The organism is Paenibacillus sp. 19GGS1-52 (assembly GCF_022369515.1).
Lineage (GTDB): Bacteria > Bacillota > Bacilli > Paenibacillales > Paenibacillaceae > Paenibacillus_AQ.
Window position 1 is genome coordinate 2,364,534 of the sequence record NZ_CP059724.1, and the last position, 57,671, is coordinate 2,422,204.

A 57,671-nucleotide genomic window follows, 5' to 3' on the forward strand; every position below is an offset into this window, starting at 1 on the left:
ATGGAATCCAACCGTTGGCTGAAGCAGGAAGGGTACGGATCACTGGCTATTGCAGCGGGAAAGTGATGATGTTAACAGTTGAAGATGATGGCCAAGGCATGAATGCGGAGGACAGAGCTGAACTGGAGAGCCGGCTGGGTCAGCCGATGACGGAAGAGATGAGTTGCGGACTTTGGAATGTATACCAGAGAATGAGGCTGCGATTCGGGGATCAGGCGAGTTTGACCTTTACGGCTTCACCACTCGGGGGATTACAAGCTACACTGCAATGGCTGCTGCCATCAAATCAGGGAGGATAAGCGATGATAGAGGTATTATTGGTTGATGATGAATCCTATGTGACGGAGAGCCTGCAACGGACGATTCCATGGGCGGAATTGGGGGTTTGGAAAGTACATCAGGCAGTGTCAGGTGCACAGGCGCTCCAAATTATAGAGGAGCAGCAGATAGACATTGTGGTCACGGATATTTCCATGCCCGGCATGACCGGGCTGGAATTAATGGAGACAGTAGGTGCAAGATGGCCCAATATCCGCTCGATTCTGCTGACTGGTTATTCCGACTTTGAATATGCGAAGAAGGCGATCAGACTGCAAGCGTTTGATTATATTCTGAAACCGGTAAATGATGAGGAGTTTATCAAAAGTGTAACCGATGCCATTGAATCGTTGAAGAATGAATGGGAGGCACACGATAAATATCATCAGCTGCTATATAAGCGAAAAGGTGATTTCAGTGTGCTTCGCGCCAATCTGATGCATGATCTGCTGCTGGGTAAAGTGCTGTCGGAACGGACGCTTAAAGATAAGCTCAAAGAATATGAGGTCGCTTTTGAAATGCCTGCACCATCGGTAATTCTGCTGATTCAGCTGGGCAAGCATTATACGGCTATGGATCAGCATTCGTTCTCTCTAATGGAATATGCCATAGGCAATATTGCCGAGGAGTTATTCAAGGAGCAGTTTCATGTCTGGTTCTGCAAAGCGCCGCATGATTGCCTGCTTTTGTTGGTTGAGCTAAAAGCCGATGTTGTAAAAGAAACAGAGCTGCTGGACAACTATGAGCCTGTAAGGATGGGTTTGCTAAAGGCAGCTATAGCCGATTTTCGTATTCATGTGAGCAACTACCTAAAGGGGGATATTTCCCTTATCATTTCTAAGTGGTTTACTTTTCCCGAAGGGTTGACCTCTGTTTACAGAAGCGGGCTCGGTGCCATGTATTTGACAGCGCCTAACGAATCTAGCTCGGTGTTGTTTCTGGAAGAGCACGATGTGCAGGAGAAGGTTGCGGTCAAGTCGCTGGAAAGCCTATATCGTCCACCCACACTGATTCATCTGCTGGAATCCAAGCAATGGGAGGCCGCGCGGTTGAAGATTGCTGAGGTGTTTCGTGATATGGAGACCGCTCCTAGAGAGCATTTGTATGAAGTGTTTCTGTCCATCACCAATGCTTTTATGTATATCGCTCATAAAGGTGGACAATTCATCTCGCAAATTGACCAGTACGCCTTTGATCCCCTGCTGACCCAGAGCATTATTGTTTCACTAGAGAAGCTGCAGAACTGGGCGTATGAAATGCTGAGCAAGCTGCAGAAAGAACTGTCTGAAAGTGAGCAATCCACAAAAAGCTTTATTATTAGGCAGGTGCATGAGCTGATAGGAGGAGACGGCGGCTACGAGTTGTCGGTGAAGAGCATTGCTGAACAGGTGTATCTGCATCCAGTGTATCTCTCCAAGATCTATAAGGCCGAAACAGGAGAAGGACTTGGAGAATATATCATCCGAATGCGGATGGAACATGCACTCTATCTGCTTAAGAATACGAACAAAAAAATATACGAAATCACTACAGCGCTGGGATACCAGAACCCGCAGTACTTCAGTATTCTTTTTAAAAAGCACTACGGTATGACACCAAATGAATTTCGTGAAGGATAAGGGGGGAGAGCGCGATAAAGAAAAGGAAACGATTGTTGATATTATGTATAGGACTGCTTCTGGCCTGCGGAATTACGGGCTGTTTCGGAAAAAGGGACGCAGAGACAAAAAATATAGCAGCAAATACAGCTGGTCACACAGCTGGAGCTGTAGAAAACCTCTACAAGGATAAATATGATCCCGAAGTGACGATTACAACAGTATGGGGCGTTGATCCGGAACTGAAATTCAAGCGTGGGGAAACGATTGAGAACAATATAGCTACCCGGTGGGCCAGAGAACAATTTGGCATCCATATTCAAACACTGTGGTCGATTACGGATACGAATGGTGCTTATGAAACAAAGCTGCGGCTGTCGATGTCCTCAGGTCAGGAAATGCCGGAGGTAGTGACTGTTGGAGCCTCAGATATAACCATTGCGCAGGATTTAATCGATTCGGGACTATATGCTGAGGTGGGTGCTATGTTTGATAAATATGCTTCTAGTACTTGGAAAAAGGCGATGGCACAAGACCCTAATGTCTGGAACCAGTACAGTCGCGGCGACAAAAGAATGGGTATTCCGGTGCTCGATTATGCCTATAACCATGATTATGTTCTGTGGATTCGCCAGGACTGGCTAGATAAGCTGGGACTTAAGGCTCCCGAGACCATCGCTGAGCTGGAACAAGTCATGGAGGACTTCAAATACCATAATCCCGACGGGTTGGCGCCGGAACAGGTGACCCCGCTTAGTATTGGCTTTAAGTCTACGATGAACACCTGGATGGGCGACCCTTCCTGGATCTTCGGTGCTTATGGAACGCTCCCGCAGCAATGGAATCTGGGAGCTAACGGCAAACTAGAGTATGGCTCAATTAATGATGGCATCAAGTTGGGATTGGGGAAGCTGAAGGAATGGCTAGCCAAAGGATACATTCCGCAGGAAGCGGCACTTTGGGATGAGAATAAGACGGCTGAACCGGCAGTTGCCGGCACCGCTGGTATGATTCCCGGACCTTACTGGATGAGTGGCTGGCCGCTGCGGGATACGCTGATCCATGCTCCAGATGCTGTATGGGCACCCATTAAGCTGCCCGCTGGGCCGGGAGGCACTGTAATGCGGCATGGCACCTCTTACAATAATGGTGTAACTCTGATCAGTAGGACAATGAAGCATCCGGAAGCTTTCTTCACCTATCAGAACTATCTCTTTGATCATTATGCTGATCCTTTGCCTGGCAGCAAACTTGATAACGGACTTTTTGCTGGCTACGATTATCAACTGGATTCCACAGGAAACCGGATTGCCAATGACAAAATATCCGGTGGTTATGTCAACAGCATTCGTTATTTGCTGGTGCGGGACGGCGCACGTATTCCTGAATCTCAGCTGCAGTCGCTGCTTCATCTGGCGAGCGGCGCCGAACCCCAGACGAGACTAGAGAAGGAGGCAGTCGTTAGTTATGGTCCTGATACTCCGGCAGCAGCCAAGGTTCTACTGGCGCAAAAGGATAAATCCTTCAAGGATATGTTCACCGGACCGGCAACGGAAACCATGAAATCCAGGCTGGATTATCTGAACAAGCTGGAGAGTCAGACGTTTAACGATATTATATATGGCATTCAGCCGTTAAGCGCCTTTAATACCTTTGCAGCTGCCTGGAAATCAGGCGGAGGCGAACAAATTACGCAGGAGGTTAATGAATGGTATGCGACCGTGAAATAACTCCTGCCTGATTTCCGAATAATAAAGGACCGCCTTTCCAGTGATCTTGAACTGGTGAGACGGTCCTTATTAGTTTACCTGAGAGGTTAGTTCAAAAAGGCATCCAGCGCAACTGTAGGTTTACCTGTTGAATCAAAAGCGCCTTTAGTATAAGAGTACCAAGTGCCGTAGCACTCTGGCTCCCAATAAAATACACCCAACCCTTTGCCGCCGGTGACAGATTTAGTCTTGCTGATAATATCGGTCAGGAATGCTTTGGCAGTTGCAGGTGCGCTTACATCCATGCCAACCTCAGAGATCATGACCTCTTTCCCGTATCTGGTCACCATATCATTCATATTGGTTAAGGTTTGAGCATTCAGCGTAGACCAGTTGCTGGTAGTGGGATAAAGTGACATGCCGATGACATCGTATTTGGCGCCGTTAGTCTTCAGCCCGTCGAACATCCAGCGGAACAAGGCGTTGTCATACCCATTAGAGAGGTGGACGATTACCTTGGAGGTGCTGCTGACCGCTTTTACAGCGTTATAGCCGGAGTTGATCAATGCAGCGAAATTACTCATACTTACAGACGCTTTTCCGTCTGCCCAGAGCATCCCGTTATTAGTCTCATTGCCAACCTGCACCCATTCAGGGGTAACGCCATTACTCTTCAGTGTGTTAAGCACATCGTAAGTATGGTCATATACGGCTGTCTTTAGAGCGGTAAAGCTTTTGCTGGTCCATGCGGCCGGTTTGGTTTGATTAGCCGGATCTGCCCAAGTGTCGCTGTAATGGAAATCAATCATAATTCTAAAACCCAGCTTCTGCGCACGAACAGCCTGCTTAACAACATCGGCTTTATTGGAAAAGTTAATGGAAGGATTCACCCAGACCCGCAGCCGGATCGAGTTCATTCCATGATCCTTCAGCGTTTGCAGCACATCCTGTTTAACCCCACTGTCATTGTAAAAAGCCCAATTATAGGATTCCATCTCCGATAACCAGCCTACATCAGCCCCCTTCGCAAAAGTTGCAGCAGCCTCCGCCGGCTTGTGCTGACCCCAATTGAAACTAATACTGAGCAAGAGAGACATACAAATGAACAATTTGAAAATATTTTTGGGACTCTTTCTCATAACCAACCTCCTGGACTAAGTTTACTGTACACGCTTACATTAATTTTTCCGCCAACTGCTTACAACTTAATTCTAGGTTGAGGCCCGCGGCAAGGGTACCCATAAACAATCAACATCTATGCATTTTTGGAAATGAAATAGTCCTCAGAGTAAAAATAAACCTTTTCTCCCATACTATCTTTAATCTTGTATCTAAAATCCTTAGGAGGACTGTGGATGAAAGGCCATTCTGCTCTCGCCATCTATATACAGCTGAAAAATCGGGTAACGGTCCCTCAAGGTAAGGGAGTTACGCTGCGTGATGTGGCCTTTCTGATTACGGACCCGGAGTGGGAGGAGTCATTGTATTCTATTCTGCTGCTGCAGCCTGAACAAAGTGACGGCAACCTTATTCTCATTGATCTGCTGATGGTTATCCCCCGCATTCAGGAGCTATTGCCAACAGCTGATATTGAGCCGATTGGTGAAGGCAAAACGATCGTGCAGATTGAAGGTCCGGTTGAGGCGCGGAAACCCTCCATGGCATTGTTTGTGTTGGTCTGGCTGCTACTCTTCTTCGGTTCTGCACTGACAATCATGAATTTTCATGCGGACGTAAGCATGCAGGAGGTCCAAATTCGCATTGTAGAGATGTTAACGGGTCATCGGGATGAGCATCCGTATGCCTTTCAGGTTGCCTATTCACTGGGCATTGGTTTTGGGATGGTTATATTTTTCAACCATTTGTTCAAGAAGAAGTGGAATGAAGAGCCAACTCCACTCGAAGTAGAGATGTATCTGTACCAGAAAAATATCGACCATTATGTGGTTAATGAGGAATACAGCAAAATGAAGAATCGTCAAGAAGTGAGTCAAGCTGATAATCCGGAGGGCTGATCATGACTGCACCGATCTCATTAGGACTGAATCTGTTGCTGGGTATTGCGGGAGGGATCGCTGTGGGCGGCGGGGTTATCGCGCTTATTATTGTGCTGGATATGGTGCCCCGGCTGGCCCAGTTGACTTCTTCCTACGATAAAGTGCACTGGTATGAAGGTGCTTTGGTGGGTGGGTCACTGCTTGGTACTGTAAGTGATTTTTGGAATTGGAGGTTATCAGCAGGCCCTATAGTGGAGTTAGGGGTTGGGCTGTTTGATGGAATTTTTGTGGGAATGTTGGCAGCGGCTTTAACGGAGGTGTTAAATGTGCTGCCTATATTAGCCAAACGTCTGAATATGACTCACCATTTATTCGGATTACTAATGGCGATGGTTGCAGGCAAGGTCGCAGGTTCTTTATTCGATTGGTTTGTATATCGACAATAAATAGGGGGCTATTGGAATGGTCAAATATATTCACAGCGGCGATTACGTAGAGCAGGAGAATAATATAACACCCGCTGCGGAAGGGGAAAGTAACGCAGAAACAGGTGCAGAAGAGGACAACCCGGGCATAACACCAGCTTCTGATGCTGACCAAAGTGTGAGCACCACCGAAGGTGCTGAGCCTGAGCCTGAGGCTCAGGCTGATTGCGGACAGCAAGAGCAAGAAGCACAGGTGGCTGACCAGCCCGCCGAACAGAAGCCGGATGCAAGAGATCCTGGAGTGGACGCCGGAGTGGATGCTGGGGCAAGCACTGGAGCAGCAATTGACGGCGATCAGGACTCTGAAACCTCAGCTGAGCTGGGCACTGAAGAGAAGGAAGAGTCCAATAAAGGATTCTTCGCACAATTGTTTGGTACAGACGCAGAAGAGGATGAGCAGAAAGAGAAGGTTCCTGCGGAGCCGAGCGTTGGAGACTCTAAAGAAGCAGAGCCTGAAGCGGATGCTCAAACCGCAGACGTGGGGGTGGATTCAGGAGCAACTGGTTATGGCAAACAGGATATTGAGCCATCAGACGGACTGGGTACACCCGAGCAAGAGGGCGCAAAAAATACGGAGGCTGCTGCCCCGGCAGAGGAGAACAGCACGGACTCTACAGCAGGCGACGGTGGACAGCAGCAGGACGCGGAAGCTTCAGATGAACTGGGCGCTGAGGAGCAGGAAAGTTCCGGCAAAGGTTTTTTTGCCAGATTATTTGGGTTGGGTACTGACGTAGATGAGGACGAAGACACAGAGATGCCGGACCCCAAAGCACAGGCAGCAGGAGAGGCTGAATCGGCGCAGCCGCCCAAGGAGCTTAAGCAGGCTAAAGAGCCAGCGCAGGATTCCAGCCAGGAAAATAACAAAGTTGATCCGCTGCAAAAAAAAAGAGACTCAGAACGATCAGATTCGATAGAGGAGTCGATTACTTACTGGCAAGGCCATGATAATATCCCACCCTCTTTAGAGGATGCCAAAAATACGCTGACTGAGGTAATGGGGCTTGGCTCATCCTTCGACGTGGTGTTCAGGGAAATGTCCTTTGGTGGGCACAAGGCGGCATTGCTCTGTATTAGCGGATTTGCCAAGGATACAATAATGGATGAGATCTTAAAGCGGTTGACCTATCTCACACCGGAGAATTTATCTACGGATGTGTTTGCCAGCTTTATGAACGAATATATTCCGCATATTCAGGTGGAGAAAGGTCAGCTGTTAAGTGAGTGCATTAATAAGGTGATGTCCGGAATGAGTGCTATCTTCATTGAAGGCGAGACGCAGGTGATTGTGATGGATACCCGCACATACCCTTCGCGCAATCCGGATGAACCTTCGATTGAACGAGTCGTACGGGGCTCACGAGACGGGTTTACAGAAACCCTGCTAAGCAATGTTGCGCTTGTAAGAAGACGGATACGTGATCCGGGACTGAAGTACGAAATGCATCAGGTCGGGCGTCGGACAAGAACGGATGTCTGCGTAGCCTACATTGACGACATTGTGGATAAGACGCAGGTGAAGGCCGTTACAGACAAAATAAAAAGTGTTAATGTCGACGGGATTCCTCTTGCGGATAAACAATTAGAGGAGGCGATCGTTGGCGGCGGCTGGAATCCGTATCCGTTGGTCCGCTATTCTGAACGTCCCGATACAGTGGCTTCTCATTTGTTAGAAGGGCGTGTTGTTGTTTTTGTGGATACTTCACCTAGTGTTATGGTTCTTCCAACAACGTTTTTTGACCTCTGCCAACATGCGGAAGAGAACCGTCAAACTCCTTTTATGGGCACGTACTTGCGCTGGGTCCGCTTCATTGGTATTTTTGCATCCATGTTCCTACTGCCGCTCTGGATGCTGTTGGTTATACATCCTGAACTAAAGCCAGCGATGCTTGAATTTATCGGGCCGCAGAAGACAGCCAAAATCCCCTTGCTTGCCCAGTTTCTCATCGTTGAGCTTGGGGTCGATCTATTGCGGATGGCTGCGGTGCATACACCTACTCCGTTAGGGTCAGCGATGGGCCTGATTGCCGCGATATTAGTTGGAGACATTGCGGTGCAGACCGGTTTATTTGTTAATGAGGTAGTTCTGTATATGGCGGTAGCCTCGATAGGGATGTTCGCGACACCAAGCTATGAGCTGGGGCTGGCGAACCGCATTGTCAGGCTGGCACTGCTGATTGCTGTTGCCGCCTTCCAAGTTCCAGGTTTTATGATCGGCTCTACATTACTCATTGTGCTGCTGACTACACACCGCTCGTACAATTCCTCCTATTTGTGGCCGTTTATACCTTTTAATGCAAAGGCGATGGGTGAGATTATTCTGCGCCAGCCTGTTTTATATTCAAAAACAAGGCCGTCATTCAACAAAACCAGAGATAACACGAGAATGCCGCCTATCCAAGAGAATGAGAAACAATCGTAGGAAAATACAAATCAACTGCGAATTAGTCCATTCAATGGTGTTCCACCCGTCTGCTATACTGAATACAATAAGACGGATGGAATAGGATATTCCACAGAAATTGGAGGACTGCACAATGTTTTTACACGGGACGAGCCGAATTAACGATGCTGGACATCTGGAAATCGGCGGATGTGATGTAACTGAATTGAAGGCGGAATATGGAACCCCACTGTATATATTGGACGAGCAACTAGTCCGGCGCCGCTGCAGCGAATATATGGACGCTTTTAAAACTTCTGGACTTGGTTTTCAGGTCGCTTATGCCAGCAAGGCCTTTTCAGTAATGGCGATGTGTCGTTTGGCTGATGAAGAAGGTTTGTCGCTTGACGTGGTTTCAGATGGTGAGCTCTACACAGCACTGAAGGCTGGCTTTCCGGCGGAGCGTATTCATTTTCATGGCAACAACAAGACCCCAGACGAGATTGAAATGGCGATTGATGCCCGTATTGGCTGCTTTGTAGTAGATAATCTGATTGAACTCAGCCTTTTGCAAGCCATTGCGGCTCGCAAGGAAGTAACGGTAAATATCTTGCTGCGTGTTACTCCAGGCGTTGAAGCACATACCCATGAATATACAGCAACTGGCCAGACGGATTCCAAATTCGGCTTTGATATCGGAAATGGTTCTGCATATGAAGCTATTCAAGCGGCAGCAAGCAAAAGTAATTTGAACCTGCTGGGTGTGCATTCCCACATCGGTTCGCAAATTTTTGAAACCGAAGGCTTCCAACTTGCCGTTGAGCGTGTGGCTGGCTTTGCACGCAGTGTCAAGGAAGGTTTGGATGTGAATTTCCGGGTTGTCAATCTGGGTGGGGGCTTTGGCATTCGTTATGTTGCCGGTGATACACCACTGCAGGTATCGGAATACGTGCTTGCCATCACGGACGCAGTGAAGACCCATTTTGCCGGAATTTATAGTGTATTGCCGGAGATTTGGGTAGAACCCGGCCGCAGTATCGTTGGCGATGCTGGAACCACGTTGTATACCGTAGGTACCAACAAGGATATTCCCGGCGTACGCAAGTATGTTGCGGTAGACGGAGGAATGACCGATAATCCTCGTCCTGCTCTGTATCAGTCCAAGTACGAGGCGTTGCTGGCTAACCGTGCCAATGATGCAGCAACGGAGAAGGTCTCCATCGCAGGTAAATGCTGTGAGAGCGGGGATATGCTGATTTGGGATGTAGAACTGCCGGAGGCTGTAAGTGGCGATTTGCTGGCTGTGTCCTGCACGGGTGCTTACAACTACTCCATGGCGAGTAATTACAACCGGATTAGACGTCCTGCTGTAGTCTTCGTACAGAATGGACTGAGTGATCTTGTGGTGCGTCGTGAAACCCATAACGATCTTATCGCTAATGATATTGTACCGGCGCGTATTGCCAAGCAGGCGGTTGCGAAGTAACAAGTCTTAACTGCCAGTGAGGAATCAGCCTAAGCAAAGCCTAGTGGGAAAGCTCCTGCTTGGCTTTGCTTTGTGCGGGGTTTCATAGTAAAATAATAAAAGTGTTCAACATTTGGTAAATTCGAAAGGGGTCATTTACATATGGCAAAGCAAGCGAAAGTTACACTCGAGAACGGCGGAGAAGTACTAATTGACTTATTCGATCAAGACGCTCCCAACACGGTAGCCAACTTTGAGAAGCTGGCATCTTCTGGTTTCTATAACGGTTTGGTCTTCCACCGTGTTATCCCTGGTTTTGTAGCGCAAGGCGGATGTCCTAACGGAACAGGTTCCGGCGGACCTGGTTACACCATCAACTGCGAGATCAACCCTAACAAACATGAACGTGGAAGCCTTGCTATGGCACATGCTGGCAAGAACACTGGCGGAAGCCAGTTCTACATTGCTTATGGTCCACAGCCGCATCTGGACGGAGTACACACTGTATTCGGTAAAGTTGTTAAAGGCATGGAATTTGTAGATTCTTTCAAAGGACGCGACAAAATGACTTCCGTGGAAGTTATCGAAGCGTAAATTCTAATTTGTTATTATGAACGATCTATACAAAAGGGTGTCTCGGCAGTCATACAAATGACTACCGGACACCCTTTTGTTTTGATGACGGATGAGGCATTAATATTCTGAGAGATTCTCCAAGAGCAGATCATAGTGTAAATGGCGCGTGTTTTCTCTTGTTAAGGAGAATCAATCGTCAGAAGATATTCTGCTCCTGCAATATGGACAGTAGTCTTCCAACCTAATTGGTCAGCTACGAACTGTATAGGCAGCATGGTTCTGCCGGCAGTCAGCAGCAGAGGATTAGTCATAGGTACCTCTTGCCCGTTAACCTTGGCTCCAATATTCCCCACTGTCATTTCCAGCTTCTGTTGCTTGTTGGTAAGGATGGCTGTTTTGCTGACGGAGTCCCATGTAAGTGTTGCTCCAAGTGCTAAAGCGGCTTCAGTAGCCGTTACAAACAGCTCACCGTCCCCCTGAGTTACCCGACTAGTGAAAGGGAAACTCTTAGCATTTATTTGAATATCATAGGCATACACATTTCCTAGTTTGTCCATTGTTGCTGATGTGGTCTGTGAGATTAAAGTATTGTTTAGTGGATCAATATTGTCTGCGGATACCCGATAGTTGGAGTCATCTCTCCCGATCGCTTGGACGATCCAGCTGTTGACCTGCTCGTTGTGATGGCTTATATCTTTATAGAGATCTAGATTGAAGGTCCAATGTGCTTCGGACTGAAAGTCATAGAGCCGGGCGTTGGAATGCTGCTCAAATTGCTGGAACATCCATTTACGCATCTCCAACTGATTGTTATAACGCTTCGGATTGGTGTTGTACCAAGCTAACTGCCGCATAATGCTGTAAGGTGGATAATAAAAGTAGAATTGCACATCGGGATAATCGATGAGCAGTTGATTGATGTATGTATCGAAGCGCTGCTGGAGCTGCGGTGTATCTTCTTCATTTAGGCCGAAGTAAGCTTCGCTAGCGCTCTGATCGTTATAAGATTTAACCACACGCGCTTTTGAAAATACGGATTCATCGTTCCAATTATTGAGATGCTCCAGATCGTTATCCTGACCCAAATACATTTTCTTGAGGCTTACGGCGAATTGAGTATAGACTGAAGAATTGTACCAGTATTTATAATCGTTCCACCATTTGTCATCATACAAGTAATCGGGAAAGTTCTGTTTGTCTTCCTCGGCAACATCCTTTAATGAAAAGTAGTCCAACCCCCACAGCACTTTTTTCACCTTGCCGCTCTTTAGAGCCAGTCGGGCAATTTTGTAATGCTCCTCAACCGTTGAACCTTCGATAGAGAGCTTCAAGGTCTTTCCGCCCAAGCTTTTATCTACCTCTGATGGCAGGAAATTCTCCGTCATGGAGGTGCCGATAATAATGGTGTCGTAGTCGTAATTTTTGGCCAAACCCGGATTCTGATATCTTTCCTGTGTAGAGAAGACGGGGGTATACCAGTTCGAACGATGATAAAATTGCAGCGGGTCCAGAAATACGATCAACAACGCCATCAGTGCTGCAAGAATCACTGTAAAGAAAACAAAGTAGCCTACAGCTCTTTTGGAGCGGCTATGGAAACCCGAACGCGGTATTAAATTCGCTACGAAATCCGGTTTTTGTTGTGGCAACACTTGGATTTCCTCCTAAACGAAATAAGATGAACCTAGAAATTAAAGTATAAGAATTCAGTAATCCGGTTGAAAAAGAGGAGCGAAATCATAAACAGGACCGCCATAAACAGGGATGTCCGCCAATTTGGGGTCAGCTTGCTCAGTCTTTCTGTTAAATTCGGTGAGGTCAGCATGACCAGCAGCAGCACCGCCAGAACGGGAAGCACTAGTATTGACTCTGCGAGCGTGGATAGACCCAAGCCGTTAATGCCGAGCATCCCGCGGAGAAGCCTTCCAGCTTGTTGAAGGTTATGCGCACGAAAAAAGACCCACGTTACATTGATAAAACCGAAAGTGAGCAGCCAGCACAACCCTAGCGGAAGTGGGCGACCCCAACGTTTCCAGATGTGCTGTACAGCTTGTCCTCCACCATGCAGCAATCCCCATAGAATAAACATCCAGCTTGCTCCATGCCAAATTCCGCCTATCAGAAAGGTGATGAGGACATTACGAATGGCCGTCCAGAATCCTCTTCTGCTGCCACCTAAAGGAATATAGATGTAGTCTCTGAGAAAATGGCTTAGTGTGATATGCCAGCGTCTCCAAAAGTCCTGGATGCTCGTGGCCCGATACGGTGAATTGAAATTCTGCGGCAGCCGGATGTTAAACAGAAGAGCAACACCGATAGCCATATCCGTATATCCGCTAAAATCATAATAAATTTGGAAGGTATAGCTGAGGCATGCGACCCAGGAATCGATAAATTGGGTAGCACTTGTAAATCCGCTGTTGGCATAGCTGGCAAGAGTATCAGCGATCAGCATTTTTTTGGCAAGGCCTATGCAAAATAGCAAAGCTCCTGACAGCACATTACTCCAGTTCCAGACCTTGTTACGGAGTCTTTCGAACTGTGGCATCATATCCTTGTGATGAAGAATGGGGCCGGCGATCAGATGAGGGAAGAAGGTAACAAATAAAATATAGTTAATCAGCTTGTACTCCTGCACACGGCCTCTGTAGGCATCCACCAGATAAGCGATTTGGGTAAAGGTGAAGAAACTGATGCCAAGCGGAAGCAAAAGATGAAGTATAGGCACATGAGCACCTATAAGTCCATTCCAGTTCACAATGAAAAAATCGGCGTATTTATAATATCCGAGCAGCAGCGCATTAAATCCTATTCCTACGAACAGAATTACAGATCTACGTGTTGTAGAAGATACAAGTCTACGTCCTACAATGTAATTAACTGCAATAGATAACAAGATCAATGGGATGTAGCGCACGTTCCACCAGCCGTAAAAAAATAAAGAGGATAAGGCCAGCCAAAGCTTTGCAATGAAAAAGTATCGAAGCCTGATAAATAGAAAGTACATGATTAGCACAACGGGCAGAAAAGCAAAAATAAAGCCATAAGAATTAAATAACATAGCAGTCCTCGCTTTTCTGGAAAATGGAAAGGGATAGGAAGGAAGTGGAGAATCTATTAATGATATGATTTATCGGGGAAATCGCACTGTGATATAAATCAACAATATGAAGAAGTTTACATTTTTTGTTTAAATTTAGCGATCTATATGTTTCTATGTCTAGACCGATATCGCTGTGGGAGTTTAAAAAATATCAAGAACATGAATAAGAACAAGGTGAATCCGAATAACTCTTCAACCAGCAGATAGTAAGGATAAGGTCCAAAATAATCCAATATGGAATAGGTGCTTGGTTTATGGGCCAGGAACATATAGTTGGAGTCAAGCAAATAATCGGCGAACCTGACACAAATAGCTACTATATTGAGGCAGAGCATAGTGAAGAAAAGCGATCTCCAGGTCGGCTTATTGCCCTCAACCCAGGTCATGTAAAGGGAAGCCAGAATAATAGCACCGTGAGCAATGAAAAACAGTAGAAAACGGAAATGTGGATACGGATAAACTAAATTAGGCGTAATGAGGGCAACAAAGGCTCCACCGATGCCGGCGAAGTAGAGGAAAGAATAGAGTAGCCGACTGCGTGTGAGTAACATAACGACAGACAGCAGTAAAGTAATCCCGCATAGCTCCAGTGGCAGCGATGAACTGGCTTTCCATATGTCCTGCGACCTATACCACAATTGAAGTCCTGCCTCTGAGGATAGAAGAAGAAGCACTAGCAGCAGGCGGATGCATCGGCGCAGTTTGGGATGTGTCCGCAGAGCAAACCTTGAGCTAAATAACAGCAGGCATACCAAGGCTATAGCAGTAAGGGCAATCCAGTGTGAGAGCGAGAACATAACGAAATTTTCAGAATGTTTGTGGTCAAAATAATACCAAAGTTTCATTCAATATACTCCTTTAGAGGGTAGTAATTTTGCTGAATTTTTTATTTTTTAAAAACTAAATATTTTGATTCTATAGAACTATATAATGGTGATATAGTGATATATATAGACATTGAAACGGAGGCGTTCTGAAGAAATGATCAAGAAAAGGACCAGCTTGTTAATTGTTATTCTTATACTAATTACGCAATACGCATATGGCATGGGGTATACGTCTCAAGTCAAAGCAGCAGCAATAGAAAACGAAAGAGACATCATCACCAGTGTTTCGATGGCTGTATACGGACCGGATGGCAATACTGTAACAGATAGTGTGTACGAACAGAATTCTAATGTTACTTTGGATTATACATGGTCCCTTCCCAATAATCATAGTTATGTATCGGGAGATACTTTCACTTTTCAGCTTCCCGTGCAGTTTCAGCTTTTTAATGATATTAACGGAGCTCTAGTCTCTGATGAAGGAGATGTAGGAACCTTTAAGGTAAACCAATCATCACACCAGGTTGTTATGACCTTTAATGATTACATTGAACAGCATGATAACGTGCAGGGTACACTCCGAATTAAGACTAATTTTGATAAGCAGGTTATTTCGCAGAGCACGACACAGCAGATTCTATTTCCGGTAAATGGAGGAATTCAAACTGTTACTGTGAATTTCAGACCGTCGGTAGGCTCGACAATTGAGAAGAAGGGTACAGCTCAAGGATTCAACGCACACAGCATCCTATGGACCGTTGATGTGAACAAAACACTTGAGGCTGTGGGGAATGCAGTAGTCACTGATCCCATGCCTGCCGGACTTTCTCTGGATGCTCCACTAACTTTAGCAGTATATCAGTTGGACGTTCAACTAAATGGTACGGTTTCGCAGGGAGCATTGATTGACAGCAGTAAGTATACTGCAAATATTGCGGCAGGTACGCTTACTGTTCATTTTAACGATCCTGTTATCACGAGCGCATACCGGATCGAGTACTCCACTTCGATCACCGATGACAATCAAAATAGCTTTACAAATACAGCGACTTTTACTGGAGACGATCGTGTCCCAGCTGCTTCCTCCTATACAGTTAATGTAGAACGTGGAGGCAGTCTGAAGAAATACTCAACAGCATATGAATGGGGTACTCAGACTATTACTTGGGCTATTGAATATAACTACAATCATAAGATAATCCCGCAGGAGAAAGCAGTATTAACGGACTTGTTCAATAATTCTCAGTATTTGGTGGGTGGTTCGCTAAAGGTTTATCCAGTAACTTTGGATTCATCCGGTGCGGCAACCAAGGGCATTGCATTGGCAGAGAATGTGGACTATACAGTAAGTGATGCTGTTGACGCTGGTAAGAAAGGTTTCCGGTTGCAGTTTGCAAACGAAATTCCCTCTTCATATCGGATCGAGTATAAGACTAAAGCGACTGAACGCGTATTCAGCGATACGACGATAACCAACTCAGTTACTGATAGTACCTATACTGAACAGGCGACTCAACTCATCCGACCCGTAATCATCTACAAAACCTTGTCGGGGGTAGATTATCAGACTAAGAAGGCTGACTGGAAAGTTACGATTAACGGTGATAATTACCCGATGGGTCAAGTAGTGATTACCGATACTTTTCCACAAGGTGGGCTGCAATTTATACCGGAGTCGCTGGTCATAAAAAATGGTAGCGGGGTGGTATTGAGTTCCACGAACTATCAATTGGATTATGTGACTCCGGCACAGCCGAATAAAGGATTCAAGGTAGTGTTCAATTCGGCGATATCAGGTACGTATACCATTGGCTACCAAACTTTTTTCAACAAGGATTGGATCTGGGGAACAACGGATAATTTCATTAACAATGCCCGAATTGACTGGGTGGATGATTCAGCTAACCCCCACTGGACAGAGGCAAAAGGACTATTTATCCCTCGAATCGAAGAGAAGAATAACGGCTTCAAATCGGGTTCCTACAACGCGACTGCCAAGGAAATTACGTGGACAGTAGGTGTGAACTATAATAGTAAAGCCATTGAGGATCCAGAAGTAACCGATCTTTTGAAGGCAGGTCAAGTGCTAGTTCCTGGCTCACTTAAAGTCTACACCATGAAAATTGCGAAGAACGGTGATCCCTCACAAGGCATAGAAGTAAACAAAAATCTATATAATTATAGTGTGGATAGTAACAATCAGTTAAAGGTAGATTTTTTAGAATCCATCAATACTCCCTATTATGTTGTCTTTACAACAAGTCTTGAAGGGCAATTAATCAACAGTATAGTAAATAATACAGCTGCGCTGTTTGACGGATCAATGAAGGTTTCCAAGGATTTGACCGCGGCTGTTTCCATTCCTCACGGAGATGAATATGTCGTTAAGAATGGCGCCCAGAATGGCGATAAGATCGATTGGAGAGTGCTCATTAACGCTGGACAGTCTTATGTGCTGAACGCAGTGCTCACAGACACTCCTAGCTCGAATCAGATTCTATTGCCGGATTCGTTCCATTTGTACCCTACGGCTGTAGCTGTGGATGGAGCTATAACCAAAAGTGGACCTGAGCTGGTTAAGGATACGGATTATTCCGTAGCGATCAACTCGGATACTGAAGGCAAACAAACATTTATATTAAGTTTCGCTCACGGGATTAGTACAGCTTATATGCTCGAATATCAATCTTTGATTGTGGCGAACTCAGGCGATAAGGTTACCAATACTGTTAATTTCAGCGGCAACAATGTTATCTTGGTGACTAGAGACACCTCGAAAGAAATCATTGTTGGTCTCTCCAGCGGCTCTGGAACAGGTAGTGGCGTAAGAGGAACCTTAACAGTCAAGAAGCTGGATGCCCAGGATAATACCAAATTACTCAGCGGGGCGACCTTTGCTTTATACCGCTTGAGCGGCTCAGAGCGCTTACTCATAAATACCTTAACTACGGATTCAAGCGGAATCGTTTCATTCAATAAAATTTGGTTAGGCAGCTATATATTGACTGAGACTCGGGCTCCTGAAGGATATGTCCTAGATAACAGAGAGTATCCAGTGACGATCAATTCAGCAACAGCCATTCAACTGAGCATAACTAATCAGCAGTCTGAAACGCCAGCAACAGAACCACCAGTGACGGAATCACCAGGACCGACTGCTTCTGTGACACCTGTGGAATCAGCATCTCCAACACCAACACCTTCACCAACTGCGGGTATACCTGGCAGCGTGATCGTACCAACACCGACAAGTTCAGCGACACCGGGGATCATTATTGATGATCTGGCAATTCCGGCCGGACCTGGTATTACAACGGATGCTCAGCCCACTCCTGACAACGGAAACACTCCTGATGTAGTGATTCCAGTGGATGAAGAAGTTCCATTGGGTGATGTTACGATTAAGGATGACGAAATTCCCGCAGGGACAGTGACTGATCCTGCAGGCGCTAATGTCAGCAAGCTTCCGAAGACAGGCGAAGATAGTCCAATGCCGCTTTATATGGCAGGGATCAGCTTGATTCTTGCAGGCTTGATTCTAAATAGAGTATTCAAGCGGAGTAAGAATCAGGAGTAGTAGGAATCAGAGGTAAGAACATCATCGGAAGTGCAAGAGCACCAGGGGAATTTAATCCCGGGTGCTCTTGGCATTTATGCAGATAGTTGTTATTCAATGGTGATATAATATATTTAAAATTAAAGATTTTGGAGGGGATTAGAGAATGTGGAAAGAATTTAAAAGTTTCGCCTTGAAAGGAAATGTACTGGATCTTGCGGTTGCTGTTATCATTGGAGCTGCTTTTGGGAAGATTGTTTCCTCGCTAGTCAATGATATTATTATGCCGATCGTAGGTTTAATCAGCGGTGGAATAGATCTGAAGGATCTCACCCTCACCTACAAGAAATCGGTTGTGAATTATGGAATGTTCTTGCAGTCGGTAGTTGATTTCTTTATTATTGCTGTTACTATCTTTGTGGTCATAAAGCTGGCAAGCAGATTCAAACGTAAGGAAGTTGTTAAAGTTGAGGTAGTTGAGCCTCCTGCACCAGCACCGGAGATTGTCTTGCTTACAGAAATTCGAGATCTGCTGAACGCGAGTAAAAGAAGTGAATCATAAATTAGTTACATAAAATAAGTAAATATAATAAATACACTTGCATTTTTGCTGTTAAAGTGCTAATTTTGATGTAAGCAAAATTGTTGTTTCAACTGAATAATGTATCAAACCTTCAGGGCAGGGTGTGATTCCCTACCGGCGGTGATGCAACTGTATGTTGGCGGAAACGTTAATCTACATTGCTTAAGTCCGCTACCCGTTTCACGTTTGTTTACGTGGACGGTGGACCTGGTGCAATTCCGGGACCGACAGTATAGTCTGGATGGAAGAAGGGGAGATTAACGTTCTGTGCTCATTGAGCTAGACGTGCTGGAGTATTTTCGAATATTATGTGCGATATTTCACAATACCGTTTTTTGGCGGTTTTTTGCGCACAATTTTTTAAAATTGCCAGTAAACTCTCTTTATAACCCATCTTGAACTCCTCCTGGAGATTAAGATGGGTTTTTCTGTATATATCAGATAGATAGCGATGGGACGGGAGGCAAGTATGGATACCATAAATGACGAGTTCTATATGTCACTGGCGCTGGATATGGCAGAACGTGCGCAAGGGCAGACGGGCATTAATCCGGTTGTTGGCTGCGTTGTTGTGAAGGACGGGGCAATGATTGGACTGGGAACACATTTACAGCGTGGGACGGGCCATGCCGAGGTACACGCGCTGAATATGGCAGCTGGCAAGGCACAAGGAAGTACTGCTTATGTGACGCTTGAGCCATGCAGCCATTACGGCAAGACACCCCCGTGCAGCCAAAGGCTGATTGACGAAGGCGTAGCCAGAGTTGTGGTTGCTTGTGAAGATCCTAATCCACAGGTAGCGGGACGGGGAATTGAGATGCTGCGTGAACAGGGTATCGAAGTCGAAGTGGGCTTGCTGCGCAACCGTGCGCTGCGGCTTAACGAGAAATTCATTAAGTATATTCTGACGAAGCAACCCTTTGTTACCCTGAAGAGCGCTAGTACACTTGATGGCAAAATAGCTACCAAAACCGGAGACAGCAAATGGATCTCAAATGGGGAAGCGCGGAAGATTGTACATACACTGCGGCACCGTCACCAGGGGATTATGGTGGGAGTCAACACGGTTATCGCGGATAATCCTTCTCTGACGACGAGGATGGAAGTACCTGGCTTGAGTCCAATACGTATCGTTATTGATTCCGCTTTGAGAATTCCCCTGAACTCTTCTGTTGTTTGTGATGGCTTAGCCAGTACGATTGTCGTGACGACAGAAGCGGCTGACTCAGTTAAGAAGGCTGCACTTATAGCAGCAGGAGTTCAAGTCGTTGTTAGCGGCGCGGGGCCCCGAGTGGATCTGCATGCAGCCATGCTGGCACTTGGAGAAATGGAGATTGGCTCCATTCTGCTGGAAGGTGGAGGCACGCTGAACGGTGCAATGCTGGAGGGCGGCCTGATCGACAGAATAATTCTCTTTTTCGCTCCCAAAATTGTGGGTGGAGGGGCAGAGGCAGCTGGGACATTTACATTCCCAGGCGTTGCATGGATACGGGATGCCATCTCGCTTGAGGGATTGGAAGTAGAAGTGCTCGGGGATAATGTGTGTATCAGCGGTACGCCAGTTCGCTAAGCTTAGGCTCACAAAACTTTAGCGTATGCTTCCGATGCAAGTTTTGTACGAAGCGATTTCACAGGAGCTAAGCTCACAAAACTAAGCGTATGCTTCCGATGCAAGTTTTGAACGAAGTATATCAGTGAGCTATGCTTACAAAACTTTCAGGAGGGATGATATGTTTACTGGTTTAATTGAGGAAGTTGGCGTTCTGCGCAGTGTCTCTACTGGTGGAGAAATGATGGTGCTGAGTATAACGGCTTCGGTCATTATGAGCGATCTCAAAATCGGCGACAGTGTATCAGTCAATGGTGTATGTTTGACTGCGACTTCGCTGGGTGAACGCTATTTTAACGTGGATGTAATGCCACAGACCTATCGTAACAGCAACCTGAAAGAGCTGCGGATTGGCAGCAAAATGAATCTGGAACGAGCGATGGCGGCCGGCGGCCGTTTTGGCGGACATATTGTGCAGGGGCATGTGGATGGAACGGGCACAATAAAGAGCGTGAAGCGAGATCAGAATGCAGTTGTATTTGAAATTACACCTGATCACAATTCATTGTTCAAATTTATTATTCCTAAAGGTTCAATCACGATTGATGGCATTAGCTTAACCGTAGTGAATGTTGGTAACTCCTTCTTCAGTGTGTCGATCATTCCACATACGCTTGGAGAAACCGTGTTGGCGCATAAGCGAGCGGGAGACAGTATTAATATCGAGTGTGATGTGCTCGGCAAATATGTGGATCATCTTTTGCATTACGGCTCGGCAGCACACAATGATAAAGACGAGAGCAGCTCCGGTATCAGCCGTGATTTTCTGGCGGCGAACGGATTTGTATAAAGTATAAGATTTTGCTTACGGAGACATCTGATGATTCCGTAAAGCTTTCAGGAGGAAAGTAAGATGAACCAGAAAAAGAAGGATTCTGTTTTGGACCCCATTGAAGATGCTATTTATGATTTGATGCGCGGTAAAGTGGTCATTGTCGTGGATGATGAGGACCGTGAGAATGAAGGGGACTTCATTGCTCTCGCAGAACGTGCAACTCCTGAAGTGATTAACTTTATGATCTCTCAAGGACGTGGTCTGGTCTGCCTGCCGATCACCGCAGAACGGGCTGAAGAGCTTGATCTTAAGCCGATGATCAGCCGGAATACGGATTTCCACGGGACGAATTTCACCGTCTCAATTGACCATAAGGATACAACAACAGGTATTTCCGCAGTCGAAAGATCCTTGACCGTCAAAGCCATTATGGACCCTAAGGCCAAACCTTCCGATTTCAACAGACCGGGACATATGTTCCCGTTGATTGCCAAGAAAGGTGGCGTTCTGCGCCGTTCAGGACATACGGAAGCTGCGGTCGATCTGGCCCGCTTATGCGGATCATATCCAGCCAGTGTGATCTGCGAGATTATTAAAGAGGACGGTACGATGGCCCGTCTACCTGATCTGGTAGAACTTGCTAAGAAGCATGACTTGAAATTGATCAGCATCAAGGATCTGATTCATTACCGGAATGAGAAGGAACAGTTGGTTACTCGTGAAGTATCGGTGACCCTTCCTACCGATTTTGGGGATTTCCAGACAATTGCATACACGAATGAAGTAGATGACAAAGAACATGTAGCCTTGGTCAAAGGGGATATCTCCGGCGATGAGCCTGTGCTTGTTCGGGTGCATTCCGAATGTCTGACCGGTGATGTATTCCATTCACATCGCTGCGACTGTGGCCCGCAATTCGAAGCGGCACTGCGTCAGATTGAAGTTGCCGGTAGAGGCGTGCTGCTCTATATGCGCCAGGAAGGCAGAGGTATTGGCCTGATCAACAAGCTGCGGGCTTACAAGCTGCAAGAGGAAGGATTGGATACGGTTGATGCCAATCTTAAGTTGGGTTTTGAGGCAGATCTGCGCGATTATGGCATTGGAGCACAGATTCTAAAGGATCTGGGTATAAGCAAGATCAAGCTGCTGACTAATAACCCACGCAAGATCAAAGGGCTCGAAGGCTACGGACTCGAAGTTGTAGAACGCATGCCAATCGAAATGCCAGAGACTAAAGATAATACTAGATATCTCCATACAAAACAGGCTAAGCTTGGACATCTGCTGTCTTTTGACAACATTGAACAAAATGAGGATTCAAAAGTATAACCAAACCGTTTGAATAATGTATAACCATATAATTTTACTAACGAAGGGTTGATGAATAATATGCCGAATTATTTCGAAGGACATTTAGTTTCCGAGGGTTTGAAATATGGGATTGTGGTTGGCCGTTTCAATGAATTTATTACAAGCAAGCTGCTGAATGGTGCACTCGATGCCTTCAAACGCCATGGCGTAGCTGATGATGAGATTGATGTAGCTTGGGTGCCAGGAGTTTTTGAAATTCCATTGATCGCTCAAAAAATGGCTGAAAGCGGCAAGTACGATGCCGTAGTTACCTTGGGAACCGTTATTCGTGGTTCAACCACGCATTATGATTATGTGTGCAATGAAGTCGCTAAAGGTGTAGCAGCAATTAATCTCAAGACAGGCATTCCGACTATTTTTGGCGTAGTAACCACCGAAAATATTGAACAGGCAATTGAGCGCTCCGGTACCAAAGCGGGCAACAAAGGCTGGGATGCTGCTAATGCAGCCATCGAAATGGCAAACCTGAATAAAATGTTTAAATAATTCTGCTATTGACGAATCCATAACAAACGTGCTTATTTATAGATATAAGAAGAAAGCATGATTATAAGAATCTTTCTACTTGTGTAGCGTCCTTTAGCGGCGCTGCACTTTACTTTTTTTGGCGGGAGGTTGCCTCGTGACTGTATTGTACAAGCTGGAGACGTTTGAAGGTCCGCTGGATCTGCTCTTGCATTTAATTGATAAGGCGGAAATCGACATCCAGGACATTCCGGTCGCCGAGATCACCGAACAGTATATGGAATATCTGCGGAGCATGAAGGAGCTGGAACTGGATATTACCAGCGAGTTTCTCGTGATGGCTGCAACGCTATTGTCTATTAAGAGCAAGATGCTGCTGCCCAAGCCGCCAGTTATCGAAATCGAAGATTTCGAGTATTACGAAGAGGACGGTTACGATCCACGGGCTGAGCTGATTGAGCGGTTGATTGAATACCGCAAATTCAAGAGCATTGCTGTTCATTTATTCGATATGGAGAGTGAACGCAGCCTGATCTTTACGAAGGAGCCGGAGGATTTAGGTCCGTTTGTGCCTACGCAGATTGATAATATCCTTACAGGATTACATACTGCTGACCTCATTGCCGCTTTTCGCAAAGCGCTCAGCAAGGCAGCCAGACGGACCTCCTATCAGCGGATCACCCGGGATGAAATCTCAGTTAAGGACCGGATACGCGATGTGTCGGATGCGTTGCAGCGTAGAGGCAAGGGCGGTAGATTGAGCTTCTCGGCATTGCTGCATGATGAAATGGCCAGGCACGAGATTGTAGTGACCTTTCTTGCTATTCTTGAGCTGATGAAAATGAAGGCGATTTATTGCTATCAAGAGAAATTGTTTGACGATATCGTCATGGAGTGGAGAGGAGGAGAACACTTCGATGGACTACAAGGATCTGAAATCAATTATTGAGGGCCTGTTATTTCTGTCTGGGGATGAAGGGATTTCCATTCGGCAAATTGCCGAAATTACCGAGCAGCGCCCGGACCTTGCGGCTGGCGCATTGGAAGAGCTGAAAGAGGATTACGTCACTCAAGAGCGCGGTCTGCAGGTGGTGCAAATAGCCGGGAATTTCCGACTGGCTACATTGCCTGAACATGCACCTTATTTTGAGCGGCTGGCCTATTCACCGTCCAGATCTTCATTGTCACAAGCGGCTCTAGAGACGCTGGCAATCGTTGCCTACCGTCAGCCGATTACGCGGGTAGAGATAGAAGAGATTCGTGGTGTGAAGTCGGAACGTGCCATTCATACGCTGAACAACAAGGATCTGATCTATGAGGTTGGACGAGCGGAGGCCGTGGGGCGTCCGATTCTGTACGGGACTACGAAATCTTTTCTGGAGAGCTTTGGCCTCGCCAATCTTAAAGAGCTACCTGAACCATCAAGCTTCGAAAGCACTGATAATCTGGAAGAAGAAACCCAGCTGCTATTCAGTAAGCTTGATAGCCAGATGACGTTCGAGGAAGCTGACCAGGTATAATATAAACTATTAAGATTTACTGCATTCAAAGAACCAGTGTTTCCTTACGGAGCACTGGTTCTTTTTGTTATTGTTGGTTACACCCTTTAGTTCAATAAATTGACAGTGATAAGTTGCTGAACTATAATTTAATAGCACACTATTTCAATGTGATTAATATATTATGTGAGCAAACATTATTTATTAATGCTTTATTCAAAGGAGATTCACATGAGAAAGATACCTACATCCATTGATTTGATCGGCAACACTCCCTTAATAGAAGTCAAAAGCTTTGATGTAGGAAGCTCTCGGCTGTTTCTCAAGCTGGAGAATCAGAATCCCGGAGGTTCCATCAAAGACCGAATCGGGTTATCAATGATTGAGCATGCGGAGCAGCAAGGACTGATTAAGCCTGGAGATACTCTGGTAGAAGCTACCGCAGGGAATACCGGATTAGGCCTTGCGCTTGCTGCGATTACTAAAGGGTATAAGCTCATCCTGGTTATTCCTGACAAGATGAGCACAGAGAAGGTTAACCATTTAAGGGCACTGGGTGTGGAAATTATTCTCACTCGCTCTGATGTAGAGAAGGGCCATCCGGAGTATTATCAAGATTTGGCTGAACGTTTCTCACAGGAAACGCCAAATTCTTATTTTGTAAATCAATTCAATAATATCGCCAACCCACTTGCCCATGAATTAACGACAGGACCCGAAATTTGGGAGCAGATGGAGCATGATGTAGATGTGATTGTAGTGGGTGTGGGTTCCGCCGGGACGCTAAAAGGGCTGACTAATTTCTTCCGCAGAGTGAAGCCTGAGCTTGAAATCGTGCTGGCTGATCCACAAGGCTCCATTCTGGTAGATTACATCCAGGGGAAGCCGTTATCTCAACCTGGAAGCTGGTTAGTAGAAGGTATTGGCGAAGATTTTGTGCCTCCTCAATTCGATAGGACACTCATAAGCCAAGCTTATTCAGTAAGCGATGAAGAGAGCTTCGAGGCTGCTCGTTCCTTATTGCGAAATGAAGGTATTCTAGCAGGTTCTTCCAGTGGCACACTAATCAGTGCGGCAGTCAAATATGCACAGGAACAGACAGAGCCGAAGAATATCGTTACCTTCGTATGCGATAGCGGAAATAAATATTTAACCAAGATGTTCAATGATTACTGGATGATTGACCGGGGCCTGATTCGCAAGGAGCACAAAGGTGGAATTGAGGACTTGGTCACTCGCAAGCACTCGGAACGGGGAGTTATTACAGTTAAGCCTGAGGACAGTCTGTTGAATGCCCATGCGAAGATGAGCCTATATGAAATATCTCAAATTCCCGTGGTGGTGACCGGACAGGTTGTGGGCATTATTGACGAGTGGGATATTTTAACGGCAACGGATGGTCGGAATGAACAGGTTCTTAAAGATGAGGTGAGTCGATATATGTCTACTAATATCGCCTCAGTATCCATAGAAGACGACCTGTCCAACGTGATTAGAATATTGAAAGAGGGCCTGCTTGTTATTGTTACCAAGGAAGAGCAATTCTTCGGAGTCATTACCAAGACGGATTATATTCATTATCTGCGCCGCAAATTATCTTAAGGAGAGTGAAGAACAATGAGCAAATACGGGTTTAGCACAAGATCCATTCATGCTGGACAGGAGCCTGATCCTACAACCGGGGCAGTTATTACTCCAATTTATGCTACCTCTACCTTTGCCCAGGAATCACCTGGGAAACATAAAGGGTATGATTACTCCAGAAGCGGCAATCCGACGAGAACGGCTCTGGAGACCTGTGTTGCTGCTTTGGAGGAAGGAGCTGTGGGTTTTGTTTTTGCTTCTGGACTGGCGGCAGAGGCTGCCATTATAGATACGCTACCGCGGGGCTCCCATATCATTGCAACGGATGATTTGTATGGTGGAACCTTCCGGTTGTTGGACAAGGTAAAGAAAGAGGCGCTTGATCTGGAGGTCTCCTATGTTGATTTAACAGATCCAGACTCCATTGAGAGCCATATTCAGAACAATACTAAATTGATTTGGGTGGAGACTCCAACCAATCCGTTGCTCAAGATAGTGGATTTACGCAGAATTGCTGCTGTTGCAGCAAAGCACAATCTGATTAGTGTATGTGACAATACGTTTGCTTCTCCTTATTTACAGCAGCCGTTGACGCTGGGATTTGATCTGGTTGTTCATTCTGCAACAAAATATTTAAACGGACATTCGGACGTGATCGCTGGAGTCGTTGTTGCGAAGAATAATGATGAAGTGGCCCAGAGAATAGCCTTTCTGCAAAATGCAATCGGAGCGACGTTATCTCCTTTTGATTCATTTTTACTCTTAAGAGGAATCAAGACATTATCCGTACGCATGCAGGCTCATTGCCGGAATGCACTGGCAATCGCTCTTTTTTTGGAGGAGCACCCCAAGGTGGAGAGAGTGATTTATCCAGGACTACAATCCAACCCCTATCATGAAATTGCCAAAGCACAAATGAGCGATTTTGGCGGCATGGTGACGTTTTTTGTAAAAGGCGGAGCGCTGGAAACAGCAAGGTTGGTTGAACAAACGAAGCTCTTTACACTTGCTGAGAGTCTTGGTGGTGTGGAAAGCCTGATAGAAGTGCCAGCAGTTATGACTCATGCTTCTATTCCCCAAGCCATTCGTGAGCAGATCGGAATTTTTGATAATCTAATCCGTCTCTCCGTGGGGATTGAGGATACTGTAGATCTGATTGCGGATTTGGACACAGCTTTGCAGCACGTTTAATCCTTTCTGGATGAATAGAGAATGAGAAAGCACTGCTTCACAGACAGCATAGGTCTGAGAGCAGTGTTTTTTAAATTTTAGAATTTATAGCTTTGCACGATAAATTATCCCTATATTTCTCGAAGAAACGGGTCGTCCATGTAAAAGAATGGAAAGTCGTTTCTTCTTGATATTTTTATTTGGGTGTTTATAAGCATTTTTACATCTATTCCGAATTTTCCCCGTCATTAATTGCCATACTAAACTAAAGGTTTCTATATTAATAAGGGTGCTTGGAGGTTAACACGTGACGTTATGGCTCGCAATACCCCTCGCCTTGTTGCTCCTAGGTTTTGTGCTGATCTTGTCTTCTTCTATCGATTTTCATTTCCGGTTATGCAGACTTGGAAAGGACGATCGGGTGGAGCTAGATGTTAGGACTCTTTTTGGATGGATCAGATTTCATTATGAACTTCCAAAGCTGGTGTATGAAGGAATAGAGCGGGGAGTCAAGGTGAAGCTGGAGGAAAGTGGAGTGGCGCCAATTAGGAGCGATAAAGAGGATGATGAAGAAAATATCGATAAGGAAAAATTGAGCAACTGGCTGGATGATATTAAGAAGTTACTGAAGGCGACCTATGGATTTAAGAAATGGTTCCAGAATACGATTGCTCATGTCAAAATAACAAAGCTCGATTGGTCAACAGATTTCTCGCTTGGTGATGCTGCGGGAACAGCCACTGCGGCTGGAGCTTTGTGGGGAATGAAGTGGTGTATCATCGGTTGGATCTCACAGTGGGTTAAGCTGGAAAGCAGTCCGCGCTTGTTTGTTAAGCCTGTATTCCAGGATGATCTTAGCTTCTCCACTGAGCTAGTATGTACCGGAAGTATATCCGCAGCTTATGGACTCTATGCCGGAATATTGCTCCTGATCCGTGCTTTAAAAGCGGAAGGTGGACTGAAGCAATGGAAACAGCTGCTAGGCAGCAAACACCATAAGTCCTTTGCAGAAACAGAAGGCTGAAACTAAAGCCAATACATACAAAAGTGTGGAGGTGGAGATGATATACGCTGTAGATGATATTTGCTATATAAAGAAACCAAAGGAGGAGAATAATATGAGTGACCATCCTATTCAAGGTCTGATGCAGACTGCGATGGAGAATATTAAAGGTATGGTGGATGTGAATACGATTGTTGGTGATCCAGTGGAGACACCGGACGGCAGTGTCATTCTACCTATCAGTAAAGTTGCGTTTGGATTTGCAGCCGGCGGTAGTGACTTCCGGATTGATGATGAAACATCAAGTGTGAACGGAGCAGGGGCAGGAGGCCAAGGTGGAGTCAAGATGCTCCCATTCGGAGGCGGTAGCGGGGGCGGTGTATCCATTCGTCCAATTGCTTTTCTTGTCGTGGGCAAAGAGGGCGTACATATCGTACCGCTCGATAACCAAACCCATTTGTTCGAGAAAATTATCGATTCCACACCAGCCTTGCTCGATAAAATACAAAATATGTTCCAATCCCCAAACGTTGAATCTGAGACTGTAACTCATACTGCCGTTAAAGGTGAAGCTGTACCGTCAAACGTATCGACTCACTCGTCTACCCACTAGAGACTTATTGCAGCAGATGATGCTATTTTGACAGTGATTGGTGCGATAATAGCTAGCTAGTTGAATATCACAATGGGTGTAACTTTCAAGTTTGCATAACTATATTCTGGACCTGGGACATGGCCTCTTTAAGGGGAGTGTCCCTTTTTGCGTAGAGCGGGAGTATAGAAGGACATACCATTCCGCCTGAGCGCATACACTTGTACAACACAAGGTAAATCTAGAGCGCGTAGCTCAAGAACTGATAAGAAGCCGGAGGATGAACATGAAGATAACAACCCGTAAATGGCCATTTACCTTAATATTGTGTACTTTATTGCTCTTTCTGACGCCGCTGACTTCACTCCAAGCAGAGAACAGCTCCATTTCCACGCATGCACGGGCGGCGGCGCTTATCGATGTCGAATCCGGGCGGATTCTTTATAGCAGTCGAGGGGATGAGCCCATGCTGATAGCCAGCCTAACCAAAATTATGACCGCCTTGGTCGCTATTGAGAACGGTGATTTAACGTCCAAGGTCAAAGTCGGAAAGAACGCCTTCGCTAAGGAAGGATCTTCGCTTTTCTTAAAGATGGGTGAAGAGATGACTTTGGAAAATATGCTTTACGGTCTGATGCTGCGCTCGGGGAATGATGCGGCTACGGCTATTGCCGAGCATGTTGGCGGATCGGAAGAGGGATTTGTCTATATGATGAATGCGAAGGCAGAGGAACTAGGGCTAACTCATACCCATTTTGCCAACCCCCATGGTCTCGATGCTGAAGGGCATTATTCCACTGCTAATGATTTGGCGGTGCTGACGGCTTATGCTCTTCATAATCCTGTATTTAAGGAGATTGTGAAGACTCCGGAAAAAACAGCAGATAACCCCGAAGAGAAATGGGATTATAAATGGAGTAATAAAAATAAAATGCTGCGCTTGTATGAAGGTGCAGACGGAGTGAAGACCGGGTATACGAAAAAAGCGCTACGCTGCTTGGTCAGTTCGGCTACAAGAAACGGTCAACAACTGGTTGTGGTTACCCTGAACGATGGTGACGACTGGAATGATCATGCTTCACTGCTTAATTTCGGCTTCAATCACTATCCACTCAAAAGATTAATCGAACGGGGGGATGCGGTAAGTGGCTATACCCTCGTGACAGGCAAAGATTTCGCTTATCCTTTGGGTCAGGGAGAACAGGAACGACTTGTTACGAAGCTTGTACTTAACCAAAAGCAAGCATCGACCTCCAAACAGATCAGAAGCAGCAGCTTTGGACTTGGCGGATTTCTGGTGCTCCAGCTGGGCGGTCGGGAAATTGGCCGGGTCCCAGTGTATGCACCTAATCGTTTACCGCCGAAGCAATCGGTATATGTTAAGAAGTTCAGTGCAGTTACTGCGCCTGTTTATCCAGCGGAGAATTGGCTGCAGGCGCTCGGCAGCGCCTTTCGAGCACTTTTTGAAAGATGAGTAGAAGGGGGTATATCCATGATTAACGGGATCTGGCTCGGAATGATCGTCATCGGCTTTCTGTTCGCGGCCGTTAACGGCCGCATGGATGAGTTTACAGCCGCTGTATTTGACGGAGCTAAGAATGGCGTTACTGTAAGCTTTGGCTTAATCAGTGTACTAGTGTTCTGGCTCGGGATTATGCGGATCGCTGAAGATGCGGGGCTGCTCAAAAAAATCGCCAGGGTACTTGGCCCTGTGGTTTCTTTTTTATTTCCTGACGTTCCGAAGGGGCATCCGGCTATTGGCTATATTCTATCCAATATGAGTGCGAATTTGCTTGGTTTGGGCAATGCGGCAACACCGATGGGGATCAAGGCGATGCAGGAGCTGCAGACGCTTAATCCGGACAAAGAAACCGCTACACCAGCCATGTGTACTTTACTGGCACTTAATACGGCGAGCATTACCCTTATCCCGGCAACGTTGATTGCCATTAGACTTAACTATGGCTCGGCTGACCCGGCTGGTATCGTGGGTACGACACTGGCAGCTACAGCGGTAGCCACGATAGCGGCCATTGCCGCCGATAGAATGTTCCGGCGGATGTCTCTGCTGCGCAGGCCGCCGAAGCCTCCTGTAGTGAGGAATGGAGACTCTATTCGTGGGAGCACAAAGCTTCCTAATTCTTCTGTGAAAGGATGATTGCCCATGTTTGAATTGATCAGTCTGCTATCATCATGGGCTATACCGGTCATGATCACGTTTATACCGCTCTACGCATTTACTCGAAAGGTTCCCGTGTATGAATCATTTGTAGAAGGAGCGAAGGAGGGCTTTGGAACTGCAATCACCATAATCCCTCCTTTAGTGGGGATGTTGGTAGCCATCAGTGTCTTCCGCGCCTCTGGAGCGCTGGACTTCCTGATGGGCTTCATAGCTCCAGCGTTGCAAAGTTTAGGAGTGCCCCCAGAAGTGTTGCCACTCGGTCTTCTAAGGCCGCTTACGGGCACTGGGTCGCTCGCCTATACCACTGACCTCATCCGCGTCCATGGCCCAGACTCACTTATCGGATTAATTGCCTCAACCATCCAGGGCAGCACCGATACTACCCTTTACGTGCTGACCGTATATTTCGGAGCTGTTGGCGTTCGTAACGGCCGTTATGCGCTCAAGGTCGGCCTCTTCTCTGATATTGTCGGCTTTGTCGCTGCAATCGCTATCTGTCTCATGGTATTTGGTTAGCCAGCGACCCTTCAAGTCCCAATATTCCTCGCAGTTACCTCGGTCAAAAAAACCAATAAAAAATATGGCAGTCGTCACGCTGTTCACCTCCCTAACATATGCTATTGCAGCAATATGGAGGGAGGCAGATATCTAATGAGATACAAAGGCCTAATTCTACATCATTCCCGCTGCCCATCTATCAACGGTAAAGGCTTCGATTTCTGGATAGGGTCAGAGGGGAACATTTTTGCTGCGCCGCTGCTGACAGATCCTGACTATATTCACCTCTGTCTAGAGGGTGACTTTAGCAAGCAGGAGAGTGCTCCGTCACTTACGGGAAGGAAGGAACAGCTTTTTGCAGCAGGAAAACTTATTTTTGAGCTGGCTGAACGCTATCAAATCTCACCATTAATCATTGAACACCATACTAATTCCTGCCCTGGGATATTTTTTCCGTGGAATGAACTTGTGATTTATCCCTCTGATGGTTATCATTAATCTGAGGTGACTAGTCGAATATGGAAAGATTACAGAAAATTTTGGCGCAAGCAGGTGTAGCGTCCAGACGCAAGTGTGAAGAAATGATTTTGGCCGGTAAAGTGGAAGTCAACGGGGAACTCGTAACTACGCTTGGCACAAAGGTTGACCCCGCACAAGATATTATTAAAGTTTCCGGCAGATTGATCCGGAGCGAGAATAAAATCTATATTATGTTCAACAAGCCTAAGGGTGTTATTACGAGCGCTTCCGATCCTAAAGGGCGCAAAGTGGTAACGGATTACCTAAAGGGTATTAACGAGCGGGTATATCCCGTTGGCCGTCTGGATTATGATACAGAAGGATTGCTGCTGCTGACAAATGATGGTGAGTTTGCAAACCTGCTGACTCATCCTAAGCATCATGTACCCAAGACGTATCATGCCACAGTCAAAGGGGTGCCGCACGGCTCTGCACTGGACAAGCTCAAGACAGGCATCAAGCTGGAAGACGGTATGACTGCTCCGGCCGAAGTGGAATACAAGGATGTTGGCGAAGGAAACAAAGAATCTGTAATAAGCATTACCATTCACGAGGGACGCAACCGTCAGGTGCGACGGATGTTCGAAGCGATCTCTCACCCCGTGATTCGCTTGAAGCGGATTTCATTCGGGGATATTTTGCTGCAAAATTTAAAACGTGGTTCGTACCGCCATTTGACTAAGGATGAAATCAACCATCTGCAGCAAATTGCCCAAGCGGGATTGCTAAAAGAAAGAACACCACGTAAAGACACATAAAGTTCACAATTAAAACCCCTAAAGTTGTGACAATATTCGTTATAATGTTCATAGGATGTTCACACCTATTAACTTAAGTATGAATTCTGTCACAGAAGGGGGCATCGCGTGTGGGGAAAGCAAGAAAGCCGATTCAAATCGTGATCCTGTTTCTAATAGTTCTGCTGGGAGGCTATGCAATTGGCTCTTCAGTATTTGGTGGAGACGGAAAACCTAAGGAAGGCAGTAGAGCGCCATCCTTCGAGCTTCTCGGTCTTGACGGCCAGACCCACACGTTAAACGAATATAAGGGCAAGGCTGTTGTACTGAATTTCTGGGGCTCCTGGTGTGGTCCTTGTGTCAAAGAAATGCCAGCTCTCCAGGCCCAGTGGGAGAAATGGCGCGACCAAGGAGTTGTAGTTGTAGGAGTAAATGTTGGTGAGGATCAGATGACTGTCGAGAATTTTGTGAAGATGGTTGGCATTAATTTTCCTGTGGTTATGGACACCGGGCGAGATGCGGTGCGGAGCTACGGTATTTCACCAATGCCAACTACCTTCTTCATCAATTCAAAGGGAAAAGTGGACAGTATTCACATTGGCCAGCTTGATTTAAGTACACTGGATGCCCAAATTGGGAAGTTGGTGAGCCGATGATGGGGCATACGCCTTTTATTACCAACACCAAATGTGAATGCGGTCACCAGAACCCTGTAGGCACTGTTCTTTGCGAAGCCTGCGGCAAGCCGATTGGTGAGGAGTTTGATTCCAGCGAGAACCTTGAAATGCGCTATGATGGTGTTGCCCGCCGTTCCCAGCGTGTCAATCCAGGAGTTATTGATCTCATTTGGAACTTCTTCTCCTCGGTCAAAATAGCGATTTACCTGATTGTACTGACCTTGCTGGGCTCTATGCTGGGTACGGTTTTTCCACAGGAAAGCACTTTTTTGAATATTGATGCCTCGACCTATTACAAGGAACAGTATGGAACAGCGGGAAATATTTATTACACACTTGGCTTCTCCCATACTTATGAGTCCTGGTGGTTTGTATCTTTGCTTGTGATGATTGGTGCTTCGCTGGTTATTTGCAGCCTGGATCGGGTTCTTCCGCTATATAAGGCATTAACAAGACAGAAGATCCGCAAGCATCGGCAGTTTTTAACCCGGCAGAAGGTCGTCTTGATAGCAAATGTAGAGGAAGAGCCGGAAGCCTGGGTAACCCGCTTAATTCAGCCATTGAAGAAAAAAGGCTATCGTGTCAAGGTAGATGGGGGTGCTCTGCTGGCTGAGAAGCACCGCTTCAGCCGCTGGGGACCCTATGTAATACATATCGGTCTTATCATTTTTCTGCTTGCGGTACTTGCGAGAGGCTTGCCTGGACTTAACATGGATCAGCATTTAGCTTTTCCGCAAGGGGAAATTACCCGGATTCCGGACACGACCTATTATTTAAAGAATGAGAAATTTAAGGTTGAGTTCTACACGGAGGAAGAGATGCCCGAAGAGTTCCGTGGCAAAAAAGTTCTTCCGAAGCTTTATCAGACGAGCGCGGTGCTGTATCAATGTACTGCGGATTGCCTGGACCCGTCTAAGAAACCACAGCTGTCCGAAGTGGCAGCACATGATATTCAGGTAAATTCACCTTTGAAGTACAAAGGTTTGAAAGCGTATCAGTTTGACTACGACCTAACTCCAGTGCTGCGCTCAGTGCAGCCGGAGCTGATAAATTCTGCAAGCGGAGAGTCTTATGGCAAGTTTAAGCTGGAGATGAAGAATCCAGAGCGGAGCTTTCAGGTGGGTCCTTATACGCTGACACTTAAGGAGAAATACTTGGACTTTGGTCTAAATGAGGATGGTCAGCCGGTCTCCAAGTCACCGTATCCAAATGCACCAGCCTTTCTATTCCTGATCAAGGGACCGGATCTTCCGGCGGCTGGCCAGCAATACTTTTATTTTCCCAAACAGGTGGATAAGGCCCAGTTCCAACAGGCTTCCATTAATGATAAGCTCGGTGGCCAAGACCGCTTTTTGGAACTTGATGTGGGCAACATGAGTGATGTCGACTTTGCAGAATCAACGGCCTATCTGAATATACGTGTGGACCGTGCTATGCCTTTCGTATGGTTGGGAGCAGGAATCGTTATGCTGGGTCTTGTGCTCGGTTTTTATTGGCAACATCGACGCATCTGGCTAATTGTAAATAATGGAGAACTAACGCTCGGAGGACATACGAATAAGAACTGGTTCGGCTTCCGCCGCGAGATTGTTTCTATTTTGGAAAGAGTGGACATGGCAGTCGATGAAAAATCCTTGGACAACGGGGGAGGTCTAGCATGAGCTTACTCGATTTCAGCAGTAACATCTTTATTGCCGCTTTTTTCTTATACAGTGGCGCGTTCATGTTATTCACTATCGCCATCATGGGCCGCAAATGGTCCGGACGCGATCCAAAGGCTCATACAGCGCGCTGGGGTAAAGTTGCGTTCACAGTATCCTCTGTCGGCTTGCTGTGCCATATGGCATACTTTGTAACCCGCTGGAGGGGTTCAGGGCATATTCCCGTTAGTAACATGTATGAATTCATGACTTTTTTATCGATGATGGTTATGGTAGCTTTTACCGTAATATTCGCCATTTATCGCAAAATTATACTGGGTGTCTTCGCTGTTCCAATTTCCATTATTGTTATGGCCTATGCTGCTGTATTTCCACAGGAGATTCAGCCGCTGATACCTTCTTTGCAATCCATCTATCTAAACATTCATGTTACGCTGGCGGCAACTGGGGAATCCTTTTTCGCGGTTGGATTTGCCGCTGGACTAATGTATCTTTTACGGACTGTGAAATTTGACAGTGTGGAGAAAGGCGACCGCAAACAGCAACGGTTGGTCGAATTTACACTGTTTTCTATCATTGTTATAATTGGGTTTCTGGGCTCGGTATTTGCTTTTCGTAGCGCTGGATATGAAACGATTTTTGTTCGTGAGAACGTTACGATTGACAGCCCTGGGCAGGAAAATAGTACAATAGAGAAAGTCAGTTATAAAATGCCACCTATTGTGGCACCTTACCATAGCGAAATTGAGAGCTTCCAGTCGTTTCTTGGCATGAAAGCGCCACTCTTCGAAGCGCCAGCTTGGATGAATGGTGTAAATGCAGGGCGGAAGTTCAATACTGTTATCTGGTCACTGATTTCCGGGCTGCTTCTTTATGGAGTTATCCGTCTTATTGCTCGCAAACCGCTGGGCAAGGCGATTCATCCGGTTATGGACGGAATTGATGAGGGAGACCTCGATGAGATTGCGTACAGGGCGATAGCGATAGGTTTCCCTATATTTACACTGGGGGCTTTGATTTTTGCAATGATATGGGCTCAAGTGGCTTGGGGTAGATTCTGGGGATGGGACCCAAAAGAAGTGTGGGCACTCATTACTTGGTTATTTTATAGTGCTTATCTTCACTTGCGGCTGGCACGCGGATGGCAAGGGCGCAAATCCGCATGGCTCGCAGTACTCGGCTTTCTAGTCGTAATGTTTACCCTGGTTGGTGTTAATCTGGTCATCGCTGGACTTCATTCTTATGCGGGGACAGATTGAGCATACTATTTTATCTGCTAACGCAGCGCATCGATTTTGGGTAACGTTCTACTGTATTTGATGAAGGGGTTGTAGCGAAATGGCAGAGCATTTGAATAGAATTCTGGTGGTGGATGACGAGGAACGCATTCGCCGCCTACTTAAGATGTACCTTGAAAAAGAAGGATATGAAATCGATGAAGCCGAGGATGGCGAGATTGCACTGCGCAAAGCAACGGCTAATGACTACGGTCTAATCTTGCTGGACGTCATGTTGCCCGGTATCGACGGGATTGAAGTTCTGACAAGACTTAGAGGGGTCAAATCTACACCAGTATTAATGCTTACAGCCAAAGGCGAAGAGATTAACCGTGTTCAGGGCTTTGAAATGGGCGCTGACGATTATGTGGTTAAGCCTTTTAGCCCGCGTGAGGTGATCTATCGCGTTAAGGCCATTATGCGCCGTTCATCGGCGACGGCCTTTTTGTCCAAGGAGAGCAATTCAAGCAACAATATTGTATTCCCGCATCTTATTATTGAGCATGATGCGCATCGTGTGACGGCAGGTGGACAGGAAGTGAGCTTGACTCCAAAGGAATACGAGTTGCTGCATTATTTAGCGATTTCACCGGATAAGGTATTTTCCCGCGAAGAACTGCTCAAGGATGTCTGGAATTACGAATTTTTTGGGGATTTGCGCACAGTGGACACGCATGTGAAACGGCTTCGCGAAAAACTGAATAAAGTATCACCGGAATCGGCAGCAATGATCACAACGGTATGGGGAGTAGGCTATAAACTTGAGGTTCCTAAATAGGTGAACTTCTGGAGAAGTCTTGTCGGCAAGCTGTGGGTCACGATCATCTGTCTTGTTGCTGTCGTGCTCATTACTTTAGGGTTATTTCTGCTTCCCTACATCGACAGTAACTTTGCCAATTCCGGGGCAATTAAACGTTTATTTTTGTATACGTGTATGATTGGTTTCTCCTTGACGACTTTCTTCGCCTTGTTTCTGTTTACGAAGATTACACAGCCCATGCATCGTGTGATTGAGGCTGCGAACGATATTCGCCGCGGCGAATACAGCACGAGACTTACGCTTGTCACCAGTGACGAAATTGGGCAACTGGCGACTTCTTTTAACCATATGGCTCAAGAACTGGAAGCAAATATACGCAGTCTCAATCATGAGAAAGGCCATCTGTCCAGTGTGCTGCGCAGCATGAGTGATGCTGTAATTACATTTGATATCGAAGGCAAGATCATATTGACTAATCCGCATGGACAAGCGCTGCTTGAAACCTGGAGTGATCTTTCCTGGGAGCAAGAGAGCGAAACCGAACTTTATCCTGAGGTAGTTGGCCAGAGTAATGTGCCGCCGCCGCTGCGCCCCTTATTTCTTAGTACCTTGAACCAGCGGGGCGATCAGCGCTCCAATGTGCATGTCCGGCAAGGCGTTTGGTCTGTGCACATGGCTCCACTGTATTCGGAAGATAACATTCGCGGAGCCGTGGCTGTTCTTCGCGATGTAACCGAGGAGGTACGACTGGAGAAGATGCGTACGGACTTTGTCGCCAACGTCTCGCATGAAATCCGTACTCCGCTTTCGATGATGCAGGGCTATAGCGAAGCGCTTCTGGATGGAATGGCTTCTTCGCCAGAGGAGAGCAGCGAGCTGGTTCAGGTCATCCATGACGAGTCATTGCGGATGGGCCGACTGGTGAAGGATTTACTTGATCTGGCTCGCATGGAGGCTGGTCATACCGATATAATGAAGAATCAGCTTGATATGAATGAGCTGCTTGAACGGGTCTACCGCAAGTTTTCTGTACGTGCTAAGGAACGAGAGATTGATTTACAATTTAATAAACATAGTGACGTACTGCAGTTGAAGGCGGCAGATGAAGATAAGTTGGAGCAGGTTCTAACCAATTTGCTGGATAATGCCTTCCGCCATACACCTGCCGGTAAGAAGATTATTATTCTTGCAGGTTCCAGTGTGTTGGAAGGTCGTCGCTACGTTGAAATTAACATTCGAGATGAGGGTGTCGGAATTTCTCCGGAAGATTTGCCATATATATTCGAACGCTTTTATAAAGCCGATAAGGCGCGTGTACGGGGTGAATCTGTAGGTACCGGATTAGGACTTGCCATTGTCAAAAATATTGTCGAGTCGCATCATGGGTATATCTCTGCCTCCAGCAAGCTTGGAGAAGGGACAACCTTCACACTTCGACTGCCTGTCGAAAAATAGAAATTCCAAACAATGTATGACCAGCGCCTCTGACAGCAGAGGTGCTTTTTGTTGAAACTAAACGATTAATCTTGTTCATCGTGGAACATATCTCTGAATGAATGCTTACGAAGCGAGTTTTGCCGAAGTGAACATCAAGGAGGCTTATGCTGACAAAACTAAGGACATGCTTACGAAGCAAGTTTTGCCGAAGTGAACATCAAGGAAGCTTATGCTGACAAAACTAAGGACATGCTTACGAAGCAAGTTTTGCCGAAGTGAACATCAAGGAAGCTTATGCTGACAAAACTTTTAGGAGGCAACAGAATGATTTTGTCATTAGATCAAGGCACTACTAGCTCTAGGGCGATACTGTTCGATGAGGAGGCCAGAATGATCTCCCAGGGACAATATGAAATTAAGCAGTCCTTTCCTCGTCCCGGATGGGTGGAGCATGACCCTGAGCAAATATGGGAGACTCAACTGGCTGCGGCAAGGGATGCGATAAGCGCGAGCGGCTTTGCGGCAACACAAATATCCGCTATCGGGATTACGAACCAACGAGAAACAGCTCTCGTGTGGGATAAATTCACAGGTAAACCGATTTATCCAGCTATCGTATGGCAGGATCGGAGAACTGCTGAACACTGCGAAGAGCTTAAAGATAGAGGTTTGGAAGAAGAGATTGCTAGCAAGACTGGGCTGGTAGTAGATGCCTATTTCTCAGCGACCAAACTCTCCTGGATCCTTGACCATGTAGAAGGAGCACGTGAGCGGGCGCAGAACGGTGAATTACTAGCAGGTACAATTGACAGCTGGCTGATCTGGAAGCTCACTGGAGGTGCTATACATGCCACTGATGTTACTAATGCTTCTCGCACCATGTTGTTTAACTTGCATGAACGTATATGGGATGACAAGCTCATGAACGAGCTTCGCATTCCTCGTTCCATCTTGCCTGAGGTGAGGATGTCAGGGGGAGAATTTGGAACAGCAGCAGCGCAGTGGTTTGGTGCCGAAATTCCGATCCGCTCTGTACTGGGAGACCAGCAGGCAGCCTTATTTGGCCATACCTGTCTCGAAGCAGGCAGTGCCAAAAATACATATGGAACAGGCTGTTTTATTCTGATGAATACAGGAACTGAAGCAGTGGCCTCAAGCCATGGTCTGCTGACAACAGTAGCATGGGGTATGGGGGACGAAATGTACTATGCCCTTGAAGGTAGTGTGTTTGTAGCCGGGGCTGCCGTACAGTGGCTGCAGGAGGGCTTAGGGCTCATTGAAGAACCGGCGAGTTCAGAGGATAAGGCTAAGGAAGTGGAGGATAGTGAAGGTGTTGTGGTCGTTCCGGCATTCACCGGACTAGGCGCACCTTATTGGGACATGTATGCTCGAGGAGCGATATTTGGTTTAACCCGGGGAACAACAGCCGGTCATTTAGTACGTGCAACCTTGGAATCCCTTGCTTTTCAGTCTAGAGACGTTATTGGGGCTATGGAAAAAGACGCCGGCATGCCACTTACTGGTCTGCGTGTAGACGGTGGCGCGGTACGCAACGATTTGCTGATGCAATTCCAGTCAGACATCCTTGGTAGTGAGGTTACGCGTACGGCTTACGCAGAGACGACTGCGCTGGGCGCAGCGCTTCTTGCTGGGCTAACCTCTGGTATTTGGACAAGGGACCAGCTGGAGAGCTTTAACAAGGCTGAGAGGGTCTTTACACCTTTGATGGGGCAAGAAGAGCGTGAACGCCGCTATCACGCCTGGCAGGATGCGGTGTCACGCACGATGGGCTGGGAGAAGCACGCAGGACATCGTTAAGGAACTTATTTGTATAACTATTTTAAATAAACGTAGAAAACGGCAAGCTTCCTTAGTGCAGGAAGCTTGCCGTTTTCTTTTAAAAGATTTGAATCAAGCCTATTAATACTCCATAACAAAAGCGACATTCTGCCAGCCAGCACCAACCGTCCAAAATAATACTTTATCCCCACGCTCAATCTTTCCGGTGGTAACAGCCTTGTGTAGGGCGATAAAAGGGCTGCTAGTGGAGGTATAACCGAACTCATCACCAATATACACAGCAACGTCGCTGCCGAGTCCAGTTCTTTCGGATACAGCACGAATATTGGGAAGTGACAGTTGCGAGAAGCAAGCCGCTTTAATGGATTCAGGTGCAATATCATTGTTGGAGAGTAGGGTTTGAATAGATTCAGATGCAGCATCTACACAGATAGAATCATCGAAGGGAATGAATTTAACATTGAACTCTCCGTTGGCTACGCCTGTCTTGCCCATTTTGGCTAAGCCTTCAGCAGGGAACAGGGAATTTCCATAGACACAAGTGTCGGTCTGGTAGATAGAATCAATGAATCCTGACGAATTCTCGACACGTTCCAAAATCACAGCTGCAGCAGCATCACCGAAGTTGGCATAATATACAGGATCGCTTTTATCAGCATGTGGGGCTACATGATCGGAACCGATAACAAGAGCACGCTTGATTCTCGGATTAGCAATCATCTGGCGACTAACTTGCTCAACGGAAGCCGTCATCCCAGCACAGTTAGCATTACTATCAATACAGATGGTATGGGATGCGCCGTTAATCAGTCGGTGAATCATTAATGAATTAGTAGGGAAGATATATTCAGGAGTCTGACTGGCATAGGCGATAAGGTCGATATCAGCACCAGTTAGCCCTGTCTTCTCCAGAACGTTGCTAGCCGCTTCAAAAGCCATAGTCAGGGAGTTCTCTTCCTCATTGTTAATACTGTAGCGAGTATCACGACCTAAAGTAGCCAGAAGTCCACGGATATCAATACCCTTTTCGTCGAAATGTTGAATGAAAAAGTCATTACCAACTTTGTTACTTGGGTGATAGATATCGATATCTTTTATACAGATTCCAGCCATATGATTCCTCCTAAAATTTCGATTTTGAAGCCTGCGCTTCTCTAGTAAAAATTTACAGTATTATATCTTTTAGGAATCTATTCCGCTGAATAAAGCTAACATTTTATGTGCAACTATTAAACTGACTAGGCTTTGACCGTAGAGATAATCTCAAGGTTCTCAAGACCAGCCTTACGTCCCAGACGAGCCAACTGCATTTTAAGGATAGGATTATTCTCAAGCGTAAGATTTACTTTTACAAAGCCATCAGCCTTAAACATTACAAAACATCCTTCAAGAAGAGGCACAACGTCAGGAGCGGTTACATTAAGTTTGCGGCAATCAATCTGTAATTCATAGTCTGCAGGGTTAATAGGGTTGATGGTTTGTTGATACGCTTGAATTGATTTTAGACCGTCTTCCTCAGAAAAAGCTCCCTCTAGCTCGATATTAATGACTTTGGCAGCTGAATCAGTTTTTAAAATGAATTTTCCCATGTGTGCACTCTCCCATTGTTTAATTACTATAAGCTTTAGTTCGACTGTGATATCACCAGCCACTATATATCCTTTAAACCGATTGGATAACGCCATTTTTCGACATTAAAATCTTAGCTTTGGGATATTTTAACTGTATTATATACATATATTTCTCATATATGCAATATAAAAGTCGAACTATGTATAAATTTGTAACTTGTGTGTTTTATTGAGCTTCTTCAAGTGTAGCCAGTAGGATATTAAAGGCACTAATAATCCTAGGAGCACCCACACAAGGAGCTAAATGTAATAAAATACCTTTGATTTGTTCAACAGTGATACCTACACGAAGAGCCATAACATAGTGAACACCTAATTGGTCATATTGACCCATAGTAATCAAAGAAGAAATCACCGCAATTTCTTTCCAATCGTTTCCGATAGTATGGCGTTGGAAGATATCACCATAGGCAGTTCCCATAATAAATTCAGCTAACTCTGGAAAATGCTCTTTAATCGGAGCCAAGGCTTTGGCTCCATAGTCACCGGATAGATTAGAGAAATGATTAAAACCACTATTAATTTTATCGCTCATAAAGGCCTCCTGAATTACATGTTTAGCACACGGTGTGCAGTGGGTGGAATTTCGTCACGATCCGTCAGCAACTCGATAACGGCAACGCGATTCAACGCAACTGCCTCATTAATAGCTGAAGAAAATTGCTCAGCAGTCTCACATTTAAAGCCTGTAGCTCCCAGAGATTCAGCAAACTTCACAACATCCATAGGAACTTCAAATACAGTTCCATCAATTCGACCTGTAGTTTTCTCCATTCCTTTTAACGCCATATCCAACTGCATATTATTTACGACAATAAAGATGACGGGGATATCTTTGCATACAGCGGTATTAATCTCTGATCCCAGCATCATAAAGCAGCCGTCACCGGTAATGCAGAAGATCGTTTCGCTAGGAGCCGCTACCTTTGCACCAATAGCCATACCGATCGCATTTCCCATACAAGCAAAATAGGCGTCAAAAACAAAACTTCCGGGTTTCTTTACTTTATACCATTTGACGGCATTGAACCCATGGCTTCCATCGTCAACAAAAACGGTATTGTTATAAGGAATCAGGTCACTCATTGTGCTAAGAACCGATGCCAAAGAGAGCTTGGACAGAGTGGGAAGTTCCTCAGTGTAAGCAAAAGGCTTAGTTTCGCGCTTAGGAAGTGTTGTCTGGTCAATTCCGTTAAGGTAGAACTCCAGATTATCGCGAACATCACCTGTAATTTGAATAGTCTTTGAAGTTAGTATTTTTCCGACAAAAGTAGGATCACAATCAAATTGGATCAATGTCTCTGGATGATTCTCTCGCTTTAGGTTACATATGGTCATATCACTTAGGCGTGAGCCCAATACGATATAAAGATCACTATGGTTCAGCAGATCATCGCCATGTGTGCAGCCACCTACACCAATAGGCCCATGATATAAAGGATGATCCCAAGGGAGAGCCCCTTTTCCGCCAGGTGACGTCACGACTGGAATATTAAAGGTTTCAGCTAATTGGATCAGCTCTTTATGAGCTCCAGACCGATTAACACCTTTACCAGCAATAATTAAAGGATTACTGGAATGGTTAATAGCAGTAATTACACGATCAAGGCTAGCATAATTTACTAGTGTTTCCCGTTCAGGAAATACGATGTTGCATTCTTCAAGCATTTCCGTCTGTACATCAAAGGGGATGCAGAGATGAACAGGTCCACGTTTGCCGCCTAGCGCGATGGCAATTGCATGATTAAAAATAGTACTGAAATGATCTCCACGTTCGATAAGCTTGCTGAATAAAGTGGCTGGCCTAAACATTTCTGCTAAATCGGCAAGATAAGAGGATGAATCCTGACATTGAGGAATTCCTAGTTCTTTAATAGATTGGTGACCGGTAATAAAAAGAACAGGAAGGTTATTAGCCTTTGCATGTGCTGCTGCAGTAAGCAGATTTGTTCCACCTGGGCCGGAGGTCCCGAATGCTATCCCGAGATTCCCGGTTTTTAGTGCGTAACCAGAGGCTTCGAAGCCGGAGCTTGATTCATGTCTCCCGGGAATAAACTCGATACCATAGTCAACCATTTTAAGAACCACAGGACAAATAGATTTACCAATAATCCCAAAAGAATGGGTTACTCCGAGGTTGCGGAGTGCCTCCGCCATGTATTCTGCAACTGTCTTCAAAACATACACCTCACAAGTATTTTATTGTAATATCTTTATCGATCTCCCGAAGTGAAAACGTTAGATCTAAAAAAAAATAAAACCTGTGCTCTGATACAGAGCACAGGTGGGTAGCATAATTCGCCATTGAGACTGCATGTTTAATTCAGTCCTTCATGATGTTTTAGCAACCTGGCAGTCATGGCCTCATCAACTGAAAAATGAGGCTGTAGATCCATGGCTTTGCGTCATTCCCTTTCGGAAATTTTGCCTTTATAAATTATTAAATTAAATAAAGAATAATTTTCCTTTACAATATATTCCTCTCTCTCTTTTGTCAATATTTTTATACAAATAAGCGTGAAATTTGACGAATACCATGATCTTTAGAGGGAAGTCTTTTGACCCATCTCCTAAAATTTGAAAATATGTATCGTTTTTTGCAGATTAAATACAGCCTGAGTCATTTTTTCGGTTTCCTCTGCTACGGATTGCAGAGCATTTATTTGTTCATTCATGGCAGCCGAGACTTCTTCAGTTCCAGCTGCAGTTTGCTGGGTAATGGCGGAAATGTTTTCGATAGCGCCTGAGATTTTGAGCGCGCTTTCTAACATGATGTCACTCTCCGAAGAAAAGGCAGCAATTTGCTCAGCGATGTATTGTACACTATGGACTATTTGCGAGAAGATATTAGCTGTCTCTGTAATCATTTCGTTCTGAACCTGCACTACGCTTTCATTGATCGCAATGTTAGCTATGGCATCTTTAATATCGTTCTCAATACTGCGCACAAGACCAAATACTTCTTTGGTTGAGGCGGTTGATTCTTCAGCTAGTTTACGTACCTCTTGGGCTACGACTGCAAAGCCACGTCCATGTTCTCCGGCACGGGCCGCTTCAATGGAGGCGTTAAGGGATAGCAGATTAGTCTGTTCAGCAATCTCAGTGATCGTTTTTGTAATCATCGTAATTCCTCGGGCATTGTGTGAAAGCGCATCGACGGTTTCTGCTACTTTTTTGGTGGCTGCGATATTTTTGCGCATGCCTTCAGCCTGAGTGTCTACCGATTGACGGCCTTTCTCAACCAATTCCAACGTATGTATTGAACGTTTATTCATCTCTTTTGTGGAGGTTGTATAGTTGGAAACTTTAGTTTCAATGTCTTTAATAGATTCTGTCATATCAGCGATGTCTACAGATATTTCATTAGCACCCAAAGCTAGTTCGTTGGAGGAGGAAGAAACCTGAGCCATAACAATCTTCAAACTCTGATTTTTATTTTCAATTCCGCGGCTCGCGTCCATGACTTGACGGGTAAGCTGTGATGCTTCAGTCAGAATTTTCTTCAATTTATCAATCATAGTATTAAAGGAGCGGCTGACATCTCCCATAGAACCATTTTCATCAGCTCTAGTAGTAAAGTCGCCCTTTGCAATGTTGTGAGTGACATTTGCAATGTCATCAAATGATGATGTAAGCGTTCTCTCAACAAAGCGTGAAAGAGGATATGTCAGACCACCAAGAACCACAATAAGAAGAATACCGACAAAAATTTTACCCATTACAATAAAAGAAATCAAAACAGGGATAGAAAATAAGGCAGCAATCAGGTAACATCCAGCAACTATTCTTTGTTTTAACGGAAGCTTGTTCATCCAATCCATTGGAAAGAAATCCCCCTTAAAAAATATTTTATATTGTAATATTATAGGGGATTAGAGTGATATCAGTCTATTGTAAGAACTGACATAAATGCTACTAAGGATGTAATTTCCCCTGAATGCCACAGATTATACACTAATGTGAAACATGGACTTCTCCTGACAAAATAAATAGGCCACTCCACACACGTTGTGTGGGTGGCCTATTACAAGTTTTATAGCAAGACTATCTCTTCAGCAGTGTTGATCTCAGGCAGGCCTGCCAGCTTCACAAGCACCTCTTGAGGAACGGCTTTGTCTACTGTCAGAAGCATAATTGCAGCACCGCCGACGATTTTACGTCCAACCTGCATGGAGGCGATGTTCACCTCATTTTGACCAAGCAACGTACCCACTAAACCGATAATTCCTGGCTTATCATTATGGGAAACGACGATTTGATGGCCTTCCGGAGCAATATCAACTGGGAACTTATTCACTTGCACAATACGTTCACCATAGCCTTGCAACAGAGTGCCGGCTACCAGGCGTTCTTCATCTTGTTCCGTTTTTAGAGTAACTGTAATTAGATTAGTGAAACCTTTAGTTTTGGATGTCTTAGTGATTACGACATTAACATCACGTGTTTTGGCCAGATGCATGGAGTTAACGATGTTGACATCTTCGGCGAAGTGACGCGAGAGCACGCCTTTCACAATATAGCGGGTCAGTGGCTGTGTATCCACATCCGATAGATCTCCGGCGTATTCAACGTTAATCTCGTGAATCGCTCCATTCGTAAGTTGAGTGACAAAACTGCCCAATTTTTCCCCAAGTTTAAAATAGGGCTGTAATTTGTTCATTACACTTGGAGCTACGGGAGGGATATTAACAGCGTTGATGAACGGTTCATTGCGCAGGATATGCAGCACTTGTTCAGAAACGTCAATGGCCACGTTCTCCTGGGCTTCAACAGTTGAAGCACCCAAATGTGGAGTTACGATGATCTTGGGATGGGACAGGAACGGATGATCAGCTTGTGGGGGCTCCTTCTCAAACACATCGAATGCCGCTCCAGCTACAATGCCGTTATCTATTGCTTCAACCAATGCCAGCTCATCGATAACCCCGCCACGTGCACAGTTGATAATGCGCATTCCTTTTTTCATTACCTCGAATTGTGGTTGGGAAATCATATGGCGAGTTTCAGGAGTTAATGGAGTATGGACAGTGATAAAATCTGCCCCACGAACAATGTCATCCACCGATGCCAGTTTTACTTCCAGCTTTTCTGCACGGTCTGCGGTCAGGAAGGGGTCGTAGGCAAGAATATTCATACCGAAGGCAATGGCGCGTTTGGCTACTTCGCTACCGATCCGGCCCATGCCGAGCACTCCCAGTGTTTTACCTTTTAATTCCACTCCGAGGAACGTTTTCTTGTCCCAAACACCACTAATTGTCTTTGCATACGCCTGAGGAATGTGACGGGCAAGAGCCATCATCATGGCAAATGCATGCTCACAAGTTGTAATTGTATTTCCGTCAGGGGCATTAATAACAACTATACCGCGCTGTGTTGCGGCTTCGAGCTTGATATTGTCAACACCTACGCCCGCCCGGCCAATAACCTTCAGGTTCTTGCCCGCTTCAATAATCTTTTCGGTTACAGTAGTTTGGCTGCGAACAAGGAGACCGTCATACTCGCCTATGATTGCAATAAGTTCGTCCTCACTAAGTCCGGTCTTCTTGTCTACCGTTACATCGCTTGCGTCCATCAATTGCTGAATGCCCAAATCACTGATTGGATCCGATACTAATACTTTAAACATGGTTTCTTGTCCTCCTTAAAGTTGGAAAGCATAATATGTTGAGGGTGCCCAAAAAGAGCAGTCCACAGTACCTGAAGTATCACGAGCTATAAATAATAAAACACAGTCAAATGGCGGAGCAACGCGGTGCTGCACAAAAGAGAAAGGGTGCAAGGGTGCCCTGAACTAGGCACTTTGGGACAAGAGTGACAACTTGTTTGAGCGTTTAAGGGAATGAAAAAAAACTCCCGACCCCATACTACTGCCGTAGTAAGGGACGAAAGTTATCGTGGTACCACCCTAATTCACTGCAACTTGTAAGAAGCAGCCTCATTGGCCTGCAAAGGCCACACTGGTAACGGAGTGATCCGATCATACCTACTCAAGGTTCAGTACAATATCTCAGGAGTGCTAAAGATGTCAGTTCGTCACCGGTTTGCACCAACCACCGGCTCTCTGAAGACTCACAGTATCTTTGTTCCATCATCGGTTTTTCATGATTAATTTTTCATAATGTAACATGGTGATGCCAGATGTGTCAATAGGTTTTAAAGCAGGTCAACTTGAAGTAGGCTACTTTTTTGGTTATGATGCACTAACTGGTCTTACTCGTAAAAAAACGGGACCTGTGGCAGTATTTCCTTGCTATAGTATTGTTCGCGCCATTTAATGAAATCTTGTTCCTGTACGGCACCGGTGGAAACAAGCAGGGACACAGAGGATTGAATGTCAGTAAGCTTCAAGGAATTGGCAACGCCAGAGTATATCATATCATCTACTTTTGCAGTAAGATCCTGTGGGTCGTAACTGGCAAAAAATTTGTGGTTCAGCATCATATCAGAAACAGCTGCATTTTTCTGTAAAAGCGGCATCTTTTTCCATTTTATAAAGGATAGTGTTTGTAGACTTCCCACTTCTGCAGGGATTTTGTTATTGTTTTTTGATCCCCATTTCAGCATGGAATCATAATAATTTGTCTGGGCAAGCAGTCCGAACTGTACTGCACTGGCTGTAAAGGAGTCTTTATTTAGCGCTTTAGCCGTTTCTGCACCTGCTGCACCTGCTGTAATTTTACTAGACGCTTGGGAGAAAAGTGTCAAACTTTTAAGGATATTCAATTGTGATTGATACAGCAGCGGAGAATTGGTGAAGAGGGAATTCTGATTCACCTTTTTATACTGCTTATCTGCCAGTATACTTAGATTCTTCAAGGTTGCTTCGTTCTCACGAGCATCAGTGCTGCGAGTAAGTTTATCAACTTCACTGTTCCAATTTCGCTTGAATTCACGGTAAGGCAAAAATACGTTATGATAGAAGGTAACAAGATCCTGCTGCTGGTATGATCCTGAGAACTCTGCTGTTTTAGTTGTATTATTCAGCTGTTCATATTTGGCTTCTGTCTTGTCTGCACCAACCTTTACTCCCGTAAAAAAGGCGGCGAAAGCGGAAATCAGAAAAAATAAAAAACCAAGCGTGTATAACATTTGAGTGCGGGAGGTACGACTGTTCATAATAAGTGCTCCTTTTTCTAGGGGGATTATCTTTATGTATTTTGCGGAAAGTCTATGGACGGACTCTCAATTCTTGAGCTGCCCGGAAAATCAATATAGAACAGGCAGGTTATGATGAAAAAATTCAAATTTGGTGAAATCAAGATAAAAAAGGTAGACCCTAAGCATTTAACAGATAAGCTTCTGCTTGTGAATCTTTACATTACACAAGGACTTACATTGATTATCGGTTTGATATGGATATTATTGCAGAAAAGAAATCCAATTCACGTATTTAATTTTCCGGAAAACTGGCATTTTGTGTTATGGGGCCTTGGTTTAGCAGCAATTATGCTAGTTGTAGATTTTTTACTGACCCATATTGTACCAGAAGATAGCATGGATGATGGAGGCATAAATGATCTTTTATTCCGCAAACGTCCTATTTGGCACATCTTTTTTATAGCGGCTATTGTGTCAGTATGTGAAGAAATATTATTCCGAGGGGCAATCCAGTATGCTTTTGGTCCTTATTGGACCAGTATATTGTTTGCCGTCATTCATGTCCGTTATTTGCGTCACTGGATCCCTACTGGCTGGGTTTTCTTAAGTAGTTATGGATTGGGATATATTTACATTCATTCGGGTACCCTTTGGGCTCCAATAGCATGCCATTTCTTGATCGATCTGTTCTCAGGTCTAGTCATTCGTTATAGGAGGGAGACATGAGCGAGGAACTCAGCCGGGTGAAATCCCGCCAGAAACAGTATAAAGGCGAACGGCCTTCTGTCAAAGCTAAAAAAAGAAATCAACCCGTAGAACCGCTACACACTCAACTGCCTAATCATGTCCAAATATCGAAAGGGACCTTATCTAGAAAAGACCGCAATTTATTATCTTCCTCGAAGGAATCGTCCGAAGGTGAGGAAACGAAAAAAAGTACGGAAACGACTCCATCCCGATCACAAACCTACACCTCTGAGCGTATAAGGCTCAGCAAAATGTTTGTCAATTCGCTGATTTTTATGTTTGTGATTTTGCTTGCATCGCTATTGTGGTGGGGAATAGAAGGAGCACCTCCCCTGAAAACATTATGGTAAGGGGCGTTCTGCTGCTCTTGGCTGCAGGAGGGCTACTAATTGGTATGGCGTTTATAGTTGCGATGGTAATGAGTGCGTTCGGAAAACGTATTATTGCCGAGGAAATATTTCTGGATTCTTTGCCACAGGCTTTTGAGGGCTTTCGAATTCTATTCATCACAGATATTCATCGCCGTCGTCTTCCGCAAGCACTATTGACCTCATTAAAGGGCCCTGTTGATGCCGTTTTCCTAGGTGGGGATATGACCGAGAAGAATAATCCATTGAACAGACTGCTTTCAAATATGGCGTTGGTTACTTCTATAGCTCCTACATATGCAGTTCATGGAAATCATGATTATAACGCGAATACCTCTGTGGTTGATAATATAATCCGCGGAAGCGGTGCAGTACTGCTGATGGATGAGAATGTTGCTATTGAACGGGCCGGCGCCCTACTTTGGCTGACGGGCGTTAATTTCTCGATGAATCGCGGGGAAACTAGCTATCCGCCGCTGCCACCATTGGCTGCAGTTGCAAATGCCTGCCGTATTATCCTTGTTCATGATCCACTTTGGCTCTCACAGCGTTCCTCCGTGCCGGCTGATCTTATTCTGGCAGGTCATACGCATGGGGGGCAGGTTGTTCTGCCCTTTTTTGGTCAGAGACATGTGGATGCTTTCTATCAGGAATATAGTGCAGGTTGGTTTACATTGCCTAAAGGGGATGAATCACAAGCCTTCGCCAAACTCCTGATCAGCCGTGGCTTTGGCACCGCACGTCTGCCACTGCGCTTTAGGAGCCCTGCTGAAATACATGTGCTGACACTTCGTACCAACAGTTCAACCCAAAAAGGGGAATTCCAGAGCCAATAATGGCTGCTGGAATTCCCCTTTTTGAAACATATGATATGACTTATGCTGTAGGCAGATCAGCGCATTTTCAGTTCAATACTACGAGGATCTACAAAGCTATAACCCTTACCTTCCAGTGTAGTTAGTAAAGTTTCCAGTCCTTCGACCGTCCATGGCAGCTCATGCATTAGAATATTACTGCCGGAATGAAGTTGACTGCTTACATTTTTAATCAGCTTATCGGTCTTGCCGGTTTCCTTTTCTTTCATTTCCCAGTCTAGAGAACCGACGGACCAGGTCATATACAGTAAGCTGTTCTCCGCGGCAACTTTTTTACCTACATCACCGCCTGCACCATGTGGAGGTCGGAAAAAGTGTGGTGCTTCGCCAATAACTTTTTTAACGATTTTCTGAACATCTTCGAGCTGTTGTTTAACCTTGGCGTATGGCTGATCTTTCAGTACAATATGGTCCCAGCTGTGATTGCCGATAATTCCGCCGCGTGAATGGATAAGCTCAAGAAGTTCAGGATGTTCTTTTACCCGATAGCCATTCACAAAGAAAATAGCTTTGGCATGATGCTTATCTAATATATCCATTAGTGGATTGATCATCGCCGCATCTTTGGGTCCATCATCGAACGTAAGCAGAATGATTTTCTTATTGGTGCCAGCTTCATTAGGGATAATGTCGTAATTCTTATTCATATGGTACAAAATCGGAATTTCAGTAGATGATGTTCCGTCTGATGCCTTATTTGTATTATTTGGAGTAGCTAAACTTCCACTATCGGACTTTTCAATCGCGGTCGGCTGAGGCGACGGACTTGCCGAAATTACTATTTTGTCAGGTGTTGATGGCGTTGCTGATGCCTGGATAGCGGCTGCCGTGGGTTGATTGTTTAACTCCTTGACTGCATTGTTGCTTTCACTGCTGTTGCTACAGGATGCCAGCAGAAAGGTGGCCGCAAGTAGTGCTGCTGTGCCTTTACCCACTTTTTTCATCTCACTTTCTTATAATTTGTTTGTATGAGTCGGAATCTTTCCGCGAACACTAGTCATGATTTTACCATACAAGGAGGTTAGAGATATGAACACTTCGTCATTTTTATGCGGAGTACTGATGGGTGCTGCTGCCAGTATGATTATGTCTAAAAAACGGCATGCCTTGCTGTCATCGCTTAGTCATTCGAGTGGTTCCATGAACGGTTCCGCAGAAAAAGCGAAAGATAAAATTTTGGGTATGGCGCTGACGGGCTTTGGCAACACTGCTGCTTCAGCAAACCATTCGCAAGGAGAAAGTAAGAATGATCCGAACAGCGGTAATACTGAACATAAGGGCGAGTCTTCAGCCAAATCTAAAGAATCCAATATGAAAATGCTGAAGGATTTTATACGCAGCAACCCCGACGTGAAACACGAAGTAGAGCAGATTCTAAAAGAGACCCATACGGCTATACCGGGTTTGTAACCATAAACGACTCCAGCAGAATCATTTTGGGGATGCGTTAGTCCACAAAATGATTCTTTTTTTAAAAAATGTATAAGTTCAGTTATAGGTTATTTTTAATATTTATTTACGTGCATTTGTGGCAGCAAAATGATAACATACATACATAGTAACCATTTTTGGCTCATTACTCGGGACTCATCATACATTATAATAAATGAGCTTGCAAAAGGAGGATCCTGTCATGAGAATAGAGCGATTAAGTCAAGATAAGATACGGATTTTCCTCACTTTTGACGACCTGAGCGAGCGGGGCATCCAGAAAGAAGACATGTGGCAGGAAGTTCCAAAGGTACACGACCTGTTTACGGAAATGATGGATCAAGCGTACAGTGAACTCGGTTTTGACGCTACCGGTCCGCTTGCTGTGGAAGTTTTCGCTTTGCCCGCGCAAGGCATGGTCGTTATAGTGACTCGGGGAAAATATGATCATCATCAGTACGGTGCATCCGGGGAAGAAGAATTGCCTGAAGAGATTTACGAAATGGAAGTTACCCTTGAACAAAGCGACTCCATTGTGTATGCATTCCGCGATTTTGAAGTTCTAGTTGAAGCGGCTCATGTGCTCATCGGTAATATTACTACCCAAGGAAAGCTGTATTCTTATAATGATAAATGGTATCTCTACTTTGATCCAAAAGAATTTGAAGAGGCTGCGTTGTCAGGTCTTGTTGCTGTTCTAGCCGAATTTGCGGATTCATCACCGGTTACTGAGTCTGTACTCGACGAATACGGAAAGACAATTATGGCAGAGAACGCTGTTCAGCTATTGTGTACTCATTTTAAGCGTCAGGAATAAGGGGCAAGGAAGGGCTGAGGAGTGGTTGTTGCTGATCAGTCCTTTTCTTTTATTTACGGGGAGGTTATTCGGTGCTTTTGTTATCGGTCATTTCGTCAGCAGTTGCGCCGGGACTTGCTCTGCTGACCTTTTTCTATCTGAAGGATAAGTATGATCAAGAGCCACTTCACATGGTCATCAAGGTATTTCTGCTGGGCTTTCTGATTGTTTTTCCCGTAATGATTATTCAGAGAGGTCTGGTGCTGGGCTTGCATGGTGGGCCTTATGTAGATTCCTTTCTCATATCCTCCGGAGTAGAAGAATGTCTGAAATGGTTTGTGCTGTATCATATGATTTATAATCATACCGAATTTGACGAGCCATATGATGGGATACTATATGCCGTAGCGATTTCGCTAGGCTTCGCAACAATAGAGAATGTAATGTACGCTTGGTATAGTCATGCCTCCGTAGCCTCCATGTTTATGAGGGCACTGCTTCCTGTTTCAGGACATGCCATGTTTGGAGTAATTATGGGCTATCATATGGGGAGAGCCAAATTTTCCAAGGGAGCCAAGACGAAGGGAATTTTGCTGATCTCATTACTGTTGCCCTTAATGTGGCATGGGATATACGACTTTATTCTGAGTACAACAGCCAATTACTGGATCTGGTTTATTGTACCTTTAATGGCCTTTTTGTGGTACGGAGGCATGGGTAAAGTGGCACGCGCGAATAGCCGTTCTCCTTTCCGCTTCCTGAAGCGTGAGGAAGAGGTTAAGCTATAATAAAGATGGACACACTTATTTCTGAAGGGTAGTTCCGTAAGCGAGGAATTCCAGGGAGGAGCGAGGTGTCTTTTTTTTGCGTGTTAAAGTACGTATTGTTTGCAAGCAGTGCGGTGAGAGCTACATATTAAGAGGCAGTAAGGAGCAAGGGATCATTGAAACAGGTTTTAAACAATGTTTGTGCAGCAATAACACCGGTTTCGAGATTGAAGAGCGGGTATGATTGCAAATGGGTGTATAAGACTTCACAGTTATTGTCAAACTAACGGCAATCAGCTACCGAAAGGAGTCTTGTACCCCTATGTACAAAAGATTAAGTGCTGTAATGTTTCCGCTCACTGCGTTGCTGCTGTTGGGAGCGCTAGTATGGGGATATCAGGAGAATCAGGAGAAAAATTCAATTCTAATTAAGGCGGAGAACCAATACCAGCGTGCCTTTCATGATCTTTCCTATCACGTGGAACGACTTCATGGAGAACTTGGTAACACGTTGGCTGTTAACACTACCTCAAACGGGATGCACCGGAAGGGTCTAGTCAATGTGTGGCGGTTGACCAGTGAGGCACAGAATGAGATTAATCAACTGCCACTCACCCTGCTGCCATTTAGTAAGACGGAAGAATTTCTCTCCAAAATCTCAAACTTTTCCTACAAAGCAGCGGTCCGCGATTTTACCAAGAAACCGCTCACTGAAGCCGAATTGGGGAATTTGAAAGCACTGTATACGAATTCAGGAGAAATTTCCAAGGATCTGCAAGAAGTACAGAACAAAGTCATCAGCAATCGGTTGCGTTGGATGGATGTCGAAACGGCTCTAGCGACGGAAAACAAAGCGGAGGACAATACGATTATTGATGGCTTCAAGACAGTCGATAAACGAGTGTCAGCATACCCAGAGCTAGATTGGGGACCTTCTGTAGCCAGTATCTATGATAAGCGTTCAGTCAAAAAGCTGGGGGGCACTCCGGTAACCGCGGAAGACATCAAACGCAAGGCAATTAAATTTGCCGGTTTAGGTTCCAATGCCAAAGTAGATGTTAAGGAGAATGGAAAAGGCACAGAATGGACCTCTTTTACAGCTACAGTCAAAGCTTCGAATAATAAGAAGTCAATCAGTATGGATTTTACAACTAAAGGCGGATTGCTGATTTCTTACAACGATAATCGTGAAGTGGGTCCAGCCAAAATATCCATGAAAAATGCTGTCAGCAAATCAGAACAGTTTCTAAAGCAAAAGGGCTTTCCAAACATGACAGCAGTGAGTGCTGACCGATACGACAATATGGGCAATTTAACCTTCGTTACAAGCCATGATGGTGTATTGATCTATCCGGAGAAATTGACGGTTCGCGTGGGGTTGGATACCGGTGAGGCTACCGGATTTCAAGCCAGTGATTATGTTAATGAGCATCAGGTGAAGAGGATCATTCCTAAGCCGAAACTTTCCCTGGCAGAAGCCAGGAAAATGCTGAATCCAGATTTCAAGGAGTTATATAACCGGCTGGCCTGGATTGAGAATGAAGATTCTGTCGAGCTGCTGACCTATGAGTTTGGCGGCAAAATCAATGGATCGCAGTATCGGATTTATCTAAATTCAGCCGATGGAAACGAAGAATCCGTAGAAGAAATCAGAACTTCATCAGGGGCTCAGGATAAATAAAATCTCAAACTTCAGTTGAGGTTTTCAGAATAGTGCAGGGCACATCCGCTAAACCGGCTGCTGCCCTTTTTTGTTGTTTGAGCAACTAATAATATTTCTCACCCGGGTTATAAACCGCCATGCTATAATCATCATTAGACATATTACTAACTCATGTGGCGGTGACACGTTTGTATCCGAAAATCAACGATTATTTATACATTCAGGTAGCTTCCAGTGATGCTGCTGAAGCTGAAATTGAATATAAATCGAGAATTGCAGAGACGGAAGATGAAGCATTCCTGATCGAAATTCCGATGCAGGAGGGCAATGGGCGGCTTAAAAAGCTGTTTATAGGGGACGAGCTTTCCATTTATTTTATTACAGAGGGTGGAGTTAAAAATTTTTTTAATACGCATGTAGTTGGGTTTAGAGAAGATGTAATCCGTATGGTCAAGGTGCGAAAGCCAAATGAGGATTCTATTTTCAAGATCCAGAGACGAAGCTTCTTTCGTGTAAGTGCTGAGCTTGAGCTTGCGGTGAAGGATCACAACGGCAGCCGTTTTCTAGTGCGAACAGATGATATAGGAGGTGGGGGAACCTCATTTCTCAGCGATACCAAAGTGAAGCTAGACCTAGGCGGTAAACTGTTCTGCTGGCTGCTGGTGACCTATCGGAACGGAAGTTTAGAGCATGTGTATTTTGAAGGTGAAATTGTCCGGATCAAGAAATTGGAGAATGGGCGAAATTTGGCGATGCTGAAATTTGCTGCTATTTCGGATACAGAACGCCAAAAAATTATCCGCTATTGCTTCGAGCGACAGTTCGATTTTCGCAACCGGTAATGTTTTTTTGCATATCTTACAGTCTATGCGATTTTGCACTGACGTACAAACTGTGGTATAATTTTATAAGTCGCAGGCAATGCCTGCTTTTTTCTTGATAATATTAGTAAGCATAACAAACTTGAGTGTGCCTCCTGATATTGCATGAACAAACTACCGCATTTATGCGGTCAGACTCCCTTGAGATACGTCGATAGGCGTTTTTCTTAAAATATTAGTAAGTATACATGTTTCGCCATACTTTGCTAATATTTTCACGAGAAATGGACGCCGTCCTTATAAAAGGACGAGTTAAGCCGTTTCTTCTTTATGAAAGAGTGTTTGAGGAGGAATGCCCCGTTGGATAGGCAGGGTACACATACTTACGACAAAATTAACGTCGCCATCGACGGACCTGCCGGGGCAGGCAAGAGCACTGTAGCCCGATTGGTAGCACAGAAGTTGTCTTATATTTATGTCGATACGGGAGCTATGTACCGGGCTATAACCTGGTATATGATCCGTGAGGACATAGCACCGGAAAATCATGATATAGTGGACCAAATGGTACGCGATATGGTGATTGAGTTAATTCCGGAGAAAGATGTGCAGAAGGTGCTAATTAATGGGGAAGACGTAACCCCGCATATTCGCAGCCATAAGGTCAGCGGTCTAGTATCGCAGTATTCGAAGATCGAGGGTGTAAGATCCAGACTTAGTCATTTGCAACGCCAGATGGCGCTACGCAAAGGCGTTGTAATGGACGGCCGCGATATCGGTACGACCGTGCTGCCGGATGCCGAAGTGAAGATATTCATGACGGCAAGCGTGGAGGAGCGGGCTCTCCGCCGTTTTAACGAAATGAGTGATGCGGAACAAGTGACGCTGCAGCAGCTTGAACAAGATATTGCTCGGCGGGACCGTCTTGATGAAGGACGGGAGATTTCACCGTTGCGCCGTGCAGAGGATGCCATCCTTCTTGACACGACATTAATGGATATCGATCAAGTTGTAGAAGCCATTGTATCCCAATGTAGATCTCATGTTGACGGGGAGAGAAATCATTTATGATTTATGTAATTTGCCGAGGATTGCTGCGCTTGATTTATGCTATTATCTTCCCTCTTAAGATCGTGGGGAAAGAGAATATGCCCAAAGAAGGCGGAGTATTGCTCTGCGCCAACCACATCAGCCTGCTTGATCCCATTACTATTGGAATTAAGCTGGATCGTCAGGTGAAGTATATGGCCAAAGCGGAACT

General features: G+C 45.4%; 54 protein-coding genes, 2 riboswitches and 1 other annotated feature (2 of these 57 cut by a window edge). Of the genes, 41 read left to right on the forward strand and 13 right to left on the reverse strand.

The features are described from left to right. The 3 genes in view from H1230_RS11080 to H1230_RS11090 are tightly spaced (at most 32 nt apart) and all read left to right on the forward strand, a layout consistent with a single transcriptional unit that may run on beyond the window. Positions 1-299, forward strand: the 3' portion of a protein-coding gene (locus tag H1230_RS11080) for a sensor histidine kinase (RefSeq protein WP_239715523.1). The gene continues 1,486 nt to the left of window position 1, outside the view; the window shows 299 of its 1,785 coding nt (coding positions 1,487-1,785); its start codon lies beyond the left edge, outside the window; the stop codon is at positions 297-299. A 3-nt stretch (positions 300-302) separates the two neighbouring features. Further along, positions 303-1,937, forward strand: a complete 1,635-nt coding sequence (locus tag H1230_RS11085) for a response regulator transcription factor (RefSeq protein WP_239715524.1) — start codon at positions 303-305, stop codon at positions 1,935-1,937. 32 nt (positions 1,938-1,969) lie between these two features. Next, positions 1,970-3,646 carry a type 2 periplasmic-binding domain-containing protein gene (locus tag H1230_RS11090; RefSeq protein WP_481857131.1) on the forward strand — a complete coding sequence of 559 codons (1,677 nt, stop codon included), beginning with the start codon at positions 1,970-1,972 and terminating at the stop codon, positions 3,644-3,646. An 86-nt stretch (positions 3,647-3,732) separates the two neighbouring features. On the opposite strand, the gene H1230_RS11095 is transcribed toward H1230_RS11090, so the two are convergent. Next, positions 3,733-4,764: a glycoside hydrolase family 53 protein gene (locus H1230_RS11095; RefSeq protein WP_239715526.1), complete on the reverse strand. Its 1,032-nt coding sequence runs from the start codon at positions 4,762-4,764 to the stop codon at positions 3,733-3,735. A 216-nt stretch (positions 4,765-4,980) separates the two neighbouring features. Here H1230_RS11095 and H1230_RS11100 point away from each other — a divergent pair, with 216 nt between their 5' ends. The 5 genes from H1230_RS11100 (at position 4,981) to H1230_RS11120 (ending at position 10,546) form a co-directional block, all read left to right on the forward strand. After that, positions 4,981-5,640 (forward strand): stage V sporulation protein AA, encoded by a 660-nt coding sequence (locus tag H1230_RS11100; protein WP_239715527.1) that lies wholly within the window; start codon positions 4,981-4,983, stop codon positions 5,638-5,640. Between the two features lie 2 nt (positions 5,641-5,642). Then, positions 5,643-6,068 (forward strand): stage V sporulation protein AB, encoded by a 426-nt coding sequence (locus tag H1230_RS11105; protein ID WP_239715528.1) that lies wholly within the window; start codon positions 5,643-5,645, stop codon positions 6,066-6,068. Between the two features lie 793 nt (positions 6,069-6,861). Further along, positions 6,862-8,526: a spore germination protein gene (locus tag H1230_RS11110; protein ID WP_239717255.1), complete on the forward strand. Its 1,665-nt coding sequence runs from the start codon at positions 6,862-6,864 to the stop codon at positions 8,524-8,526. A gap of 115 nt (positions 8,527-8,641) precedes the next feature. After that, positions 8,642-9,973 (forward strand): diaminopimelate decarboxylase, encoded by a 1,332-nt coding sequence (gene lysA / locus H1230_RS11115; RefSeq protein ID WP_239715529.1) that lies wholly within the window; start codon positions 8,642-8,644, stop codon positions 9,971-9,973. Between the two features lie 141 nt (positions 9,974-10,114). Continuing rightward, positions 10,115-10,546, forward strand: coding sequence for a peptidylprolyl isomerase (locus H1230_RS11120; RefSeq protein WP_154118469.1), 432 nt, complete (start codon positions 10,115-10,117; stop codon positions 10,544-10,546). Positions 10,547-10,707: 161 nt separating this feature from the next. Here H1230_RS11120 and H1230_RS11125 read toward each other — a convergent pair whose 3' ends face one another. The 3 genes from H1230_RS11125 to H1230_RS11135 form a co-directional block, all read right to left on the reverse strand. Next, the gene (locus H1230_RS11125; RefSeq protein WP_239715530.1) at positions 10,708-12,180 is read right to left on the reverse strand and encodes a copper amine oxidase N-terminal domain-containing protein; all 1,473 of its coding nucleotides are present in this window, start codon (positions 12,178-12,180) and stop codon (positions 10,708-10,710) included. A 32-nt stretch (positions 12,181-12,212) separates the two neighbouring features. After that, a complete protein-coding gene (locus H1230_RS11130) occupies positions 12,213-13,589 on the reverse strand; it encodes an MBOAT family O-acyltransferase (RefSeq protein WP_239715531.1) in 1,377 nt (458 codons plus the stop codon). Between the two features lie 143 nt (positions 13,590-13,732). Continuing rightward, positions 13,733-14,476, reverse strand: coding sequence for a YwaF family protein (locus tag H1230_RS11135; RefSeq protein WP_239715532.1), 744 nt, complete (start codon positions 14,474-14,476; stop codon positions 13,733-13,735). Between the two features lie 136 nt (positions 14,477-14,612). Here H1230_RS11135 and H1230_RS11140 point away from each other — a divergent pair, with 136 nt between their 5' ends. Both H1230_RS11140 and mscL read left to right on the forward strand, forming a co-directional pair. Continuing rightward, on the forward strand, positions 14,613-18,035 hold the full coding sequence (locus H1230_RS11140; protein WP_239715533.1) for an LPXTG cell wall anchor domain-containing protein: 3,423 nt from the start codon (positions 14,613-14,615) through the stop codon (positions 18,033-18,035). Between the two features lie 145 nt (positions 18,036-18,180). Then, the gene (gene mscL / locus H1230_RS11145) at positions 18,181-18,576 is read left to right on the forward strand and encodes a large-conductance mechanosensitive channel protein MscL (protein ID WP_239715534.1); all 396 of its coding nucleotides are present in this window, start codon (positions 18,181-18,183) and stop codon (positions 18,574-18,576) included. Positions 18,577-18,680: 104 nt separating this feature from the next. After that, positions 18,681-18,854: riboswitch (FMN riboswitch) on the forward strand. A gap of 14 nt (positions 18,855-18,868) precedes the next feature. Here mscL and H1230_RS31390 read toward each other — a convergent pair. Next, entirely contained in the window at positions 18,869-18,991 is a 123-nt protein-coding gene (locus tag H1230_RS31390; RefSeq protein ID WP_275591194.1) for a hypothetical protein, read from the reverse strand. Positions 18,992-19,066: 75 nt separating this feature from the next. Here H1230_RS31390 and ribD point away from each other — a divergent pair, with 75 nt between their 5' ends. From ribD to glpK, 21 genes are all read left to right on the forward strand, one after another. Beyond that, on the forward strand, positions 19,067-20,167 hold the full coding sequence (ribD, locus tag H1230_RS11150; protein WP_239715535.1) for a bifunctional diaminohydroxyphosphoribosylaminopyrimidine deaminase/5-amino-6-(5-phosphoribosylamino)uracil reductase RibD: 1,101 nt from the start codon (positions 19,067-19,069) through the stop codon (positions 20,165-20,167). Positions 20,168-20,327: 160 nt separating this feature from the next. Beyond that, the gene (locus tag H1230_RS11155) at positions 20,328-20,996 is read left to right on the forward strand and encodes a riboflavin synthase (protein WP_239715536.1); all 669 of its coding nucleotides are present in this window, start codon (positions 20,328-20,330) and stop codon (positions 20,994-20,996) included. 63 nt (positions 20,997-21,059) lie between these two features. After that, entirely contained in the window at positions 21,060-22,310 is a 1,251-nt protein-coding gene (locus tag H1230_RS11160; protein WP_239715537.1) for a bifunctional 3,4-dihydroxy-2-butanone-4-phosphate synthase/GTP cyclohydrolase II, read from the forward strand. Positions 22,311-22,370: 60 nt separating this feature from the next. Then, entirely contained in the window at positions 22,371-22,838 is a 468-nt protein-coding gene (gene ribH, locus H1230_RS11165; RefSeq protein WP_154118460.1) for a 6,7-dimethyl-8-ribityllumazine synthase, read from the forward strand. A gap of 136 nt (positions 22,839-22,974) precedes the next feature. Beyond that, positions 22,975-23,766: a segregation and condensation protein A gene (locus H1230_RS11170; protein ID WP_239715538.1), complete on the forward strand. Its 792-nt coding sequence runs from the start codon at positions 22,975-22,977 to the stop codon at positions 23,764-23,766. Beyond that, positions 23,735-24,337 (forward strand): SMC-Scp complex subunit ScpB, encoded by a 603-nt coding sequence (gene scpB, locus H1230_RS11175; RefSeq protein WP_239715539.1) that lies wholly within the window; start codon positions 23,735-23,737, stop codon positions 24,335-24,337. The genes H1230_RS11170 and scpB overlap by 32 nt, the downstream gene beginning before the upstream one ends. A gap of 210 nt (positions 24,338-24,547) precedes the next feature. Then, on the forward strand, positions 24,548-25,918 hold the full coding sequence (locus tag H1230_RS11180) for a pyridoxal-phosphate dependent enzyme (protein ID WP_239715540.1): 1,371 nt from the start codon (positions 24,548-24,550) through the stop codon (positions 25,916-25,918). A gap of 15 nt (positions 25,919-25,933) precedes the next feature. Beyond that, positions 25,934-27,091, forward strand: coding sequence for a cystathionine gamma-synthase (locus H1230_RS11185; RefSeq protein WP_239715541.1), 1,158 nt, complete (start codon positions 25,934-25,936; stop codon positions 27,089-27,091). A gap of 286 nt (positions 27,092-27,377) precedes the next feature. After that, a complete protein-coding gene (locus H1230_RS11190; protein WP_239715542.1) occupies positions 27,378-28,094 on the forward strand; it encodes a DUF2953 domain-containing protein in 717 nt (238 codons plus the stop codon). A gap of 94 nt (positions 28,095-28,188) precedes the next feature. Then, positions 28,189-28,686, forward strand: a complete 498-nt coding sequence (gene ytfJ, locus H1230_RS11195; RefSeq protein WP_239715543.1) for a GerW family sporulation protein — start codon at positions 28,189-28,191, stop codon at positions 28,684-28,686. Between the two features lie 259 nt (positions 28,687-28,945). Next, positions 28,946-30,139, forward strand: coding sequence for a D-alanyl-D-alanine carboxypeptidase family protein (locus H1230_RS11200; RefSeq protein ID WP_239715544.1), 1,194 nt, complete (start codon positions 28,946-28,948; stop codon positions 30,137-30,139). 18 nt (positions 30,140-30,157) lie between these two features. Beyond that, the gene (locus tag H1230_RS11205; protein ID WP_239715545.1) at positions 30,158-30,823 is read left to right on the forward strand and encodes a nucleoside recognition domain-containing protein; all 666 of its coding nucleotides are present in this window, start codon (positions 30,158-30,160) and stop codon (positions 30,821-30,823) included. 6 nt (positions 30,824-30,829) lie between these two features. Continuing rightward, positions 30,830-31,363 (forward strand): spore maturation protein, encoded by a 534-nt coding sequence (locus H1230_RS11210; protein WP_239717257.1) that lies wholly within the window; start codon positions 30,830-30,832, stop codon positions 31,361-31,363. A gap of 135 nt (positions 31,364-31,498) precedes the next feature. Next, positions 31,499-31,843 (forward strand): N-acetylmuramoyl-L-alanine amidase, encoded by a 345-nt coding sequence (locus H1230_RS11215; RefSeq protein WP_239715546.1) that lies wholly within the window; start codon positions 31,499-31,501, stop codon positions 31,841-31,843. 20 nt (positions 31,844-31,863) lie between these two features. Further along, a complete protein-coding gene (locus H1230_RS11220) occupies positions 31,864-32,622 on the forward strand; it encodes a pseudouridine synthase (protein ID WP_239715547.1) in 759 nt (252 codons plus the stop codon). Positions 32,623-32,732: 110 nt separating this feature from the next. Further along, complete coding sequence (gene resA, locus H1230_RS11225) at positions 32,733-33,257, forward strand: thiol-disulfide oxidoreductase ResA (RefSeq protein WP_239715548.1); 525 nt, start codon at positions 32,733-32,735, stop codon at positions 33,255-33,257. Further along, complete coding sequence (gene resB / locus H1230_RS11230) at positions 33,254-34,939, forward strand: cytochrome c biogenesis protein ResB (RefSeq protein ID WP_239715549.1); 1,686 nt, start codon at positions 33,254-33,256, stop codon at positions 34,937-34,939. The genes resA and resB overlap by 4 nt, the downstream gene beginning before the upstream one ends. Continuing rightward, a complete protein-coding gene (gene ccsA, locus H1230_RS11235) occupies positions 34,936-36,198 on the forward strand; it encodes a cytochrome c biogenesis protein CcsA (RefSeq protein ID WP_239715550.1) in 1,263 nt (420 codons plus the stop codon). Before resB ends, ccsA begins: the two co-directional genes overlap by 4 nt. Before the next feature lie 79 nt (positions 36,199-36,277). Further along, positions 36,278-36,994, forward strand: a complete 717-nt coding sequence (locus H1230_RS11240; RefSeq protein ID WP_020427515.1) for a response regulator transcription factor — start codon at positions 36,278-36,280, stop codon at positions 36,992-36,994. Next, a complete protein-coding gene (locus H1230_RS11245; protein ID WP_239715551.1) occupies positions 36,995-38,431 on the forward strand; it encodes a HAMP domain-containing sensor histidine kinase in 1,437 nt (478 codons plus the stop codon). Positions 38,432-38,737: 306 nt separating this feature from the next. Then, positions 38,738-40,231 (forward strand): glycerol kinase GlpK, encoded by a 1,494-nt coding sequence (gene glpK, locus H1230_RS11250; RefSeq protein ID WP_239715552.1) that lies wholly within the window; start codon positions 38,738-38,740, stop codon positions 40,229-40,231. Positions 40,232-40,333: 102 nt separating this feature from the next. Here glpK and H1230_RS11255 read toward each other — a convergent pair whose 3' ends face one another. The 7 genes from H1230_RS11255 to H1230_RS11285 form a co-directional block, all read right to left on the reverse strand. After that, on the reverse strand, positions 40,334-41,326 hold the full coding sequence (locus H1230_RS11255) for a 3-oxoacyl-[acyl-carrier-protein] synthase III C-terminal domain-containing protein (protein ID WP_239715553.1): 993 nt from the start codon (positions 41,324-41,326) through the stop codon (positions 40,334-40,336). Positions 41,327-41,451: 125 nt separating this feature from the next. Beyond that, positions 41,452-41,802: a hypothetical protein gene (locus H1230_RS11260; protein ID WP_239715554.1), complete on the reverse strand. Its 351-nt coding sequence runs from the start codon at positions 41,800-41,802 to the stop codon at positions 41,452-41,454. Between the two features lie 208 nt (positions 41,803-42,010). Beyond that, complete coding sequence (locus H1230_RS11265; protein ID WP_239715555.1) at positions 42,011-42,379, reverse strand: carboxymuconolactone decarboxylase family protein; 369 nt, start codon at positions 42,377-42,379, stop codon at positions 42,011-42,013. Positions 42,380-42,393: 14 nt separating this feature from the next. Next, complete coding sequence (locus tag H1230_RS11270) at positions 42,394-44,031, reverse strand: thiamine pyrophosphate-binding protein (protein ID WP_239715556.1); 1,638 nt, start codon at positions 44,029-44,031, stop codon at positions 42,394-42,396. 153 nt (positions 44,032-44,184) lie between these two features. Next, a riboswitch (cyclic di-GMP riboswitch) is annotated at positions 44,185-44,283 on the reverse strand. Positions 44,284-44,414: 131 nt separating this feature from the next. Then, positions 44,415-45,665: a methyl-accepting chemotaxis protein gene (locus H1230_RS11275; protein ID WP_239715557.1), complete on the reverse strand. Its 1,251-nt coding sequence runs from the start codon at positions 45,663-45,665 to the stop codon at positions 44,415-44,417. Between the two features lie 212 nt (positions 45,666-45,877). Further along, entirely contained in the window at positions 45,878-47,470 is a 1,593-nt protein-coding gene (serA, locus tag H1230_RS11280) for a phosphoglycerate dehydrogenase (RefSeq protein ID WP_239715558.1), read from the reverse strand. 249 nt (positions 47,471-47,719) lie between these two features. Continuing rightward, positions 47,720-47,945, reverse strand: a binding site (T-box leader). A 109-nt stretch (positions 47,946-48,054) separates the two neighbouring features. Then, positions 48,055-48,960 carry a hypothetical protein gene (locus H1230_RS11285; protein ID WP_239715559.1) on the reverse strand — a complete coding sequence of 302 codons (906 nt, stop codon included), beginning with the start codon at positions 48,958-48,960 and terminating at the stop codon, positions 48,055-48,057. Positions 48,961-49,074: 114 nt separating this feature from the next. Between H1230_RS11285 and H1230_RS11290 the strand changes: the two genes are divergently transcribed. The 3 genes from H1230_RS11290 to H1230_RS11300 are packed head-to-tail and all read left to right on the forward strand — an operon-like array spanning position 49,075 to position 50,893. After that, a complete protein-coding gene (locus H1230_RS11290) occupies positions 49,075-49,668 on the forward strand; it encodes a CPBP family intramembrane glutamic endopeptidase (protein ID WP_239717259.1) in 594 nt (197 codons plus the stop codon). Next, on the forward strand, positions 49,665-50,039 hold the full coding sequence (locus H1230_RS11295; protein WP_239715560.1) for a hypothetical protein: 375 nt from the start codon (positions 49,665-49,667) through the stop codon (positions 50,037-50,039). Before H1230_RS11290 ends, H1230_RS11295 begins: the two co-directional genes overlap by 4 nt. 44 nt (positions 50,040-50,083) lie before the next feature. Beyond that, the gene (locus H1230_RS11300) at positions 50,084-50,893 is read left to right on the forward strand and encodes a metallophosphoesterase (protein WP_239715561.1); all 810 of its coding nucleotides are present in this window, start codon (positions 50,084-50,086) and stop codon (positions 50,891-50,893) included. Positions 50,894-50,949: 56 nt separating this feature from the next. On the opposite strand, the gene H1230_RS11305 is transcribed toward H1230_RS11300, so the two are convergent. After that, a complete protein-coding gene (locus H1230_RS11305) occupies positions 50,950-51,876 on the reverse strand; it encodes a polysaccharide deacetylase family protein (protein WP_481857132.1) in 927 nt (308 codons plus the stop codon). A gap of 85 nt (positions 51,877-51,961) precedes the next feature. Between H1230_RS11305 and H1230_RS11310 the strand changes: the two genes are divergently transcribed. The 7 genes from H1230_RS11310 to H1230_RS11340 all read left to right on the forward strand — a co-directional run. Beyond that, positions 51,962-52,342, forward strand: coding sequence for a hypothetical protein (locus tag H1230_RS11310; protein ID WP_239715562.1), 381 nt, complete (start codon positions 51,962-51,964; stop codon positions 52,340-52,342). A 223-nt stretch (positions 52,343-52,565) separates the two neighbouring features. After that, positions 52,566-53,180: a genetic competence negative regulator gene (locus tag H1230_RS11315; protein ID WP_154118438.1), complete on the forward strand. Its 615-nt coding sequence runs from the start codon at positions 52,566-52,568 to the stop codon at positions 53,178-53,180. A gap of 71 nt (positions 53,181-53,251) precedes the next feature. Continuing rightward, positions 53,252-53,947, forward strand: a complete 696-nt coding sequence (gene prsW / locus H1230_RS11320) for a glutamic-type intramembrane protease PrsW (protein WP_239715563.1) — start codon at positions 53,252-53,254, stop codon at positions 53,945-53,947. Positions 53,948-54,248: 301 nt separating this feature from the next. Next, complete coding sequence (gene ypeB / locus H1230_RS11325; RefSeq protein ID WP_239715564.1) at positions 54,249-55,607, forward strand: germination protein YpeB; 1,359 nt, start codon at positions 54,249-54,251, stop codon at positions 55,605-55,607. 170 nt (positions 55,608-55,777) lie between these two features. After that, the gene (locus H1230_RS11330) at positions 55,778-56,431 is read left to right on the forward strand and encodes a flagellar brake protein (RefSeq protein WP_239715565.1); all 654 of its coding nucleotides are present in this window, start codon (positions 55,778-55,780) and stop codon (positions 56,429-56,431) included. Positions 56,432-56,770: 339 nt separating this feature from the next. After that, positions 56,771-57,481, forward strand: coding sequence for a (d)CMP kinase (gene cmk / locus H1230_RS11335; RefSeq protein WP_481857133.1), 711 nt, complete (start codon positions 56,771-56,773; stop codon positions 57,479-57,481). Then, positions 57,478-57,671 carry the 5' portion of a lysophospholipid acyltransferase family protein gene (locus tag H1230_RS11340; RefSeq protein ID WP_239715567.1) on the forward strand. It continues 394 nt past the right edge of the window, so 194 of the gene's 588 nt are visible here — the first part of the coding sequence; it begins with the start codon at positions 57,478-57,480; its stop codon lies beyond the right edge, outside the window. Before cmk ends, H1230_RS11340 begins: the two co-directional genes overlap by 4 nt.

Bases quoted from the DNA above. Each gene is read 5' to 3' on its own strand.
- H1230_RS11315 (WP_154118438.1), top strand. From the start codon at position 52,566: ATGAGAATAGAGCGATTAAGTCAAGATAAGATACGGATTTTCCTCACT.
- H1230_RS11210 (WP_239717257.1), top strand. From the start codon at position 30,830: ATGTTTGAATTGATCAGTCTGCTATCATCATGGGCTATACCGGTCATG.
- H1230_RS11095 (WP_239715526.1), bottom strand. From the start codon at position 4,764: ATGAGAAAGAGTCCCAAAAATATTTTCAAATTGTTCATTTGTATGTCT.
- H1230_RS31390 (WP_275591194.1), bottom strand. From the start codon at position 18,991: ATGGGTTATAAAGAGAGTTTACTGGCAATTTTAAAAAATTGTGCGCAA.
- H1230_RS11140 (WP_239715533.1), top strand. From the start codon at position 14,613: ATGATCAAGAAAAGGACCAGCTTGTTAATTGTTATTCTTATACTAATT.
- H1230_RS11260 (WP_239715554.1), bottom strand. From the start codon at position 41,802: ATGGGAAAATTCATTTTAAAAACTGATTCAGCTGCCAAAGTCATTAAT.
- H1230_RS11180 (WP_239715540.1), top strand. From the start codon at position 24,548: ATGAGAAAGATACCTACATCCATTGATTTGATCGGCAACACTCCCTTA.
- H1230_RS11290 (WP_239717259.1), top strand. From the start codon at position 49,075: ATGAAAAAATTCAAATTTGGTGAAATCAAGATAAAAAAGGTAGACCCT.
- glpK (WP_239715552.1), top strand. From the start codon at position 38,738: ATGATTTTGTCATTAGATCAAGGCACTACTAGCTCTAGGGCGATACTG.
- H1230_RS11160 (WP_239715537.1), top strand. From the start codon at position 21,060: ATGAACCAGAAAAAGAAGGATTCTGTTTTGGACCCCATTGAAGATGCT.
- ypeB (WP_239715564.1), top strand. From the start codon at position 54,249: ATGTACAAAAGATTAAGTGCTGTAATGTTTCCGCTCACTGCGTTGCTG.
- H1230_RS11215 (WP_239715546.1), top strand. From the start codon at position 31,499: ATGAGATACAAAGGCCTAATTCTACATCATTCCCGCTGCCCATCTATC.
- H1230_RS11310 (WP_239715562.1), top strand. From the start codon at position 51,962: ATGAACACTTCGTCATTTTTATGCGGAGTACTGATGGGTGCTGCTGCC.
- H1230_RS11130 (WP_239715531.1), bottom strand. From the start codon at position 13,589: ATGTTATTTAATTCTTATGGCTTTATTTTTGCTTTTCTGCCCGTTGTG.
- H1230_RS11185 (WP_239715541.1), top strand. From the start codon at position 25,934: ATGAGCAAATACGGGTTTAGCACAAGATCCATTCATGCTGGACAGGAG.
- ccsA (WP_239715550.1), top strand. From the start codon at position 34,936: ATGAGCTTACTCGATTTCAGCAGTAACATCTTTATTGCCGCTTTTTTC.
- H1230_RS11105 (WP_239715528.1), top strand. From the start codon at position 5,643: ATGACTGCACCGATCTCATTAGGACTGAATCTGTTGCTGGGTATTGCG.
- H1230_RS11205 (WP_239715545.1), top strand. From the start codon at position 30,158: ATGATTAACGGGATCTGGCTCGGAATGATCGTCATCGGCTTTCTGTTC.
- H1230_RS11110 (WP_239717255.1), top strand. From the start codon at position 6,862: ATGCCGGACCCCAAAGCACAGGCAGCAGGAGAGGCTGAATCGGCGCAG.
- H1230_RS11255 (WP_239715553.1), bottom strand. From the start codon at position 41,326: ATGGCTGGAATCTGTATAAAAGATATCGATATCTATCACCCAAGTAAC.
- H1230_RS11100 (WP_239715527.1), top strand. From the start codon at position 4,981: ATGAAAGGCCATTCTGCTCTCGCCATCTATATACAGCTGAAAAATCGG.
- H1230_RS11200 (WP_239715544.1), top strand. From the start codon at position 28,946: ATGAACATGAAGATAACAACCCGTAAATGGCCATTTACCTTAATATTG.
- H1230_RS11300 (WP_239715561.1), top strand. From the start codon at position 50,084: ATGGCGTTTATAGTTGCGATGGTAATGAGTGCGTTCGGAAAACGTATT.
- H1230_RS11305 (WP_481857132.1), bottom strand. From the start codon at position 51,876: ATGAAAAAAGTGGGTAAAGGCACAGCAGCACTACTTGCGGCCACCTTT.
- ribH (WP_154118460.1), top strand. From the start codon at position 22,371: ATGCCGAATTATTTCGAAGGACATTTAGTTTCCGAGGGTTTGAAATAT.
- H1230_RS11285 (WP_239715559.1), bottom strand. From the start codon at position 48,960: ATGAACAGTCGTACCTCCCGCACTCAAATGTTATACACGCTTGGTTTT.
- H1230_RS11275 (WP_239715557.1), bottom strand. From the start codon at position 45,665: ATGGATTGGATGAACAAGCTTCCGTTAAAACAAAGAATAGTTGCTGGA.
- ribD (WP_239715535.1), top strand. From the start codon at position 19,067: ATGGATACCATAAATGACGAGTTCTATATGTCACTGGCGCTGGATATG.
- mscL (WP_239715534.1), top strand. From the start codon at position 18,181: ATGTGGAAAGAATTTAAAAGTTTCGCCTTGAAAGGAAATGTACTGGAT.
- H1230_RS11120 (WP_154118469.1), top strand. From the start codon at position 10,115: ATGGCAAAGCAAGCGAAAGTTACACTCGAGAACGGCGGAGAAGTACTA.
- H1230_RS11155 (WP_239715536.1), top strand. From the start codon at position 20,328: ATGTTTACTGGTTTAATTGAGGAAGTTGGCGTTCTGCGCAGTGTCTCT.
- resB (WP_239715549.1), top strand. From the start codon at position 33,254: ATGATGGGGCATACGCCTTTTATTACCAACACCAAATGTGAATGCGGT.
- H1230_RS11295 (WP_239715560.1), top strand. From the start codon at position 49,665: ATGAGCGAGGAACTCAGCCGGGTGAAATCCCGCCAGAAACAGTATAAA.
- H1230_RS11240 (WP_020427515.1), top strand. From the start codon at position 36,278: ATGGCAGAGCATTTGAATAGAATTCTGGTGGTGGATGACGAGGAACGC.
- ytfJ (WP_239715543.1), top strand. From the start codon at position 28,189: ATGAGTGACCATCCTATTCAAGGTCTGATGCAGACTGCGATGGAGAAT.
- H1230_RS11220 (WP_239715547.1), top strand. From the start codon at position 31,864: ATGGAAAGATTACAGAAAATTTTGGCGCAAGCAGGTGTAGCGTCCAGA.
- H1230_RS11265 (WP_239715555.1), bottom strand. From the start codon at position 42,379: ATGAGCGATAAAATTAATAGTGGTTTTAATCATTTCTCTAATCTATCC.
- scpB (WP_239715539.1), top strand. From the start codon at position 23,735: ATGGACTACAAGGATCTGAAATCAATTATTGAGGGCCTGTTATTTCTG.
- lysA (WP_239715529.1), top strand. From the start codon at position 8,642: ATGTTTTTACACGGGACGAGCCGAATTAACGATGCTGGACATCTGGAA.
- H1230_RS11085 (WP_239715524.1), top strand. From the start codon at position 303: ATGATAGAGGTATTATTGGTTGATGATGAATCCTATGTGACGGAGAGC.
- serA (WP_239715558.1), bottom strand. From the start codon at position 47,470: ATGTTTAAAGTATTAGTATCGGATCCAATCAGTGATTTGGGCATTCAG.
- H1230_RS11135 (WP_239715532.1), bottom strand. From the start codon at position 14,476: ATGAAACTTTGGTATTATTTTGACCACAAACATTCTGAAAATTTCGTT.